The following is a 56,317-nucleotide window of genomic DNA, read 5'->3' on the forward strand; positions in this document are numbered from 1 at the left end:
AAACTTCAAAGAAGCCAATTCATTGGGGATTGTACTATGAGTTTCCTAAAAATTATTTTGCCCAACACCTATACGCCTTTTACAGATGGACTTTTCAAGCCAAAGAAAAAATAAAAAATGATGACTAAAGCTTGGGTATTTCTATATGCTGCGGCAATCTTTGAAACAGGCTGGACATACGCCTTAAAATTTTTAAGTTTTTCAGACTTGAAAACCGCGTGGAGTTTGCAAGAAAATTTAGGCAAAGCCAGCCTTCCATTTATAGCCTATGTATTATTCGGAGGGGCCAATATTTATTGCCTATCTGAAGCGCTAAAGGAAATTCCCACGGCAACGGCCATCGCAATTTGGACAGCGGTTTCTTTAGTATTAATAAAAATTTGTGATGTGTACTATTTCAAAATACCTACTAGCTACCCAGAGTTAGTTTTCATGGCACTGATTGTCATCGGTATTATTGGCATGAAGCAATATTCCGCTAGTTAATCCCTTTCGCTTCTAAAATCATTTCCGCCATTTCGCGAAAACAGCCCGCACCACCAGGTAAAGACAAGACCACATCGGCTTGTTTTTTCACTTGGGCTAACGCGTCAGATGGGCAAAAAAATACGCCCACAAACGGACGAACAACTAGGTCATTCACATCATCTCCGATATAAGCAATTTCATTTGGCTTTATTTGTAAGCGTTCAATAATTTCCGCCAAAACACGTTCTTTATCCTTAATGCCTAAATGCAATTCCGTGATCGCCAATTTCGAGGCACGCTGTTTCACAGATGGAGACATTTCCCCTGTTATTATACCAGTTGGAACTTGAGCAAACTTTCGCAAACGCTCCACACCCATTCCATCCCGAATATTGAATTTTTTTAAAACCTCCCCTGTTTCTCCGTAGTAAACACCCCCATCAGTCAAAACCCCATCGCAATCGGTCAATACCAATTTAATCGCAGCTAATCGCTCTTGCATATTCATCAGTTATATACTTGTAAATCCTCCATCCACAACCAAATTCGCTCCCGTCATATAAGCGGAAGCATCACTCGCCAAAAACACCAAAGCACCCGCATAATCCGTTATTTTCGCCATCCTCCCCAAAGGCGTTTTTTTCGCATATTGTTGTTGGAAAAAATCCGCCTGCCCATTCTCCACGCCACCCGGCGAAAGCGTATTTACGCGAATTCCTTTATCTCCCCAATACGCAGCCAAATAGCGTGTAAAATTAATCACCGCCCCTTTTGTCGTTGGATATGCAGGGGTCTTAAAAAACAATTGCTCCCCAGCTTCATTCCGATATAGCTGCTGATCCGGACCTACCATCCCGTACGTCGACGCAATATTAATGATGCTGCCTCCAGAAGCAAGCATCAATTTGCCGAATTTTTGGGATACCAAAAATAACCCCATCACATTCACCTCCCAAGATTTTTGAAATAATTCAACCGGGTAATTTTCAAAAGATGACATGGCTAGTACATCTGCCGACTCCTGGAAATGGTCATTGATCGCAGCATTATTTACTAAAATATCGATGCGACCCAAGCTACTTTGGATTTTAGCGGCGGCAGATTCTACGGATGGTTCACTGCGGATATCCATCGCCAAAGCGATTGCATCATGGCTAAGAAAAGCCGCATATTCAGCACAAGCTTGGGCGTTCAAATCCGCAACAATGACGCGTGCTCCCGCATCACGAAGCGCCACACAATGTGCCTTTCCAATGAGGCCTAATGCGCCAGTTACCAAAGCAATCTTACCCGTTAAATCAAAAAGCTCCATTAGATTCTTGGCTTAATATTATGATCCGTTACTTTACGAAATACTGCTTCCAATACCTCCCCTTTCAACAAAATCTGAACATTGTCCGCTTCGATTGCCTCTTTCAACCGCGGTAAAATTTCAGCATATGCGCTCAACGTATATTCCATGTCCTCCTGCGTATGACTGTAACACATGTTGTGAAAACCGCCCCACAAAATTCCTTTTTGCAAAAGCTCCTGTTGCATAAATGTTTTCAATATCAAAGCATCTTGACCAGGTGCTTGATAGGTGAGCATGCTCCGACAAGGATAACCAACACAAGACGTGATGTGATGCATTCCTAAATCTTTGGCTAACTGGTTATAAGAATCTTGCATAAAAGCACCTTTGATCGCCAAGACTTCTGGAACTTGATGTGTTTCCATAAATTCAATCGTTGCCATGGAAGCGGCTAACGAAAGTGCTTCACCACCAAAAGTCGTAAAAGAGAAAACTTCGTTGTCAAATAAAGACATAACATCCGTTCGCCCTGTCAAAATCGCTAATGGCATTCCATTCGCACACGCTTTCGAATACGTTGCCAAATCTGGCTTTACACCAAAATATTCTTGAGCTCCACCCATAGCAATTCGAAACCCCGACCACATCTCATCGAAGATTAATAAAGTCCCGTTCGCTTGACAAATTTCAGCCAATTCTTGCAAGAATCCTTCTTGTGGTTTTTCAAAAATAAATGGCTCCAAAATGACGCAAGCAACCGTTTCGTCAAGCGCATTTTTGATTGATTCGATGTCATTAAATGCAAACGTAAAGCTCAAGTTTTTCAATGCTTCTGGGATCCCTTTACCTCTTGATGTGATACCGATGTACCAATCATGCCACCCGTGATATCCGCAGCAAAATACTTTATCTCGGCCTGTAAATGCGCGCGCGACACGAACTGCCGCAGAGGTGACATCTGCTCCCGTTTTGCTGAATTTCACAGCCTCCGCATTAGGAATTATTTGTTTGATTTTCTCGGCTAGTTCTACTTCCAATGGATGCATTAATGAAAACGTAATGCCATCTTTTAATTGCTCTTGAATTGCGTTGTCAATTTCTGGGATACAATAACCCAAAGACAAGGGTCCAATGCCCATGTTAAAATCGATGTACTCATTTCCATCCACATCCCAAACACGTGCACCTTTCCCTTTTTTCAGGTAGACGGGCGCTACTCCTTTTGAGAATTGGCCAGGGCCTTTCGCCAACGTTTGCGTGATCGGGTGCTGTACCTGCAAACCTCGTTGGTACAAAGCCTGGGACTTTTCAATCTGAGGTAATTGGGCATTAAATTCAACATGATTTGCCATGGATTCTCTAGTTTAATTTCAAGGTTTTTATTTGTTCTACTAATCCTGCCGGATCTAATTTTTCATACGCTAATACTTCGTTGAGTCTACCTGGCTTAAACCATTTAGCGTCAAAGCCAATCGGTGAAACAGGAATTTGTAAGCCTGCCCGCACTAAAAATTCAGCTACAATACTGAATAAACCACCTGTAATAAAGTGATCTTCAATCGTGATTAACTGATTCGTATTTCCAATCAAGTCGCGTATCGCCTGCTCATCCAAAGGCTTAAGGCTTCGCATATTAATCAAGCCTACTTCCAATCCTTCCGCTTCCAATAGTGCTTTGGCATGAAAGCATTGTTCAAACATAAACCCATACGTTAAGATGGTTAAATCTTTTCCCTTTGAAATAACTTCGGCTTTACCCGCTTCGTAAGGTGCGTGTTTGTAAACGGCGGGAAGTGTAGAAATTCGCACATAACTTGGATGAGGGCTTGCCCAAATACTCGGTAACATTTGAACCAAATCTTCCGCATCCGCTGGTGCAAAAACTTCCATACCCGGAATGCCGCGCATGATGGAAACATCCTCGATAGCTTGATGAGTAGGACCGTTACCATCAGACAAAACACCGGGAATGAAACTGCTCATTTTAACAGGCAGATTTGCGATGCCTACGGATGTACGTGTGAATTCAAATGCGCGCATAGTTAAGAATGCCGACAGCGCATGAACGACCGGGATTCTTCCGCGTAATGCCAAACCCGCGGCAGCACCTAACATCGTTTGTTCGGTAATACCAGTATCGATAAAACGATCGCCTAGGGCTTGTGGTAGATTGCGAACCAACGCGCGGTTTTCAGCTGTCATGACGACAAAGCGTTCATCCGCAAGGGCAGTCTCTTTTAATAATTCTTCGTATGTTATCATAACTATTATCTTACTACAAGCGTCTCCGCCGTTAATGTCGCTTGACTAATTTGATGTAATTCATCCATTAATGATTGAATTTCTGCCGATGAGAAATTACAGAACCAGCGATCTGAACGCGCTTCGATAGAAGGTAAACCTTTCCCGCGAACGGTATCGCAAATTATGACATGAGGTCCTGGAACCGTATTTGTCATTTCAAATGCCTGTTCAAGTTGGGTGAAATCATGCCCATTCACCCGCTGCGTTTGCATTCCAAAAGCTTTAAATTTATCAACCAAAGGTTCCAACGGAATTAAATCCTCCGTAGCCATGTTGGCCTGAAATTGATTCCGATCAATCACAAAAATCAAATTAGTTAGCTTATGTGCGTTCGCTACCAAAAAAGCTTCCCAACAAGAACCTTCGTTTAATTCACCATCGCCCATGACGCAAACCACGCGATTAGCGGTCTTGGAAATTTTCATATCCATCGCAACGCCAATGGAAACTGCAGGCAACTGCCCCAAGGACCCTGAATGAAATTCGACACCAGGAATTTGACGGTTCGGATGCCAATAAATATGATCGGTGGTAGATAGATGATTTGCGAGTCTATCAGATTCTATCCAGCCTAACTCAGCAAAAATGCCGTAAAGCGCCGGGACATCATGGCCTTTGGAAAGAAAAAGATAATCCCTTTTCGAATCAGTTAAATTCGATTTATCAATATTTAAAAAAGATGTGTACAAGTAGGTCAACACATCCACTGCTGAAAGTGAAGCACCTAAAAAACATCCTCCCTCCGTAGCCATCGGAATAATGCGTTCACGGACTTTTAAAGCAAATGCTTGTAATTCAGTTTGCGAGTCTTGGTTCATAATACTTGCTTGGTTTGTTCGGGAGTAATTGTTTTCAACTCCGCTAGGTGATTACGATACCAATTTACTCCCGCTAAGGAGCGATTAATTCGTAAAATTGAAGGTTCAAAAGTGAGTAAATCCAATATATCCCGTAAATTAAAATGAGGATTAAGTGGGTATAGTCGGTTGTAAACAGCTTCGATAAATGTTAAATCTTCTGGATAATCTAAGGTAAAGCGATGACTCATTTCGTAGTTTAGCCCCGTTTCCCATAACACATTTCCAATACGAAATTGGTCAAGATTCTCCCAAAAATAGGGGGTTGTATGTTCTCTTTCTAACGGCTTTTTTGCTTCCTTCCAAGCTGTTTCTAAGGCACAGAAAGACATCACTTCTACGTCGTTCCCATCCGGATATGATTGTGGATGCAAATTGCTTACATAATCAAATTGAGCTTGATTTTTGATGTAATATCCGATAACACGGTCAATGACAGCAGGATCAATCAACGGGCAATCTGACGGTATTTTAACAATGTGCTTCGCATTAAAATGTTTGGCGGCCTGATAATGCCTATCTAATAAATCCGTTAGTGAACCGCGAAAAACCGTGTACCCCTCAAGCTCACAAATCTCAGTTAGGACATCATCCTCAGGTTGATCAGATGTAATAACCACCAGATTAAATTGCCATTTGCTTTGCTTGATCCGTTCAAGTTGATGAAAAAGAATGGGCTTATCTTGAACCCATTTCAATACCTTGCCAGGCAGCCGAGTAGAACTCATGCGTGCTTGAACAAATATGGATAAATCAGTTTGCATAATTCGATTCGAAATTGGCATAAAGACTCAACCGATTTATAAACATTTCTTTGGGGCCTGTATGCAACAAATAATCCCGGCAAATGGTCGCAATGTGTTCGGCTGAATTTCCCCCATTTTGAATTGGAAGTAAAGATTTCAACTCCTCTATATCAAAATACGAGTGTACCGGTTTTCCTAATGCAATGCCCGCATAAACCACCGTTGAATACTGTGTAATTAATTCCGAACAGTTGGCAATCATTTCATTAGTTACGCCATCAGAATAAATTAAAGTATCATCCGGACAAACCGATTTGATCTCACGAACGGCACGCGATATTTGTTCATTCGGATGCAACTTGATCAGTAATCGTCTGCCTGCTGCGATGTCAACACACGATTGTAAAAATGCCAAACGATCCTCATTTCGATAGGTTTCGCGCATGTCAGAGGTCGCAACCATCACATAGTCTTGGTATGGGAAATCATTTTGCCGAAATTGCTCTAGATTATCATAATTAGGAATCCCCGTGACGACAACTTTGGAGGCATCCGTACCATGCTGAATAATATAATCTCGATAACCCGTGGAGGCAGCACAATAGATATCACATAAGTTAGAAGTACCATTTAACGAAGTTCCTATACTTAAATACCTAGGTAGCTTTAATCGTTTTATCAACTTACTAATATTCGTAAATGGATCAATCATACCTTCTTGTACCCAAATAGTTTTTATTCCCTTAAACTTGCTAGGGAATAATAAATCTGAGCAAAAAACAATCAAATCATAGGAGTTTTTAAGTGCTTGATAATCCAAACGCATTCCTTTGGATTTCATATACTCCTCTGCTTTATTTCGTAAAGGCAAACCCATCACTGTATTATCTAATATCCCTTTCTTAATTGCATAGGAGATAATTGGATTATCTGAAAAGTACTGGCTAAACAAACAATCAAATTCAGTCAAATGCGAAGCAATTTGCTGCATTTGGGTTGTTTGATTCATAGAACCTGTCAAAAATAAAATACGTTGAGATTTCATGATTCTATTAACAATTAGGTAAAAGTAAGTTAGCCATATCTTAATTTGAAGTCACTTACCAGGATTTAACACTTAGTTAATAAGTAGATAATATTTCAATTACCTAAACCGTCTTAAAAAAAGTGGCGGAACAAAGTCCCGCCACTTATTAAAAACCCTTAATCAACGTTTGAAAAACCTAAACCTTATTTAATCAACCACATTTGGTCGTTAATATCATCTCTGCCACCATATTGACTATCAATGGCTGCTTTGTAATTCGTTGCATTAGCCGTTCTTTCTGTTCCTGGATAAATCCAACGCAAAGCGATGCGATTGGAGTTTCCATTACCCACTCCTGTAGAGAACGCTGGAAATCCTGTTCTTCTCCAGTTAAAGTATGCTTCCATACCTGAGTTCATGAAGAAAGCCGCATATTTTTGAGAAACGATTTTCTCAATAGCTGTAGCCGCATCGTATTTTACTGACGATTGCGCATAGAACGTATTGAAGTTAAAGTTCACCGTATATTTCACTAATTCAGAAGCATCACGTGCACCAGACTTCGAATAAGTCATCGTATTAGAACCTTCCGCGATACCATAAAACGACTGAGAAGCCTTGATCCCTTTAACGTACCAATCTTCCGCAGAACCTGAAGCCCATCCACGTGCATATCCTTCAGCAATGTTGAAACATAATTCAGGATACCCTACGATGAACGTATTTTCACCCGTATAAGTTTGGTAGTAACGCGCACGATTTTGGAATGAGTAGATACCTGGGGCAAATCCTGGACCATTTGACAAACCTGCATTTCTTGCCATGTCATCGATGTTATCACCTGACCCTGCTCCGCGGTAAGCCGTGAAGTCTGATGCTAATTTACCAGCCTTCAAATCAGCACCCGCAGGCTCGCAAGTAGCCATTACGCGTGGGTCTTGTGTTTTAACTAAAAAGCCAACATACGTAGAAGCCATATTTTGACGTGTTGCATCAAAACCAAAGTTGTCTGGATTAGAAGGATACTTATTGAAGTTATTCCAAACAAATTGCAATGACTCTGCATTCGACCCAAACAATGGATATTTCGATGGATTTCCTATCATCTCAGCGAACTTCGTCTTAACGCCTAATTCCGCATCCGTATCTTTCTTTGATAACGTTATCAAAACACGTAAGCGATACGCGTTAACCACTTTTTGCCACTTTTTCAAATCACCATTGAAATAAAAATCACCCGAGATCGTCTCTCCTTTGGCAGCCAAAGCTGTCATATCACTATTCGCATCATCTAACCACTTCAAGATTTGTGTATAGATAACTTTTTGTGAATCGTATTTGGGAGCTGTATTTTCAATTCCTTTTAACGCTTCTGTCATCGGTAAATCTCCTACACGCTTCGACATTTGATCGAAGAAATACGCTCGGAAGAACTTACCTAAAGCCGAGTAGCCATTCACATCGGCTAAACCTAATTTCTTTGCTTCCTGCTCCATTTTAACAACGTTTTTCAAGGTTGTATATTGGTTTGGCATTTGCCCTAAGTTATACTCATTATTTGCATAATAGTTATAATTAGAGCAATAGAACTGATTGTAACGCATATCCCCAGAGAATGGACGACCATTATCGTTCATCACGTTCATTTCAATAGACTGTAAAACTAAAGATGCAGGAACTTGTACCGCACGGTTAGAGTCTTTCTCCAACTGGTCAAAGGTCTTCTCACAACTGCTTAATGCAATTACAGAGAAACTAAATATGCCTAAAATTATATGTTTGATTTTCATTGCTTGAATCATTTATTAAAATGAAGATTATTAGAATACTAAGTTTAAGTTAACACCATAGCTTCTTACCGATGGAGTTTGAGTACCTGTAGCCCCATCCGTCAAGTACTGAGACAAATCAGTATCTTTTGCTTCAGCGAAGTACAATAGGTTACGTCCGACGAAAGAAACGTTCGCGCCAGAAACTGACTTCCCGAACCACGTAGATGGAAGCTTAACACCTACCACAACTTCTTTTAACATTCCGAATGAACGGCTCATTAAGTTTCCTTCGTTCGTATTATAGTAACGACCTACGTAATCTTGTACATACGTCTTGACCGTGTTAGGCGCAAATTGCAATTCAGAGAAGTTCGTCACCTTTCCATTTACATCATATTTGATCGCTACGTTATTCGAAACAACTACACCTTGACCAACAAATGCTTTCACACCTAAAGCGTCTTGTGGACGAGCTTCAGCGAAAATACCTTGTGTGGTTCCGATGTGACGACCACCACGGTACGTTTGTTGTTGCGTATAGTTAATGATTTTACCACCAATACGACCATCAAATAAGAAGCTTAAGCTTACATTCTTGTACGTAAACTTATTATTCAAACCGAAAACAAAATCCGGGTTAGCATTACCAAGATATTGAGATTGCGTTCCCGTTAATCTTTCTGGAATTCCCGCTTTCGTATTAATGATTTCGCCTGCAGGTGTACGAACAAAAGCTGAACCATAAATTTTATCTGTACGATCCCCTACTTTTAAGAAGGTATTTAAGTTCGTGATACCTGGATAAATTTCCGTTAACGTCTGCTGAAAAGTAGAGTAGTTCGCTAATACATCCCAGCTAAAGTCGGCCGTTTGAACTGGTGTCCCTGTTACTGAAATCTCATATCCTTTCTTCTGCGTCTTGATACCATTCACTAAAGCTGACGTATAGCCTGAAGTAGATGAGATTGGCAATGAGAAGATCGAAGGACCATCATTCGAGATAAAATAAGCAACATCGATTCCGATGCGGTTTTTCATTAAACGTAAGTCCATACCAAATTCCGTCTGAGAAGTCTCTGAAGGATTCAAGTTTGGATTGCTCAATTCGTTACCGAACGTTGCACCTGTTTGGTTATTGTAAAAGAAACCTGTCGAGTATACCGTGTTGTTTTGGTAAGATGGACCATCGTAAGGAGAGTTATAGTTTTCACCTGAATACGTTCCTACGCGGTTATCAATCGTAGATGATGTCAAACCATCCTTCACGTTTGCAAATGAACCACGGAATTTCAAGAAAGAAACTACCTCCGGTAAATTTACGTAATCAGATAAAACGGTTACCGCTCCAAATGAAGGATAAAAGAACGAGTTCTTTCCTGCCGGTAATGTGGACAATTTATCAACACGTCCTGTAGCAAATACCGTTACGTATTTCTTGTAAGAAAAGTCAGCCGAGTAATAGGCTGAAAGCACATTCATGTCAGACCCGAAATTGCCCACTTGAACAGGCAACGCTGAATTTGAGAAGTTGTATAAACCTGGAACGTTCAAATAGTTCGTTGACGCGAATATCGACTTATATTGAAAAACACGTTGAGATGCCCCCGCATTAATCTTGGTATTAAAGCCAGGTAAGATATCCTTATCAAACGTCAATAATAATTCCGTATTGTTTTCAAATAAATTACGACGATCCTCGCGGTAATCACCACGACGCTCATCGCGACCATAGGTACCTGCCGAATAAGGGAATTTCTCGGTACGTACCATATCCCAAGTTGTTACTTGCGTACGTGCTAACAAGTTCAAGTTTTCATTAAACGTATACCGTAATGAAGCTTGACCTACAATATCTGTCTTGTAATGCGAACGCAACCACTCGTAAGACATAAAATACGGATTATTGTATCGTTGGTACTCCGCATAGATTTGCTGAACACCTTCTTTACCTTTTTGCCAGTAATTACGCATGTCATCCATGTTCCAGTCAGCACCTGCCCAATAAACGATATTATAAATAATCGAGTTAGGACCGTAATTTACGTCTGGAATGTTTGGTGTGTATTGACGGTTATACTGTAAGTTCGACTCAAATTTCAATTTGTTAGAGAATTTGTAATCAGCTGTTACGTTAAAGTTCGTCATGTTCAATTGGGTATTAGGAACAATACCTTTTTGATAAATATGAGACGTAGAAAAACGCAAGTTGTATTTATCACCAGTCGCTGCTACTGAAATATTATTTGTAGAAAGAAGTCCTGGCTCTAAGAAACGCTTTAAGTTATCCTTACCACGAGCAACCCATGGAGTACCTGAACGTTTGCCTGTGATTGGGTCAACTGGAGAATCGTATTGTGGTATTAATTGGCCATTAAAACGTGGACCCCAACCACCATCGTAGTCACCATCATTTAATCCGCCACCTTTACCATCACCGAAAGCATAGTTACCGTGATCACCAGGGCCGTACTCATCTTGTACTTTAGGAATCGCGTAGAATCCACCTTGAACTTGAGTAGATGAATTAACCTCTACGGAGAATCCACGCTTGTCAGCAGAACCACGTTTCGTTGTGATTAAGATCGCTCCGTTCTTTCCACGGAAACCGTAAAGTGCAGATGCCGAAGCTCCTTTTAATACGGAATACGTTTCGACATCATCTGGAGAAATATTCCATGTATCTGAGTTGATCGGCACACCATCTACTACGTATAAAACTGTGGAGCTACCACGCAAAGAAATATTGGGTTTGCGTAATAATTCTGGCTGAGATCCAATTGTCAAACCCGCTACGCGACCTGATAATGCATTGATTGCATTGGGCTCACGCGCTTTGATCGTTGAAGCTCCGTCGACCGACTGAATCGCCACACCAATTTTACGTACATCTTTCTTGATACCCAAGGCAGTAACAACTACTTCTTGAAGTTGCTTTGCATCAGTTGCTAGAACAATTGTCAATTCTGATTGACTACCTACATTGACCTCCTTCGTTGCAAACCCAATCATGGAAATTTGCAATATTCCGTTCGCAGGAACATTGACACTAAAATTACCATCCGCATTGGAATTTGTACCTACTTTAGTGCCTTTAACTAAAATGGATGCACCTGGAATTGCCGACTGGTCATCTTGTGCGATCACGCGGCCTTTCACTGACCGCGACTGTCCTTGAGCAATCGAAGTCGTTAGTTGTAAAAAAAGCAAAACAAGCCATGCCGACTTGAAGAAGCTATTTTTTACACATTTTTTTAATAGAAGTGTGTTCATAAAATTGTTTGATTTTAAATTTGATGTAAAACTACGTGTACCAAATGAGGCAGGAATAAGAAGATAAATATGAAATTGTAAAAAAAAACCACGCTAGATTACCAAAACATTACGTTTTCCATTAATTCATTTTTGGGCATTATAAAATCTTTGAATTGTTCAAATAAAAATGATTTATGATTTGTTTATACGCCCATAATATGTCTTTAACATTAGCTTTAGAACTTAGCACAAATCTTACTAGATATGAATCCCATAAAATTGGTTATTCTCGACATGGCTGGAACGACAGTACTTGACAATCATGAGGTCGAGCATTGCTTTAAATTAGCCGCTCAGAAAAATGGTTTGCTGGCGAGTGATGAACGTATTTTGGCCCTTCAAGGCTATGCCAAATTAATGGTATTTCGCATGCTTTGGGAAGAGCAATTGGGTCCAGCAGATTCGAGCGTCGAGTCACGTGCCCAACAATCCTATCAAGATTTTACATTGATTTTAGAAAATCACTACAGAACAAATCCAATTTCCCCAACGGAGGGCTGTTTGGAATTATTTGATTATTTGCATCAAGAAGGAATTACCATTGCATTAACCACCGGATTCTATCGTAAAGTGGCCGACATTATCCTAGCTAAATTAGGTTGGGGGCAAACATTGAATGGCAATTTTATGAACCTCCAAAATAAATCAGGTATTCATATTTCAATCACACCTGATGAAGTTGGCGGTGAAGGAAGACCTTCCCCCAAGATGATTGAATACGCCATGAAACAAGCGGGGGTATTGGACAGATCCCAAGTGATAAATGTGGGTGATACCCCCGTGGATTTACTATTTGGAAAAAATGCAAACGTACGTCTAGCCTTGGGCGTTTGTAATGGTACGCACACCCGAGAGCAATTGAGCGCATATCCCAATGATGGACTGCTAGACTCAATCGTTGATTTAATTGATATAATCGAACATGCTAAAAAGTAAAAAATACGACCTAATTATTATTGGCGGAGGCGTAATAGGCACGTTTTGTGCGTACCATGCCTTACGCAAAAAAAAATCCGTTTTATTGATTGAAAAAGACGAAATCCCTTTCGAGGCGAGCTTTCGAAATTTTGGCCAAGCCGTCCCTTCAGGACAATCGCTAATTAAATGGTTTGACTATGGCCGAAAATCCTTACAAATTTACAAGGATCTTCAAGACCTAACTGACATTTCTCTAGTGAAAAACGGATCTTGGTACCTCGCTTCAGATGACCAAGAAATGGGGCTGATAGAAGAATTAGGCCAATTATTCAAAGAGCGGGACTACACAAATCGCATATACACATCCGCAGATTGCCTCAAAATAAACCCACATATTAATTCAGATTATGTGAAAGGCGGCATGTTTTTACCGGATGAAGCTTCCCTAAATCCACTCGTCATGGTGCATCGCGTTCGCGCATTTTTAATCCATGAAATGGGACTTCATTTTATGCCAAATACAGCCGTTATCGATGTGGAAAAAAAACGTGGAATAGCCAAATTAGTTACATCGAAAAATGAAACGATTTGGTCTGATCACATCATCGTAGCGAATGGCCGAGATACCCAGTTTTTACTGCCCGAACACTATAAAGAAGATGAGCTAAAAATAAGCAAATTGCAAATGATGCGGTTGGCGCCTCAAGCGAAAATACTGAAGTCTAATATACTTACTGGACTTACCATTCGGCGATACGAAAGCTTTCATTCGTGTCCTTCGTATTCAAAAATTACCGCTACTGCGCACCAACAAAAACTTCAGGCAGCCGGCATTCATATCCTGTTCAAACAAGCAGATGACGGATCCATCATATTAGGTGATTCGCATGAATATGCCCCGGCACACAAACAATCCCAATTTGGATTTGAAATCTCAACGGAAATCAATGAGCTCATGTTGGCCGAGGCGAAAAAAATTCTCAAACTAGAAAATTGGACGGTTGATTCTTCGTGGGCAGGCTATTACTTACAAAGTACCACAGGGGATGTCTTTACCAAAACGGTAGACGATGTCATTCACATCATCAACGGAATCGGAGGAAAAGGGATGACGACCAGCCCTGGATTTACGGCTGAATATATTCAAAATTTATACGCATGAAAAAATTAATTCTATTAATGCTAAGCTTTTCTAGCGCGGCATTTGCTCAAAATAAGCCTAAAAACATCATTTTTATGGTGGGCGATGGCATGGGTGTAAGTCAAATTTATGCTGGCTTAACGGCAAATAAGGGGCATTTAAACCTGGAGCAAGTGAAGGTAATCGGCTTTCATCGAAACCAAGCATCTGACAATTATGTAACGGATTCTGCCGCAGGAGCCACGGCTTTTGCAACTGGAAAGCAAACCTATAATGGAGCGATTGGTTTAGATTCCTTGAAGCAACCGAGCGTGACATTATTGGAATTAGCCGAACAAAAAGGATTATCCACCGGTCTTGTTACTACCTGCGACATAACTGATGCAACGCCCTCATCATTCATTGCACACCAATTGAAACGTTCCATGCATGAAGAAATCGCAGCCGATTTTTTGAAAACTGATGTAGATGTAGTTATTGGCGGGGGGCGTAAATTCTTTGAAAAGCGTGTAGACAAACGAAACTTATTAGACAGTTTACGTAAAAAAAATTATCAGGTTCTCGGTGACATCCAATCGATGGCTTCTGTTCATCAGGGAAAATTGGTCAACCTATACGCGGATGAAAACCCCGTCAAAATGTCGGAAGGCCGTGGCGATGCTTTATTAAAGTCAACACAAAAAGCGATTGAACTAGTTAGTACAAATAAAAAAGGATTTTTTGTATTGATCGAAGGGTCTCAAATTGATTGGGGTGGACATGCAAACGACGCACCATATGCAATCGCAGAAATGATTGATTTTGACTCATCGATCGGTTGGGTCCTCGACTTTGCGCGCAAAAACAAGGAAACACTCGTTGTCATTACGGCCGACCATGAAACAGGTGGAATGGCGCTGATGGGCGGAAATATGAAAACGGGCGAGGTAAATGCGGCTTTTACAACCAAAGGCCATACAGGTCAAATGATTCCTGTGTTTGCTTTCGGTCCTGGAGCGGATGACTTTTCCGGAATTTATCATAATTATGACTTATTTACGAAAATGCGTTTGGCCCTCCGATTAGGTCAAAAATAGATTGTAAATTTTTCATGTGAATTTCGAAAGCCCACGGATTGATAAAATGCATGGGCTTCTTTTCGTCGTTTATTGGAGGTCACCTCCAAGGACTTCGCTCCTCTTCGATGAACTTCTTCCCGTACTTGATTAATGAGCGCTCGCCCGATTCCTTTCCCTTGCTCGGCCATAGTGACAATCAATTCCTGAATTTCAAATACCATTCCTTGATGGTGTAGAAGTCGGTGCCCCCGACAAGAAATAAATGCCAACAGATGACCAGCATTATTTTCGGCAACATACATCAAGGAATTTGGATCAAGTAGATAGTCATGGAAAATAGACGCAAAAATAGCGGCATCAGAATTGGTATTTTCAAGCTCGTCAACAAGTAGTTTAATCCCCTGAATATCCGTTATTTCTACTAAGCGTATTTGTATGTCGTTTGGCATATTAAGGAATTATTATGGACGGGTAAACATGTCTTTAAATAAGTCTAGAATCATTTACATGCCCCTATTATCTAGCTAATTTACATTAAATCAAGAGCAAATTCCATGTCAATTCAAGTAGTAACAAAAATAATTTCTTTATTCGAAAGTAATGGAGATTCCGCGTACGGTGGCGAAGCCGTCACACAAGGCGAGCACGCGCTTCAGGCTGCCCATTTAGCCTTGGAGGATGGGTGTCAGTCCAACGTCATTGTAGCAAGTCTATTACATGACATCGGACACATGTTACATGCCTTACCAGATGATGCTCCGGAACAAGGGATTGATGATTTTCACGAAGAATTGGGATATCGATTTGTCGACAAATATTTTAAGCAATCCGTTGCTGAACCTGTACGCCTTCACGTAGCAGCTAAACGTTATTTGTGCACCCAAGATCCTCAATACCTGTCAAAATTAAGTAAACCCTCCCTTTTGAGTTTACAGCTTCAAGGCGGACCTATGACCCAAGAAGAGTGCAGATTATTCGAACAAAATCCCTATTACCTAGATGCCATACAGCTTAGACGCTACGATGATTTGGCTAAAATACCCGATTTAGACGTTCGCGTACTGTCCCATTACCGGCCATTCATGGAGGAGCTTTTAAAATGATCATTAGCTCAGCTGGCCAACTGAATCATCCGAAAAAAACTTGGACGCATCACCCGATTTGGTCGATGATGGCCGCATTTGGGTGTTACTTTTGCGTCTATGGATTTCGAAAGCCATTCACGGCCGGACAATACATCGATCAATATTGGTTGGGCATTCACTGGAAGTCCATTTTAATTTCGTCCCAAATCGCGGGATATATGTTGTCAAAATGGTGTGGTATCTTTTTTGTTTCCTCCATCACATGGGAAAAAAGAGCTCGGGCTATCATCATTAGTATCGTCATTGCAGAAATTGCTTTACTTGGATTCGGCTTAATTTCTCGCCCTTGGAATTTGTTATTTTTAGTCCTAAATGGGTTACCCTTAGGGATGATATTCGGATATATTCAAGGCTATTTGGAGGGTAAAAAGAACACGGAATTATATATAGCCGCTCTAGGTTCTAGTTTTATTCTAGCGGATGGTGTTTCCAAATCCGTTGGGATAAATGTGTTGAATTGGGGGATAGCTGAAAATTGGATGCCATTCGTATCCGGATTAATTTATGTGCTACCTCTATTATTCTTTGTATGGATGTTGACCTGCATTCCTCGACCATCTGAACAGGAAGTGGCCGACAGATCCGCTCGACCGCCCATGAATCAGCAAGACCGCTTGAAGCTTGTGAAAGAGTTGTGGCCAGGTATCGTGGCAATTAGTTTGTTATATTTATGTGCTTCGTTATTGCGTGGAATCCGTTCTGATTTTGCCCCCGAAATTTGGAAATACTTAGGATTTATTAGCCTTCCACAAACCTATTCCCAAACAGAAATGTGGGTAACATTAGGCATACTTGGAATAAATGGGAGTTTGGTCTTATTAAAGAATAATTTCAACGCATTCTTTACAAGCATATTTGCTATCTCATGCGGATTTGGCTTATTGGTCTTTGCTGGGATGTATGGATTTAATCACATGAATCCATTTTGGTTAATCGTCCTGACTGGTTTCGGAATTTACCTACCTTATTTAACCATTACTACGTCGGTATTTGAGCGAATGATTGCGATAACGAGGCACAAGGCAAACATTGGGTTTTTGATGTATATCGTTGATTCGATTGGCTATTTGGGATATAATGTGTTATTACTTTCAATCGGGTTTATATTCCCAGATTTAAACATCCCTGAATTATTTTTTGTGTGGATTAAGTTGATGGGTGTAACGGGACTGGCTCTTTGTGTGTTATCGAGTATCTACTTTATGAAAAAATTGAAACACGGAGCAAGGGTCTGAAACAAGAAATGCCGGCAGGAAACCTACCGACATTTTCTCTATTACACCAATATAAAATCGTATTATTGACCTATTGTAGACACTCAAGATTTTTTTTTCTTATCGTAGATAAGTGTCGAATCTGAATGTGCCGATTACCTTTATGGCATTATTTGCAGATTTATCACCAATAAGTACTACTCTAACCACATTGGTTAGAGCAAACGTTTTTAAAGCATATACGAATACTTGCACTTCGTACACATACCACCCTTACAAAATGATTGGTCAAGTTAAAGCTTATAACTAAATCCTACTGAAAAACTTCTTTTAGGACTTAATGTACTAAAGACTTGATCTTTAGAATTATAAGCTCTAAATACAATATCAATATTATCGTTAAGAAGATTATCAGCTCTAAAATTGAAATTGAATTTATCGTCTTTACCAAATGTCTTATTAAACGAGAAATTTAAATTATTGTAAGGTAACGCGTAGACATCAGGGAATAAGCCTGAACCTACAATTGTTAAGGTTGCTCCTTTAACGTTATAAAAAAGTCCAGAGCTAATGCCTTTGTCTGAATCGGCATATGTAAAACCTGCATTCACGATATAAGGTGATTGCCCAGCCATCTGTCGATTAGATTTCAAATTCTCTCCTGGCTTCTCATAAGCCTTTCGCGCATTAAACTCTAAATCAGTCATAGTCACAGAAGATTGTACAACAGTAACATTTGCATTAAAGCTAAATTTCTCCAAAGCTGAAGACATAAAACTTAATGACTTATTGATTTCAACTTCTGCGCCAAACAAATTTGCACTTCCTACGTTTCTCGGCTGATACTCTGTCGATGTTTGCTGTTGAGGAATTCTAACCAATTCGATAGGGTCTGCAAAGTGCTTGTAAAATAAGGAGAATGAGAGTACTTCTGATCCATTATAAAACTTCTCCCAGCGCATATCCAAATTGTCAATCATGGTAGGAACTAATTTTCCTGCCCAATCATCATAAGGGAATAAACTACCATTAAAAATACGATTGGTTAATGGATCTAAGATTTGAGCAAAAGACAGTTCTTTGAATGAAGGTCTAGCAGTCGTGCGCGTATAAGATCCTCGCAAGTTTGTTTTTTGACCAAACTTTTGAATCAAATTAACACTTGGAAAAAGATTCATATTGTCTAGCACTTTAGCATTGTCAAGATTTCTACCCCCCGTAATATCACCTGATGCAAAACGCTGATCTCGACCGGTATGAAATTGTTGGTAGTGTTCGAACCTTACACCAACTATCGCTTTTAATGAAGACGTTAAATCTACCTCATCCAATAAATAACCAGCTAAATTATTTACTGTAGAATTATAAGCGTTTGAATTGATTTTATTGTTTCCCGATACATAATAAATATTATTAATTGTAGAAGGATAAATATTTTTATCAATCAAAACCTGAGATGGGTCATTTGCCCAAACTGGTTGTTGAGCTCCATAAAATTGAATATTAAATTGTCTAATTTCATAATTTCTTTCTTTCATCAAGTATAAACCTCCAAAACGAATAGTGTTTTTTGCACTAAATTTTTTTTCAAGATCTACTTTAAATGAAGTATTGATTTCGTCCAGATAACGCCAGATTCTAGATGGATTCCCACCTGCGCCAGCATTAAAATAAGTTCTTCCTGGATCAATCGTAAATGCTGTCTTGCGAATATCAGGATCTGTAGACTTGGAAAGCGTTGTACCTGCAGCCCAATCAATTTTCCAACCACTTTCACCTAATACATGTGATCCAGATAGTTGAAAATTAGTTACACTCCGCTCCCCATATTCAATATTATCGGAAGTTGCTATATAACCAGATTGACCAACTCCGTCAGAATTATTAAATACATCGAATTTACCCGCCCGGTGCTCACCACTTTGTAATCTCAGGACATTAAACTTAATTTTTGAAAAATCAGTTTTGTAAGCCAGTCCCGCCAATGCGCCAATTAACACATTTTCTTCTCCTAATGTTCCGGAAAGGTTATTCGCAACTACCATTTCAGAAGCATTTTGGGTAATATTTTTTTGTGATTCCCCATATTGAACATTCTCAAACAAGCGTCTTTCAGATCTGTAGGACAATGCAGCAACATAGCCTAATTTTTTAGAACCGCCACTGCCGTTTTCGTTCAAATTAATTTGATCCCCCACCGAAAATCCAAAATTAAAATCAGAAAAACTATTCATTGTTTTGGCCCCTAAATCAGGAGAAAAAGATTTAACAAAACTATTTACCGCACTCGGAGAAGCACCAGAAACTGGAGTTGGAATAGGATTGCTCCCACTAGCTAATGAAGGTAATGCTCTAGTTCCATCGTCCATTCCCAACCAATCCTTTCCTCCCTTATTACCTGTCAAAAAATTACTTTTGAAATGCATGTCAGGGTTATAACTCATAGATGCAGAAACATTAAATATTTTCCTGGTAGGAAAATCATTAGTTTCTATATTTAACAATCCACCTGTAAAATCAGCAGGCATATTGGGTAAGAAATTTTTAGCAACCGTAATATTGTCAATTAAAGCTGTTGGAAAAATATCCATTTGTAATGCGTTCCTATCAGGATCTAATCCTGGAATATCTAAACCATTAAGTGTTGATTTTGAATAACGATCACCTAAACCCCTCACATAAACATATCTTCCGCCTTCGATTGAGACACCTGTCACTCGCTTTGCTGCTTCAACTGCCGTTCCATCCCCAATTAATTTCATTTTTGCTGATGAAATTCCATCGAACATAGCCACAGATTTCCTTTTTAAGATTGTTAGGGATTCTTCTGAATTTCTAAGCCTTTGAAATGTAACTACTACTTCTTGCAATTGAGTACTTGATGTACTTAAGGAAATATCTGGAACAACCGTCACTTCATTATTCTTTACAGAGATCTCTGTAATCTTTGCGTTATCAAATCCAATTGAACTAACAATTAAATCATAACTACCTGCAGGCACGTTAAAGGTAAATGCGCCATCTATATCACTTAATACAGCTTTATTGACAGTTGAATTATTTACTCTTACTGTAGCGGCAATTTCAGGCTTACCTGTTGACCCATCTAAAATTTTTCCTCTAATAACCCCATTTTGGGCTTTAATCGAAAAGGAAAACAACAAAATAAAAGAGCAAATAAAGTATAAATTTTTCATGGTGTAAAAATAAACTAACGGTTGAGGGATTACCTCAACCGTTAGAGTTAGTCAAATATTTTTATAAAATTATTTTAACTTATTGGCAATTGCAGTCCAGGACCAACCTGCAAACTGAGTTAAATCAGCACCGCCCGTAATAGTAGTACCAGCTGTGATTGCGCTTGGAATAGTTTTACCAGCAGATTTGTCGATGTATTTAGCTAAATCAGCTGAAGGAACATTTAAAACTATATTTTCAAACTTTACTCCATAAGTAGTGGTGTAAGGAGTTGTAAATACTTCAGTAATATTTTGTGTAAATACAGTCGTTGAAAATCCAGTTGCATATATGTTAGAAAGTTTAACTTGCGTATTCGCATCATTATCGATGAAATGACCAGCAGAACCGCTCACATTTACAAAACCTTTGTCAAAAGTATGACCTACATTCAAGTCTACTCCAAATGTTCCTTCTGGACCATCTAGTTCAAATGAGCTACCGCCTGCAGAAATAATTGCAAAGTTAGTAATAGTTCCTCTGAATGCTTGATCGGTATCTAAACCATCATCACCAGCACCCCATACAACAATGTTTTTACCATTCACTGTACCACCGAACCACTCGATACCATCGTCTTGATTACCCACTACTTCAATGTTTTCAAAAACGGTACCAGAACCTACCCCACCTAAAGTAATACCATTGATTTCGTTACCAGAACCAATTTCAGTACCACCATGACGAACAGAGATATACTTGAATACACCAGAATTATCTGCATCATCAGAACCTCCATATAAACCATTAGGATCTGAAGTAGGAATACCTTCGATTTGAACTTCCGTTTTCTGTGCACCACTCGAAGAAGCCGAAATTTTGGCTTTACCTAAAATAAGTAAACCACCCCACAAACCATTCACGGTAGGTTCTAGATTTGGAGATGCAAACTTACCAGCAGCAACATCAGCAATAGAAAGCTTGTCAGCTACGGATGTGAAGATAATTGGTTTTGTCGCTGTACCAGCAGCGTTTAATTTACCTCCTCTAGCAACAATTAGAGCCGTAGCACTTGCACCAGCACCAGCTTGACCCTTGATAATTGTACCCGGCTCAATAGTTAGCGTAGCACCACTTGTTACTGCGATACGACCTCCTAATATCCATACTTTCTTAGCATCCCACGTTGTATTAGTCGTGATATTTGAAGTTACAATAACTTCTGTGATTTCCTTGGCAACGCCAATAACCGCAGTAGCTTCTGCAGTCTTACCTTGCGAATCAGTTATAACTAATTTAATAGCACCAGCGCCATCATTTTTAGTTGAGAAATTTACTTCTACGGTAGATCCAGAAATTGAACCCTGACCGTTAGTAACAGTTACATTTGTACCTGTTGCCGTGTAAGTTGCTGTTAACTTAGAATCGAAAGAAACAGTGAAAGCTACTTTACTAGATTGACCAGCAGTAACCGATGTGATGGCAGCTGGAGCAGAAGCAGAAGGAGCTGCATATTCTACCACTGGTTCCTCTTCTTTACAAGCGCCTAGAAAGAAAACGGCACCCATAAGCATTGACAAAATTAATTTTTTCATGATGTTGTTAATAATAGTTTTTGATTATGGCTCAAATATCACAACCCCATATTAACAAATTGTTAACTCAGCAAAAACTTACTATTAATAATGCCATTTTGAGCAGATTGATTGAATTCGTAATGGCTAATAAAGGTGGCAAATGAGGCCATCTTCAAGAGCTATTTTTGGCAAATTATTAGCGCCATTCATTACCATTAAATAATTGATTAAGGCTGACAAAATCATAACAGTAAAGGTATTGTTTGACGTAATTTACATGCATTCCCCCCCTAAAAACTAACACTTGAATGTTTTTTAGAATGGGCTTAGACTTACGAATTTTCCAATAAAATTTGATTAATTCGATATACTTTATGGTACAATTTCAAGAATTATAATTTTTTATAGAAGAACTTTCTTGAAAAAGTGAAATTTAATGCGGATATAATTTGTGGGTTATTTCAAACGCATACATTTGAATCATCAAACGGAACTAATCCGCCTAAAAAGTACAAAACAAATACGCTTATGAAAAAGTCCATTAAAAACGCTTTGGCTATCGCAATTTTTGCCGCTAGCATGTCCATGACTTCTCACGCACTAGCCATAGAAGTAGGTTTACCCGTAAGCATCAATCAGGTTGGGAAAATGAAATTCCTAGTTAGCACAGAACCTAATTCAAAATTATTTGTGATCATATACGACACGGATGAACAAATCATTCACCAGGAAGCTATTTCAAGTCGCAAACTTTACAATTTTGGAAATTTATTAGATGGGAAATATCGAATGGAAATTAGAAATGCCAACAAGCAAATCATTCAAACCAAAAAATTCAACATTTTAACTGAAACCAAACGCGATTTAATTGCGATACAATAGGTTCATCAACAAGTGAAAGATTAAGGGTAAAAGGGCGCGGAGATTCTGCGCCTTTTTGTATGCCAGATAAAAAAGCCCGATTGATTAAATCGGGCTTTCTATTAGTTCAATAGATCTACAAACTGATCAAACAAATACCGCGAATCATGCGGTCCTGGAGACGCCTCTGGGTGATGTTGGACCGAAAATGCCTTACGGCCTTTTACCCGTAAGCCTTCCACTGTCTGGTCATTTAAATTAATATGTGTCAATTCTGCTTTTTCAGAAGATTTTAAATCATCCATCTTCACGGCAAAACCATGATTTTGTGAGGTAATCTCAGACAAACCAGTAATCAGATTCTTCACTGGATGATTCAATCCACGATGTCCATTATGCATTTTATACGTAGATAACCCACAAACTTGAGCCAAAATCTGATGACCTAAACAAATGCCAAAAACCGGTTTGTCGCTTGCTAAAAACTGTGATACCGTCTCAACGGCATATGGCATCGTAGCCGGATCACCCGGGCCATTCGAAACAAAGTACCCGTCTGGATTCCACGCTGCGATTTCAGCATAGGATGTTTTGGCCGGGAAAACTTGTAAATAACAATCGCGCTCGGCGATGTTAGATAAAATACTTTTTTTCACACCCAGATCCAAGACGGCTACCTTTTTGCTTGCAGAAGGATCACCAACAAAGTAAGCTTCTTTCGTACAAACTTGAGAAGATAATTCTAGTCCTTCCATGGAAGGAATCTTAGCTAACTCAGCCTGTAAGGTGGATAAATCAAAAATCTCGGAAGAAATCAAACAGTTCATCACACCTTGCGTTCGGATATGACGCACAAGTGCACGGGTATCAATCCCTGAAATACCGACTAAATTGGCCTTCGCTAAATAATCCTGCAAAGATCCATCGGCCGTTTCACGTGAATGAATACTGGCAAACTCATTACATACCATACCGGCAATTTGAACTTGACTAGATTCAGCTTCAAGTCCATCGATCACACCGTAATTTCCGATGTGTGCCGTGGTATTAATAATTACTTGGCCACTGTAAGAAGGGTCGGTGTAAATTTCTTGATAACCTGTCATTCCGGTATTGAAGCAAATCTCTCCACCATGGGTCCCAATCTTGCCTAAAGCCTTGCCATGAAACAGAGTTCCATCTTGTAATAACAGTACTGCGGGTGTCGACTCAGTAACTTTCATAAATTTGTGCTAGCTAATTAATTTTCAATCCTAAAAAAAGGGCTTCAACGAATTGTTGAAGCCCTTCCAAAAAATCGGGGAAACGAATTAAGCGTCTTCTCCTTTTTCTTCTGTAGACTCCTCTGTTGCAGGTGCTTCAGGAGCATCTTCAACTACATCAGCAGCTGGAGCTTCTGCTACAACTTCTTCTGCGGCTGGTGCTTCTTCAAGAACTTCTGCAACTGGTGCTTCCGCTACAACTTCTTCTGCTGCTGGGGTTTCTTCAACAACTTCAGCGGCTGGTGCTTCTTCAACAACTTCAGCAGAAGGCACTTCAGCAACTGGTGCTGCAGCTACTGCCTCATCTTTCTTAGCTCCTGCACGACGACTACGACGTGTTTTGCCTGCTTTTTCAGCAGCTGCAGCTAACATAGTTTCGTTGAAGTCAACTAGCTCGATGAAACACATTTCTGCGTTATCACCTAAACGATTGCCTAACTTAATAATACGTGTATAACCACCTGGGCGATTCGCTACTTTCTCAGAAACGATGCTGAACAATTCTTTAATAGCATCCTTACTTTGTAAATAAGAGAAAACCACACGACGATTGTTTGTGCTGTCAGTTTTTGATTTCGTGATCATTGGCTCAATGTACTTACGCAACTCCTTTGCCTTCGCAACTGTTGTTTCGATACGTTTGTGCAAGATTAACGAAGTGGCCATATTAGATAATAAGGCTGCTCTGTGGGAAGCTGTTCTTCCTAAGTGATTAAATTTTTTACCGTGTCTCATTGTTGTAATTCGTAAGTTAAAAGCTCTTTCGAGCTGCGGTTAGTATGCGACTTGCATACCACCTATTACTTTTAGTTTAAGTATTAATCTTCGTCTAAACGATATTTAGATACATCCATTCCGAACGTTAGACCTTTTTCTTCGATCAATTGCTCTAACTCAGTTAAGGATTTCTTGCCAAAGTTGCGGAACTTCATCATATCTGAAATTTCTAATTTCGCTAATTCTCCAAGTGTACGAACGTCTGCAGATTTCAAGCAGTTATACGCACGAACAGAAAGATCTAAATCAGCTAATGAAGTCTTCAATAGCTTGCGCATGTGAAGCATTTCCTCATCTACGACATTATCTTCTTCTGCTTTCGGAGTTTCAAACGTCATTGTTTGATCAGAGAACAACATAAAGTGTTGGATCAAGATATACGCAGCACCTTTCAATGCATCTTCCGGGTGAATAGAACCATCCGTTTCGATATCAAGAACTAATTTCTCGTAATCTGTTTTTTGCTCTACACGTGTATTTTCGATGCTGAACTTAACGTTCTTAATCGGGGTGTAGATTGAGTCGATTGCGATGTGACCAAAAGCAAGTTCGTTTGCACGAGGCTCATCAGCTGGCACGTAACCGCGACCTTTTTCAATGATTAATTCAATTTCCACTTCTTTCGAAGCATCTAAATGACAGATAACTAAATCTGGATTTAGAATAGTAAAATAAGGCGTGAATTTCGCGATATCACCGGCAGTAATGGCTGTTTGGCCTTTTACTCGCAATGTCACTTTATTCTCTAAAATCTCTTGCGCTTTCTTGAAGCGAACTTTTTTCAAGTTTAAGATGATTTCGGAAACATCTTCATGTACACCTTCGATGGCAGAAAACTCGTGTAAAACACCTGCGATCTTAACACTTGTGATCGCGTACCCTTCTAATGAAGAAAGTAGGATTCTACGAAGTGCGTTACCAATGGTAACACCGTAACCTTTCTCGAGAGGCTTGAACTCAAACAACCCGTGAAAGTCATCGGCTTTCTCCATCACAACTTTTTCGGGCATTTGGAATGCTAATATTGACATATTTCGTAGCTTAAAATGATACTGAAAAAACGTTTTTGGTACTATTATTTTTATCTAAAAAATCCTACGGATTATTTAGAGTACAACTCGACGATTGCTTGCTCGTTGAAGTTTTCTGTGATTTGATCTCTCTCTGGATAAGCCAAAAATTTGCCAACCATATCACTTTCAGACCACTCTAACCAGTTGTAACGTTTTGGAGAACGACCAGCTAATGAGATTGTCACAACTTCTAACGACTTCGATTTTTCACGAACTCCGATCAATTGACCTGCACGTAAAGAGTAAGATGGCACATTTACTACTTCACCGTCGACAATAATGTGTTTGTGAATAACTAATTGACGAGCCGCACGACGTGTAGGTGCAATACCCAAACGATAAACCGTGTTATCTAAACGTGCTTCACACAATTTCAAAAGGTTCTCACCTGTGATGCCCTCTTTAACAGCGGCTTTGTGGAATAGGTTTTCGAACTGACGCTCTAAAATACCATACGTGTATTTTACCTTTTGCTTTTCCTTCAATTGGATGGCATATTCAGAAACTTTTGAACGTTTCCCTTTACCATGCATTCCTGGAGCATAATTTTTACGAGCTAATGCTTTGCTCGGACCTAAAATTGGTTCGCCGAAACGACGCGCAATCTTGGATTTTGGACCTGTGTATCTAGCCATTTTGTTTTAAAAGTCATTGCACCTCTTATGTGCAGTGAAGTAATTAAATTGTGAATAAAAGCGGGGGAAAATAATTACTAATTACCCCTGCATAAAAAATATTAAACGCGACGACGTTTTGGAGGACGACATCCATTGTGAGGCATTGGCGTAATATCACGGATAAGTGATACTTCGATGCCCGAGTTTTGGATAGTACGGATAGCAGACTCACGTCCAGCACCCGGCCCTTTTACAAAAACTTCTGCTTTCTTCATTCCTGCTTCAACAGCTACCGCTGCGCAGTTAGATGCTGCCATCTGTGCTGCATAGGGCGTGTTTTTCTTAGACCCACGGAAACCCATCTTTCCTGCTGATGCCCAAGAGATCACCTGACCTGCTGAGTTTGTAATGGAGATAATGATGTTGTTAAAGGAAGCTTTGATGTGTACTTGACCAACTTGCTCAACTACAACAACCCGTTTCTTCGCTTTATCTTTTCTTTTTGCTTGTGCCATACTATTTGATAAATAAAATTGGGTATGAGGAATTTCCTCTACTTATTACTTAGTTACTTTTTTCTTATTAGCAACTGTTTTACGACGACCCTTACGAGTACGTGAGTTGTTTTTGGTGCGCTGGCCACGTACTGGAAGACCCTTACGGTGACGCAATCCACGGTAACAACCGATGTCCATCAAACGCTTGATGTTCAACTGAACTTCAGACTTAAGCTGACCTTCTGTTTTGAATTCAGCCGCGATGATCGCACGGATCGCATTCGCTTCCGTATCGTTCCACTCACCAGCTTTCTTGTCAACGGAAACCGCTGCCTTCGCTAAAATTTTCTGAGCAGTACTGCGACCTATACCAAAAATATAAGTCAATGCAATCTCTCCTCTTTTTTTGTCGGGAATATCAACCCCTGCAATACGAGCCATATAGGTAATTAATTGTTGTGATTAATCAATTTAGTTTGAATTATCCTTGTCTTTGTTTGAACTTAGGATTCTTCTTGTTAATAACGTAAAGCTTACCGTGACGACGAATCACCTTGCAGTCCGCACTACGCTTTTTAATAGATGCTTTAACTTTCATTTTATTTACATTTATGGGTTAAACCCTCTTTTTACTTATAACGATAAACAATTCTAGCTTTACTTAAATCATAGGGTGACATTTCCAACTTCACTTTATCTCCTGGCAGAATCTTAATGTAGTTCATCCGCATCTTGCCTGAAATGTGGGCAATCACTTGATGCGTATTCTCTAATTCTACCCGAAACATAGCGTTCGAAAGAGCTTCCAAAATAATTCCGTCTACTTCTATCGAAGATTGTTTGGCCATAATCCTTTATTTAAATGTTCAACAATACAGTTGATGTTTTTAATACTTCTTCAATGTAAGCAAACGTTGTTAGCACTTTCGGACCTTCCTTTGTCACGCCTACCGTATGCTCAAAATGGGCACTCGCTTTGCGATCAATTGTTCGAATCGTCCAGCCATCCGTATCCACTGAAATCTGCCGTTTCCCCAAATTGATCATCGGCTCGATCGCAATAACCATGCCTTCCTTCAATTTAGCTCCATCACCGCGGCGTCCATAATTAGGAACTTCGGGACTCTCATGTAGGCTTTTACCTACACCATGACCTACTAATTCCCGAACAACCCCGTAGCCTAATGCTTCCGTATATGACTGCACCGCACTTCCCACATCACCGGTTCGCTTACCCACATGGGCTTGATTCAAACCCTTGTACAAGGACTCTTTTGTCGCTTGCATTAATTTTTGTACCTCAGCAGCCACATTACCTATTCCATAGGTATAAGCGCTATCGGCATGAAATTTATCTTTGTACACGCCTGCATCTATGGAAATAATATCTCCTTCTTGCAAAGTCAAATTCCCTGGTAATCCGTGAACCACTACGTCATTCACAGAGATGCACAAGGAATATGCGTACTTTTTATCTCCTACTTGGTAATTTAAAAAGGAAGGATGTGCTCCGTTATCCTTAATAAATTGGTAAGCAATCTGGTCTAATTCGAGCGTTGTAACTCCCGGCTTTATGGCTTTCGCTACTTCGGCATGACACTTTCCAAGAATTTCCCCATTCGCTTGAATGATGGCCATCTCTTCTGGCGTCTTTAAGTAAATCATCCTAACGAGTGATCACTTCAGAACGACCTTTTACACGTCCCGACTGCATTAAACCTTCATACTTACGCATCAACAAATAACTTTCTATTTGTTGCAATGTATCCAATACTACGCCCACTAGGATTAACAAAGATGTTCCTCCAAAGAACGAAGCAAATCCACGCGTCACACCAAACAAGTTGGCAACCGCCGGAAGAATCGCAATAATCGATAACATAACAGCACCTGGCAACGTAATGCGATCCAAGATACTTGCGATGAAACCCGAAGTTTCCTCACCAGGCTTAACGCCAGGCACGAAACCGCCACCACGTTTCATGTCATCCGAAATTTGTGTTGGGTTAATCGAGATCGCTGTATAGAAAAATGTAAATACAATAATCAAGAAAGCGAACAACACATTATACTGCCACGTAGTAAAGTCGCCAAACGACTGCGCTACAGAGGAAGCAAATTCAGATTTATCAGCAAAAGATTGAGCTACTAAACCTGGGATAAACATTAATGCTTGAGCAAAGATGATTGGCATAACGCCTGAAGCGTTTAACTTCAAAGGAATGTATTGGCGCTCTCCACCTACGGCCATTTTACTGCCAACTACCTGCTTTGCGTATTGAACTGGAATGCGTCGAACAGCTTGTGTCACCATGATAGCACCCATTACAATAAAGAATAGGGCAATTATTTCAATAATAAACAATAAGGCTCCAGACATACCACGAGATCCCGCTTCTTGTAAAATAGATGCTGGAAACCGCGAAACGATACCGATCATAATCAACATGGAAATACCGTTACCGATACCCTTGTCGGTGATTTTCTCACCCAACCACATACAAAACATCGTACCCCCTACTAAAATCGCAACTCCGTAAAGACGGAAGAACCAAGGATCTACCAAGATAGCCTCAGCAGGAATAGTTACTTGCAGGTAGGTAAAACCTTGTGCTGCAGTGACGAAAATGGTTAGAATACGAGTGATTTGGTTTAATTTCTTACGACCAGACTCACCGTCTTTTTGCATTTTTTGGAAATACGGAAGGGCAATCGTCAATAACTGAATCGCAATGGAAGCTGAGATGTACGGCATGATACCTAAAGCGAATACAGATGCATTGCTTAAGGCTCCACCGGAGAACATGTTCAACAAGCCAAATAGACCGCCGTCACCTGGTTGCGAAAGCTTTGTTGCGTCTACACCAGGTAGAACGATATAAGAACCTAAACGAAAGAAGGCGATAAAAAGTAACGTATTTAAAATACGGCCTCTTAATTCCTCAATCGAGAAGATATGCTTGAAAGTTGTTATTAACTTGTTCATTCGATTAGAATAGAGGATTAACCAACAATTGCTTTACCGCCAGCAGCTTCAATAGCAGCTTTAGCGGCACCCGAGAAACCTTTTACTGTAACCTCTAATGCAGAAGTAACAGCTCCACGACTAAGGATTTTCACTAAGTCAGACTTAGATACTAAACCGTTGCTGTAAAGTGTTTCAAATGTGATTACGTTCGAACCAATTGCATCAGCTAATATTTGTAACGTATCTAAGTTGATTGCTTTGTATTCTACACGATTGATATTCTTGAAACCGAACTTAGGAACACGACGCTGGATAGGCATTTGACCTCCTTCAAAACCACGCTTGCGTGAATAACCTGAACGAGACTGAGCTCCTTTGTGTCCACGAGCAGAAGTTCCACCTAAACCGGAACCTTGACCACGACCTACTCTTTTTCTTACTTTAACTGAGCCTTCAGCGGGCTTTAATGACGATAATTTCATTGTAATTGGGGCTTAACGCTGCCATTTCTGGCAACTCGCGTGTTAATTAAATATTTTCTACTACGATTAGGTGACCTACCGCACGAATCATTCCGGCAATAGCTGGATTTAATTCATGTTCTACGGACTGACGTATTTTACCTAATCCCAACGCTTGAATCGTACGTTTCTGTACTTCTGGGCGCTTTATAGCACTTTTTACTTGAGTAATTTTAACTTTAGACATCGGTTGTTCTATTAGTGAGGCACAAGGCGCTCTGATTATCCATTAAATACTTTTGCTAACGAAATGCCTCGTTGGAACGCTACCGTATGTGGCGCACGCATTTTCACTAACGCATCGATTGTTGCCTTTACCACGTTGTGGGGATTTGATGAGCCTTTAGATTTTGCAAGGACATCATGGATGCCAGCAGATTCTAACACGGCACGCATCGCACCACCGGCAATCAATCCTGTACCCGGAGCAGCTGGCTTGATCAGAACGAAACCACCTGAAAATTTACCTAGTTGCTCATGAGGAACTGTTTTTTTCAATAAAGGAATTTGGAACAAATTCTTCTTCGCATCTTCGATCCCTTTTGTGATCGCATCAGTAACTTCATTTGCTTTTCCTAAACCGTATCCAACGACGCCATTTCCATCTCCTACTACCACGATGGCAGAGAAACTAAAACGACGACCACCTTTTACTACTTTAGCAACACGGTTGATGGCTACTACCTTCTCCTTCAACTCACCTTCGTTAACCTTTACAGGTTTTGCTTGTAATTGCGACATATCTTATTAAAATTGTAAGCCACCCTCGCGAGCGCCTTCAGCTAATGATTTAATTCTTCCGTGATATAAATAACCGTTACGATCGAAAACTACTTTCGTAACACCAGCAGCTGAAGCCGCTTTTGCGATTGCTAAACCTACTGTTTTAGCAGCTTCGATGTTATTGTTTACTTTGTCCTTCTTGTACGAAGTTGCTGAAAACAATGTTTTTCCAGCTAAATCGTCCACTAATTGTGCATAAACTGCCGTATTGGAACGATATACTGTCAAGCGCGGACGCTCGGCTGAACCAGCTATTTTAGCACGTATCGCACGTTTGATGCGGGTTCTACGTAAATTTTTTGTTGTTGCCATTGTTGTTAACTTGTTTGTGTGGATTTCCGGCCCACGCTTACTATTTATTTCTTACCGCCTGCTTTACCAGCTTTACGACGAACTTGCTCTCCTAAGAAACGAACACCCTTACCTTTGTAAGGCTCGACAGGGCGAAGTGACTTAATTTTGGCAGCTACCTGCCCGATCAATTGCTTGTCGATACCTTCTAATGAAACCATTGGGCTTTTACCTTTTTCCATCGCAGTAACAACCTTGATTTCAGAAGGAATAGCCATAAAAATAGCGTGAGAATATCCCAAGCTTAATTCCAAAATATTTCCTTGATTAGCGGCTTTGTAACCAACACCGATAATCTCTAAATCTTTCTTGTAGCCTTCACTAACACCTACAACCATGTTGTTGATCAATGAACGGTATAAACCATGCAGCGCTTTGTGACGCTTTTGCTCAGTTGGACGAGCTACAGTCAACACACCATCCTCAATGTTAACGATGATATCCTGATCAATTTGCTGCGACAAAGTCCCCTTTGGGCCTTTCACAGTCACTAAATTACCCGCGCTAATATCTACAGTAACTCCTGCAGGTAACGGGATAATCTTTTTTCCAATTCTAGACATAAAAATATGATTTGCTTAAATTACGAGTTGCCCCCTTTCAGCGTGAAACAATTAATATACGTAACAAAGTACCTCTCCACCTACGTGAAGTGTACGAGCCTCCTTATCTGTAATTACTCCTTTTGAAGTAGATAAGATGGCGATACCAAGACCATTCAATACACGTGGCAACTCCTCAGCGCCATTGTACTTACGAAGACCTGGTTTAGAAATACGTGTCAAATTAACGATAGCAGGTTGCTTCGTTACTGAGTTGTACTTTAAAGCTATCTTGATTGTTCCTTGAACGGAAGAATCATCGAACTTATAGTTTGAAATGTATCCCTTATCAAAAAGCACCTTCGTGATTTCCTTTTTAATATTGGAAGCAGGAATTTCAACTACCCTATGGCGTGCCTTCAAGGCATTTCTCAATCGGGTTAAATAATCTGCTATTGGATCTGTCATTGCTTTTAAATTTGCCGCATGCCGTTAAAATGGCCTGCAAAATTACAAAAATGAATTTAATTAATCAAATTTTAGTTTACCAGCTGGATTTTGTAACCCCTGGAATTAAACCGTTGGACGCCATTTCGCGGAACGTTACCCGGCTAATGCCGAATTTACGCATGTATCCACGAGGACGACCAGTTAATTTGCAACGGTTGTGTAAACGCACTGGAGAAGCATTTTTAGGTAATTTATCTAATCCTACATAATCTCCAGCTGCTTTCAAAGCTGCACGCTTAACTGCATACTTTGCTACAGTTGCTTCGCGTTTTCTTTCTCTTGCTTTTACTGACTCTTTAGCCATTTTGTAAAAATTTTAAAGGTGTTATTAAAGCCTAAAGGCCACTTATTTTTTGATATTTGAAAAAGGCATTCCAATCGCAGCTAATAAAGCATACGCTTCTTCATCCGTAGGAGCAGTCGTCACAAACGTGATGTCCATACCTGAGATTTTAGAAACTTTATCGATTGAAATTTCAGGGAAAATAATTTGTTCCTTCACGCCTAAGGTATAATTACCACGGCCATCGAAACCTTTCTCTGATACTCCTTTGAAATCACGTACACGAGCTAAAGAAACCGTAGTCAAACGATCTAAAAACTCATACATACGATCTCCACGTAACGTTACTTTCACACCAATTGGCATATTCTCACGTAACTTAAAGTTTGAGATCGCTTTCTTAGAAATCGTAGCAACCGCTCTTTGACCAGCAATTTGAGTAATTTCTTCTACTGCTACGTCAACTAATTTTTTGTCGGATACTGCTGCTCCAACACCCTTATTGATTACAATCTTTGTAATCTTAGGTACTTGCATAACTGATTTGTATTCGAACTTAGTTTTTAAGCCTGGTACAACCTCCTTCAGATAACGCTCTTTTAATCTAGGTACTGCCATTTTCTTATATTTTGTGGATTTCCGACCCACGTTTTACATTCAATATTATGCGATAAACTTACCCGTTGCTTTGGAGTAACGTTGTAATTTACCTTTCTCATTCAACTTACGACCCGTGCGAACAGCCTTTCCATTCTCTACAACCATTAGGTTTGAGATGTGAATTGATCCCTCACGCTTTTCGATACCACCTTGTGGATTACTTGCTGAAGGTTTTACGTGTTTCGTTTGAAGGTTAGCACCTTCTACGATAGCACGCGATTTTTCTGTGATTACTTCTTTGATGACGCCAGTTTTACCTTTAGCGTTACCAGCGATAACCATCACAGTATCACCCTTCTTGATGTGCAATTTTGTTTGCTTGATAATTTTCTTTTCCATTGTATGATTCTTTCTATTGGCTGCCCAATATGTCATCTATCTTATAAAACTTCTGGGGCTAGGGAAACAATTTTCATAAATCCTGCTTCACGTAACTCACGCGCAACTGGCCCGAAAATACGCGTTCCTCTTGGCTCATCATTTGCGTTCAATAACACAGCTGCGTTATCTTCGAAACGAATATAAGTACCATCCTTACGACGAATTTCTTTTTTGGTGCGCACTACTACTGCGCGAGAAACCGTACCTTTTTTCATACTAGATGATGAAAGTGCTGATTTAACAGAAACGACAATTTTATCGCCTATCGAAGCATATCTTTTACCGGTACCGCCTAATACGCGAATCACTAAAACTTCTTTTGCTCCAGAATTATCCGCTACACCCAATCTTGATTCCTGCTGTAACATTATCTTTGATCTTTAAAATTAAAATTTGATTAACAAGTAGTCTTATTTCGCTTTTGCGATAATTTCAACTAATCTCCAACGCTTATTTTTAGAAAGAGGACGCGTTTCCATCACTTTCACTGTATCACCAATACCACAATCGTTATTTTCATCATGTGCCATCAATTTTGTAGTCTTCTGTACGAATTTTCCGTACAATGGGTGTTTTACCTTACGGTCAACAGTTAACGTGATTGATTTATCCATCTTGTCACTAACTACTTTCCCAATCCTTACCTTTCTTAGATTTCTCTGTTCCATCGTTGGTTTGTTACTTGTTAAACAATTGACCATGAGCTGTATTTTGACACGGTCTATTAAAAAATTAATTAATCTTAAGCGTTAATTGCTTTCGTTAGAGCAGTCTCTAATTTGGCAATCAATTTCCGGTTTTCACGAATACGCATTGGGTTCTCGATCGGTGAAATAGCGTGAGCTAATTTCAAACGAGTCAAGTTCTCTTGCTCTGCCGTAATGGCTTTTTTTAATTCGTCTACTCCTAATTTGTTTATTTCTGCGTTTTTCATAACAATGCTATTTGGATGTTTAAACCTCCAGGTTTAAAACCTATTCTGAATAATCTCTACGTACAACAAATTTCGTACGCATCGGCAATTTTTGTGCAGCTAAACGTAACGCTTCCTGCGCTAACGCCAACGGTACACCCGCCGATTCAAACAAAATAGTTCCTGGACGAACGTTCGCTACCCAATACTCAGGAGCTCCCTTTCCTTTACCCATACGAACCTCTGCAGGTTTTTTTGTAATCACTTTATCTGGGAAAATTCGAATCCAAACCTGGCCCTCACGCTTCATAGCACGAGTCACCGAAATACGAGCCGCTTCGATTTGACGTGCAGTAATACGTCCCGGCTCTAATGATTTAATAGCGAATGATCCAAAATCAATTTCGTGACCACGGGTAGCAACACCTCTTACACGGCCTTTCTGTGACTTACGAAATTTCGTTCTTTTTGGTTGTAACATCTTCTTAAAAGTCTAATATCTATTTCTAAATTAATTTTAGGCAATTAGCGTTTCCCGCCACGACCACGGTTAGCCGCTCCTGGACCACCTGCTTTGTTACGATCTCCACCTTGATCACCATCTGGACGACGTCCGCGACCACCACGGTCACCTGGACGACCACCACGGTCACCTGGGCGAGAATCTGCTGCCGTAGACTGTAAGCCCATGTTCGCGTTTGGCGACAAATCTGGCTTACCGAAAACCTCACCACGGAAAACCCATACCTTAATACCGATCTTTCCGTAAACAGTTAACGCTTCTGAGATCGCATAGTCAACATCCGCACGAAGCGTATGAAGAGGAATACGTCCCTCCTTATATCCCTCAGAACGTGCCATTTCAGCACCCCCTAAACGACCTGATAATTTCAATTTAATTCCTTGAGCTCCTACACGCATCGCTGATGCGATAGCCTGCTTCATGGCACGACGGAAAGAAATACGAGCTTGTAACTGTTGAGCAATTGCCTCACCGATCAACTTCGCATCGATTTCTGGACGCTTAATCTCAAAGATGTTAATTTGAACATCCTTGCCTGTGATTGCTTTTAACTCCTCCTTTACTTTGTCTACTTCAGCACCTTGCTTACCGATAACCACACCAGCACGAGCTGTGTTGATCGTTAATGTGATCCGCTTTAAAGTGCGCTCAATAATAACTTTTGAGATAGATCCTTTTGGAATACGAGCGGCAACGTACTTTCTGATTTTCTCGTCTTCGACAAGCTTATCAGCGAAAGTCTTTCCTCCGTACCAATTAGAATCCCAACCTCTCACGATACCTAATCTTAATCCAATAGGGTTAATTTTTTGTCCCATTTCTTGTTTTATCTAATAGTCTATTATTCTGCTGTAGTTTCTGCCAAAATAGGTGCTTCCGATGATGCAACTACAATGGTAATGTGATTTGAACGCTTCAAGATGCGGTGACCTCTTCCTTGCGGAGCAGGACGTAAACGCTTGATTGAAGATCCTCCATCAACGAATATCGTTTTGATGAATAAATCTGACTCCTCAATTTTAGCATCCACATGCTTGTTTTGCCAGTTAGAAACGGCTGAGAGCAATAATTTCTCGATAGCCTGCGCACCAACCTTGGGCTCAAATTTTAAGATACCCAACGCTTTGGATACTTTCTGTCCACGAACCATGTCTGCGACAATACGCATCTTTTGAGGCGACGTAGGAACATTTCTTAATTTAGCAATTGCTTCCATTTTCAATATTGATTACAAGACCTGATGGCCTTTTTATTATCTTTTACCTTTGTCTTTTTTCGCAATGTGACCACGGAAATTACGCGTTGGTGAAAACTCACCCAACTTGTGACCAACCATGTTCTCAGTTACATAAACCGGAATAAATTTATTCCCATTGTGAACCGCGAATGTGTGACCAACGAAATCCGGAGAAATCATTGAACGTCTTGACCAAGTTTTGATTACTGACTTCTTGCCAGAATCATTCATAACTTGAACCTTGTTATCAAGGCGGTAATCAATGTAAGGACCTTTTTTTAGTGAACGTGCCATCTACTATTTTTTTCTTCTACTGATGATAAGACGATTAGTGTGTTTTTTTGGATTACGAGTTTTCTTACCCTTAGCCAATAAACCGGTACGAGAACGAGGGTGACCTCCTGATGAACGACCCTCACCACCACCCATCGGGTGATCAACTGGGTTCATTACAACACCACGAACACGTGGACGACGACCTAACCAACGATGACGACCTGCTTTACCTAGGTTAACGTTCATGTGATCCGAGTTAGATACTGTTCCAATTGTCGCAAGACAACGAGCCAACACCATACGCATCTCACCTGAAGGCAACTTCAATGTTGCATATTTTCCATCACGCGCTAACAACTGAGCGTACGTACCAGCCGAACGAACCATTTCAGCTCCTTTACCTGGTTGCAACTCAATCGCATGAACTAATGTACCCAAAGGGATATTTGCCAAAGGCAATGTGTTACCTACTTCCGGAGCCACTGACTCACCCGAGATAACTGTTTGGCCTACTTGAATTCCTGCAGGAGCTAAGATATACGTCTTAACACCATCTGTATATTCGATCAAAGCGATACGTGACGTACGGTTTGGATCATACTCAACTGTCAAAACAGTTGCAGGTACATCAAACTTTTGACGCGCAAAATCAATCACACGGTAACGACGCTTGTGACCACCACCGATATAACGCATCGAGCGACGACCATCTGCATTACGTCCACCGGTACGCTTGATAGGCTCCAAAAGGGGCTTATACGGCTTGTCCGTTGTAATCTCCTCGAACGTCGGCGCAATGCGATGACGCTGTCCTGGAGTAGTTGGTTTAATTTTTTTAATTGCTGCCATTTAATTAGTTCAATTTATCGGGATGAACCCCCTTACTTATTTTTATTAAATTCCTTGGTAGAAGTCAATTACTTCTCCTGCTGCTACTGTAACGATCGCCTTCTTAATAGTAGACGTCCGCCCTGAGGTAACTTTACTACGTGTACTCTTGGATTTAACTTTTCCAATTTGACGCATCGTTTGTACATCTTGTACATCGACACCGTACATTTTCTTAACCTCCTTGGCAATTTCAATCTTGTTCGCAGTCAATTCAACCACAAACACGTATTTGCCTTTCTCTTGCATGGCTTGCGACTTTTCAGTCAAGGCCGGACGTTTAATAATGCCCATTGTTTATTTCGTTTAAACAGAACCGAAGTCCCGCAAATTATTTACTAAATGTTGACTCAATTTTCTGGATCGCATCCACCGTAATTAACAATTTCGATGCGTTAACCAGATCATATGTATTCACATCAGCCGCGTTTGAAACTTTAGCCTTTGGAACATTACGACCAGACAATACTACATTCTTGTCCACGTCATTCATGATCAATAATGATTTTGTATTATCCAAAGAAAGAGCTTTCAACATAGCTAAGTATGCCTTGGTTTTTGGTGCATCAAATGCAATTGTATCCAAAACCGCGATATCACCTGACTGAGCCTTCGCTGCTAACGCAGATTGACGTGCCAATGACTTCACTTTCTTATTCAATTTAAAATGGTAATCACGTGGACGTGGACCGAAGATACGACCACCACCTTTCATCAAAGGAGATTTCATCGAACCCGCACGCGCACCACCCGTACCTTTTTGTTTCTTAATCTTACGCGTCGAACGCGAAACCTCTGCACGCTCCTTAGCTTTGTGAGTTCCTTGACGTTGGTTAGCTAAATACTGCTTCACATCTAAGTAAACCACATGCTCGTTTGGAACAATTCCAAAGACCTCATCAGAAAGGGTTACTTTCTTTCCGGTATCTTTTCCTGCGATGTTATATACTGATAATTCCATACTTCAGAATGTCTATAGGCTATGCCCGAGTTTTAATTTTCAATGATTACGTATGAGTTCTTAGCTCCAGGAACTGACCCAGAAACAACTAATAAGTTCTTATCTGAATACACTTTCAAAACTTGTAAGTTTTGAACCTTTACACGATTACCTCCTGTACGACCCGCCATACGCAAACCTTTGAATACACGAGATGGGAATGAACAAGCTCCAATAGAACCTGGGTGACGACCACGATTATGCTGACCGTGAGTTTGACCACCCACACCGGCAAATCCGTGACGCTTTACAACCCCTTGGAAACCTTTACCCTTTGAAGTACCTACAACGTCTACGTAAGTATCCACTTCTAACATATCAACAGTTAAAACATCCCCTAATGCTAAAGGCTGCTCAAACGTGCGAAATTCAACAAGTTTCTTCTTTGGAGTTGTGTTTGCTTTTTTGAAGTGACCCAACAATGATTTTGTTGTGTGCTTATCCTTCTTCTCACCATAACCGATTTGAACGGCGTTATAGCCTTCTTTCTCAACGGTCTTCACCTGCGTAACCACGCAAGGTCCGGCTTCAATCAGCGTACATGCAACGGATCTACCGTCTTCCATGTATAGGCTGGTCATTCCGATTTTTTTACCAATAATTCCAGACATAGTATTCTTTTATAATTAAAAAATATGCTTACAAGGCTATCTAGGCTTGTTGTAAGACTTTTATTCAAAATCGTTTCGCAACGATCTAAGAATCACATTATATAAAAAGCAGAATTGGTAAAAGGCGACAAGATGACACCACTGTGGATAACAGTGAGAAACACCTTGTGTAGCTTAATATTTAATTCATGGGCTGGGCATTCAGCGTTCATAAATCAATACCAGTTCTAACACAAAAATCGAGCTTATCTCAATTTTAGACCTGTTTCGACACGTATTTCTATGTTTTAAATAAATTCGAGAAGTTCTGCCAACCTCTTTCGGAATTGAAAACTACGTTTGTCGAACGGGAGTGCAAAGGTACAGAAAAATATAACACGTGCAATAGGTTGGGTAAAAAAAATTTAAATGCAGATTAGAGAGAAGAGAGTAAAGAGTAGAGAGTAGAGAGAATTGGATTAATCGTATCGTTATTTAAAGTTGGCCCCAACTTTTGAATCTCTTCTCTTTACTCTCTAATCTCCAATGTTAAAATTGCATTTTTCTCATTTTCATGCCTTAAAATTGAACTTATTTTAGTATTTTTGACCCTTACTTGCTGAAAATCAGGTAGTTTATATTTATTTCCAAAGAAAAAAAATCATTATGTCAAGTTTATCCACTCAAAAAGGAGTATTGCACGGAGATGCGGTGCAGGAATTATTCGAAATCGCAAAAAAGAACCAATTTGCACTTCCAGCTGTAAACGTTACAGGGACAAATACGGTGAATGCCGTTTTAGAAGCTGCTAAAGCTGTCAACTCCCCCGTAATCATTCAATTCTCAAATGGTGGTGGTATTTTCTACGCCGGAAAAACCCTTTCGAATGAAAACCAAGCCGCAGCTATCGCCGGCTCAATCGCAGGTGCATACCACGTTCACCACATGGCCAAAGCCTACGGTGTTCAAGTTGTCCTACACACCGACCACTGCGCAAAGAAACTTTTACCTTGGATAGACGGTCTTTTGGATGCTGGCGAAAAATACTTTGCAGAAACTGGCCAACCGCTATTTTCTTCGCACATGATCGACTTATCAGAAGAGCCTTTGGAAGAAAACTTAGAAATCTGTGCCAAATACTTAGCGCGCATGTCTAAAATGGGCATGACACTCGAAATTGAATTGGGCGTAACAGGTGGCGAAGAAGACGGCGTGGATAACTCGGACGTTGACTCATCTAAATTATATACCCAACCAGAAGAGGTGGCTTATGCATATGAAGTATTATCCAAAATCTCTCCCCGTTTCACCATCGCTGCAGCATTCGGTAACGTACACGGAGTTTATAAGCCAGGTAACGTCAAATTACAACCTGTCATTTTAAAGAACTCGCAAGAATTCATTAAAGAGAAATATAGTTTGGCTGCTGAGAAACCCATCAACTTTGTATTCCACGGTGGTTCGGGTTCTTCTCGCGAAGAAATCCGCGAAGCGCTTTCTTATGGCGCCATCAAAATGAATATCGATACAGACACACAATGGGCTCTTTGGGAAGGTATCCTAAACTTCTACAAAGCAAATGAGGGTTTCTTGCAAGGACAAATCGGTAACCCAACAGGCAGCGACGTGCCAAACAAGAAATACTACGACCCACGTGTGTGGTTACGTAAGGGCGAAGAAACCTTAGTGGCTCGATTAAAGACAGCTTTCGAAGACTTGAACGCCACGAACGCAAATCAATACTTATAATCTTTCGAGATATTTGAATTAATAAGGGGGGGGGCTGCTGCGCAGCCTCCCTTACCTTTGCCAATCCTCCAAGGTTTGGCAAAGGTATAGATTTTAAGATTTTTTCAATCTTCATCCCCAGACAAAAAAGAGCGAATATCAATTTCTTGATTTTCCTTCATATGAAATTGGGTAAACTCACGAAGACTCCCGAACCATTCTAATACAAACTTCCTGTCAACAATAGAATCACTGGGTTTAACAATGTACTTATACGAACTCCATTCCCATGTTCTAAAATCAGTGCATAACTTATTCTTTTCCGGATTCGTATGAATGTAATGAATCAAATAAGTCAAATAATAATTATCGCCAACAAGCACCCGCTTAAATGGCCCTTCAAACAAAGACCCCGTCCGCACATGATTCTTATTAAAAGCTAACGCATATGTTCGAAAAAAAATCTTAAACTGTTCGGCAATCACCTCGTGCTCTGTCCGTCCCATGAGCTGCTCGGGACTAAAATAGCGAACACGAACTAAAAAATGATAATGATTCGCATTGAGGCTATAAGAAACTACATCCAAATACCCATCAAGATATTTTTTCCAAAGCCGCATGAAATAATGATAATTCGAGCGCGACTTAAACATCAACTTGCGATCAATGGCCCGATTATAAATGTGATAAAAATTACCCGATTGAAAACGAGTCAAATAATGAGCTAATTGCGACATAGTGATTAGATTTTTCATTAAATCTAACCACATTTATTAGCCCCTAATAGCCTAAATCCAAAGTTATCAACTTCTTGATATTCTAAGTTCAAACATTGAAAATCACACCTTACCACCCTACCTTTGCCAAACCTTGGAGGATTGGCAAAGGTAAGGAGCTACTTTCTAAATATCACCCCCTTCGTTAGCTCATTCAACACCCGAATCTTCTCCTGAAAATCACCCTTCAACGTCTTCCGAACAGCCTCCATCCCCTCAAGCCCCTCCTGAATCTCCTCCGGAATCACATCCTCCAAAAACGCCCGTATCCGCTTCGCTAAAGTAGGCGACTTGCCATTTGTAGAAATCGCAATCTTCAAATCCCCCTTCTGCACAATCGACCCCAAATAAAAATCACACAAGTCCGGCGTATCCGCAACATTACATAGTAAATGACGCGCAGCACACGTCTCCTTAATCGTCTCATGAAGAGCCCGATCATCCGTGGCACAAATCACCAAATCCCGACCATCCAAATCCGCCATCTCAAACCCACGCTCACACAAAACAACCTGCGAGTAATCCACCAAAAACTCCAGCGTCTCCGCCCGAAACATCGGTGCCACCATCGTCACCCGCGCCGCAGGCGAATTGCGCAATAACGCAGACGCCTTCTCAAGCGCCACATTCCCGCCCCCCACGACCAGCGTGTTCAAACGGTCCAACTTTAAAAATATGGGAAAAAGCTCATTCATGGGCTTATTTTTTACCGGCTAACTGCCCACAAGCAGCATCAATGTCTTTGCCGCGCGATCGGCGGACATTTACAATCATCTTCTTACTCTCCAAAAACGCCGTAAACTTAGCCAACGCATCTGCCTCCGCATTCACAAAATCTGCCTCCTTAATCGGATTGTACTCAATAATATTAATCTTACACGGCAACCGACGCGCAAATTCATACAACTCCCGCGCATCCTCGACCGAATCATTAAACTTATTAAACATGATGTACTCCAACGTAATCTCATTCTCCGTCTTCTCGTAAAAATACCGCAACGCCTCCGCCAAAGCCTCCAAGGTATTCGACTCGTTAATCGGCATAATGCGATTCCGCTTCTCATCATTCGCCGCATGCAACGACAAGGCCAAATTAAACTTCACCTGATCATCGCCCAACTTCTTTATCATCTTCGCAATCCCCGCCGTCGAAACCGTAATCCGACGCGACGCCATACCCAAACCCTCCGGCGACGTAATCATCTCCACCGACTTCAACACATTGGCATAATTCAATAAAGGCTCCCCCATCCCCATATACACAATATTTGTCAAAGGAATTCCATATTTCTCCTGCGCCTGATCCCGAATCAACACCACCTGATCATAAATCTCAAAAGCCTCCAAATTCCGCTTCCGATCCATATACCCCGTCGCACAAAAACTGCACGTCAACGAACAACCCACCTGCGACGAAACACACGCCGTCATCCGCTCCCGCGTCGGAATCAAAACCCCCTCAATTAAATGATCATCAAATAAGGCGAAACTCGACTTAATCGTGCGATCCGTACTCACCTGCATCTCCGCCGTCGTCACACACTGCAAATCAAAATTGGTATCCAACCACTCACGCGTCAACTTTGGAATATTTCCCATCGCATCAAACGAGCGGGCCGACTTCTTCCAAATCCACTCATATACCTGTTTCGCACGAAACGCAGGCTCCCCATGCTGAACCATCTCCTGTTTCAACATCTCCAAACTCAAATTCCGTATCGCCCGCTTCTCTAATACCATCTTATTTTTTCAATAATTCACCCACCATCACCGAAATTGCCTTGCCATCCGCTAAACCAGCCAACTGCTTCGACGCAACACCCATCACCTTACCCATATCCGCCGGACTAGTCGCACCCACAGACGCAATAATCTCCGCAATACGCGTAGTTAATTCCGCATCCGATAATTGCTTTGGCAAAAACTCCTCAATAATCGTCAACTCCACTTGCTCCTTCTCCGCTAAATCAGGACGATTTTGAGCCACATAAACCTCCAACGAATCCTTCCGCTGCTTGGCAGCCTTCATCAAAATCTTCATCTCCGCATCCGCCGAAATACCCCCATCAGAAGACCCTGAAGTTTCCTCCAATAAAATCATCGATTTAATCGCACGTAACGCACGTAAACGATCTGCATCTTTTGCACGCATCGCATCTTTGATGCCCGCCTCAATTGTTTCTTTTAAAGCCATGTTATTGATTAATATGAGCCAAAACTCCGTCTATAAATTCCCGATGATTACTCAAACGAGGTACCTTGTGCTGACCACCCAACTTCCCGCGACTCCGCATCCAGCAATAAAATGTGCCCTGAGGCGCCACCTGAATTAGCGGAGGACCTAAAACCAAATCATACGAACGCTTCGCATCATAATCCGAATTGCTTTCCCGCAAGCTCTGATCCAACACAGCCGCAAAGGTACACAAATCTTTCGGTGCTTTCGAAAATTCAACCACCCATTCATGACTACCACGCTTCCCCCCATCCATATACACCGGCGCCGCCGTGTAATCCTTGATCTCAGCCCCCGTTTCTCGACACGCCATTGCCACCGCCCGCTCCGCATTCTCAATAATCAACTCCTCCCCAAAGGCATTAATAAAATGCTTCGTCCGACCCGAAATCTTCACGCGAAAAGGACTCAAGGACGTAAATCGCACCGTATCCCCAATCTTATACCGCCACAAACCCGAATTCGTCGTAATCACCACCGCATAATTAACCCCCAATTCCACCTGCTCCAACGGAATAATCGAATCCATCTCCTCACCCGTTTCCCCCATCGAAATAAACTCATAAAAAATCCCATAATCCAGCATCAGCAACATCTCATCCGGCTTATTTAAATCATCCTGAATGCCAAAGAACCCCTCCGACGCATTGTAAATCTCCAAAAATCGAACCTCCGACGATGGAAAGATATGCGACTGAAATAAATCACGATACGGACCAAATGCCACCGCACCATGAACCAAAAACTCAAAATTCGGCCAAACTTCCAATATCGACCGCTTCCCCGTAATCTCCAAAATCTTTTCAATCAACACCAATGTCCACGTAGGCACCCCCAAAATACTCGTCACATTCTCTTGAGACGTCTCCAAAGCCATCTTCTCAATTTTCTGATCCCAATCCCCCATCAACGCTACATCCAATGACGGCGTCCGAATCATCTGTGCCCATATCGGCAAATTCTTCATCACCACCGCCGATACATCCCCCATCAACATTTGAGAATTCATCGAGTCCGTGGACAAACTCCCCCCAATCGACAAACCCTTCCCCTCAAAAATCTTCGTATCCGGCTTATTATGAATCAATAGCGAAATCATATCCTTTCCCCCCATCATGTGACACTGCTCAAGCGCCTCCTTTGAAACTGGAATAAACTTACTCCGTGCATTCGTCGTCCCCGACGACTTCGAAAACCAAGAAATCGGCGAATTCCATAAAACCTGCTGCTCTCCCTGCATCATACGCTCAATATATGGCACCATCTCCTCATAAGTGGAAATCGGGACACGCCTCCGAAACGTTTCATAAGACGTAAAATCATCATAACCATACTTCCGACCCCATTCCGTATCTCTTCCAGCCTCAATCAATTGCGTCAATCCATCATACTGCAATTCCAAAGGACGCGTATAAATCTCCTCAATCCGCGGCATGCGCCGCTTCATAAACCACAACAAAGTCTCATTAAACAAGGACATCTATGGAAGTTTTGGCGAACGATTCGGGTAATCAGTAATCAAACCATCCACCCCCAAATCAATCATTTTTTGAATATCCTCCCGCGCATTCACCGTCCACGGAATCACCCGCATATTATTCGCACGACTAAATGCAATCCGCGCTCCATCCAATTGCTTGTAACTCGAACTGTAAATCGCTGGCGTAAAGCCCAATTCCGTCACTACGTATGAAGGAGATTCGTTATCAACTAGGGCAGACAAGCTGACCTTTGGCCAAACCTTATTCCAATACCGAAGTACATCAAAATCAAAACTCTGCAACACCACAAACTTCCAATCCACCGCCGCGGCAATCACGGCATGCACCGACTTCGAAAAATCGGCTACATCCGCAGGCTGCGATTTGCCATATTCAGCCGGATCCGACTTAATCTCAATATTATAGTAAATTGACTTCCCTGTTTTTTGCCGAAACGCCTCACCTAAAGCCAACACATCCCACAATAAAGGCTTAACCGCCGCCACCGCACGCTGTTCGGGAAACAAGCGATTTCCGCGCTTCCCCACATCATACGTTATGATTTCCGCATAAGACATCCGAAACAAATTCAAAGATGCCTCCTCCGACTTCATCACCGGATTCCCCGAAGGATGACTCGCATACAACGAATTCATATACGGCTCATGACTCACCACAACTTGGCCGTCCGCCGAAAGACAAACATCCATCTCAAGTACCTGAACACCCATGTCCAACGCATGAGCAAATGCCGGAATCGAGTTTTCTGGGTACAAACCGCGGCAACCACGATGGCCTTGAAGAAATGGCATTTGGGCCATAATCGAAAAATTTAGGAGCACTAATAAAGCAATTTTCATGATCAACGACGCTGAGACTTTTTGCGCTTCTCCGCCACAACCTGCTTCACTTGGGCATATAATCGAATAAAATCATCAGGCTCCCTCGCATAAGACTCGAAACTTTTCACAAACGCCAAAGAATCCACCCCATGTCGCTTAAATGTCTTCCGCTCCAAAAAATGATACATCACCAAACTCGAATCCATATTCGAAATCGCCATCGACCCAATATTCGCTTCATCCAAATGTATATCTGCCAAAATTTGAGCCATTTTCTTTTCCTCAATGCGCTCGGACTTGCCCAATTCTGAGCACCCAAAAAGCGCCAATAAAACTACCAAATAGCTAAATTTCATCTGTCAAATAAAGGCTTAAATTAGAAAGCTTTTCTCAGATTTCATTCAAATTGCTCAAAAAATAGGTAATTTAGCGCCATTCTAAGCCAAAATACCTGATCTCAGAAATGGATATTCGATCATTTCTTTCCCGGATTGTGCAACTGGAGATTCGCATCAGAAAAGCGATTAACACCCAAATGCACGGCAATTTTTCCTCCGTTTTTAAAGGATCAGGATTGGAGTTTAGTGACCTACGTCAATACCAATACGGAGACGATGTCCGGCACATCGATTGGAACACAACCGCCAAAGGCCACGGTACTTTCGTCAAACTTTTTAAAGAAGAAAAAGAACAAACCGTTTTCTTCCTACTCGACGTAAGCGCCTCGCTTCTCGTAGGCCGCGAATCAAATTCGAAGTTAAGCATCCTCAAAGAAGTCACCGGCGTACTCGCCTTTTCTGCCCTCCAAGAAGCAGGACACATTGGATTTTGCGCATATACCGATAAAATTGAAAAATTTATGGCCCCCAGTTCCGGAAAAAAACATGGATATCGCGTCATTTCAGAACTTTTTAAACTACAACCCGAAAATACAAGCACCGACCTAAAAGCAGGTCTTCGATTTACCCTTCAAACACTAAATCGAAAAAGCCTCGTATTTGTCGTGTCCGACTTTCTTGACGAAGGCTACGAAGATCTTCTTAAAGCCGTCGCAAAAAAACACGACCTTATCGTCATTCAAGTTCACGACCCACTCGAAATCGACATGCCAAATTTAGGCATAATCCCAATATTTGACCCCGAAAGTAGAACCACCACCTACGTTAATACCTCATCCAAATTATTTAAATCCCGATTAAACGAAAATTCCTCCCGCCTACAAGCCCTCAAAAACCTTTGTAAACAATGGCAGGCAGATTATGTACCCATACAAACTGACAAAGACTTTGTCCCCGCCCTCGTTAAACTATTTAGAGTCCGAAAATAATGCAAACACGACCTATTCAGATACAAGGGCAATTTGTTGAGGACTCCGCTAAAATCGGCCAAGACTTCCATTACAGCCTTCGAGTCACCCACCCCAAAGGACAAGAAGTATTCTTTCCAAGTATTAACCAGCGATTTGGTGAATTATACCCCGTCAAAAAAGACTACTTTACAACACGTACCCAAGGGAACTACAGCGTAGACTCCGCCGTGTATACCTTCAAATCATTCGAGATAGACGATTACCAACTACTACAAATTCCTGTTTATACGTGGGTGAATTCGGATTGTACGGTGCTTGCCGACAAGCCCGATACGATATTTTTAAAACGATTAGTACCCAATGCCAAGTCCATCGACATGGATTCACTTTACCAAGCCATTCCGATTCCTCCACTTGAGCCAAAAACAGACCTCAAAAATGTGCTGTGGAACAGCATCAGCCTAATCTTACTGATCGGTCTCGTCTATTGGATTTTTGGCAACCGCATCAAGCGTGGCATGCGAATCTACCTGCTTTGGCGAAAAAACGTTGATTTTAAGCGTGCGTTCCAACGGCTCCAACGAAATATTTCGAACACCAATAAAGGACTTCAGAACCTCGAAAATGCTTTTTCTCTTTGGAAAAACTACCTTGAAAACTTAACTAAACTCCCTTTTTCTACGTTCACGACAACGGAAATGGTTGACAATTTAAAAGACAAACGCCTCGTCAAAGTTCTTAAAGAAGTTGATTCCGCGATTTACGGGGGTAACTTCTCCGAAAAAACAGTAAGCGCAGTTAATTTACTTACCGAAATTGCCCAATCATTATATATAATCGAGCGTGAAAAAATAAGTCTAGAAAAAAAGAACGGATGATACAAACACTAAATTCTTTTTGGAACCAATTAGAATCGATTTTCAACTTTCGATGGGAAAATGAATTGTTCCTATATCTCCTTCCATTGCCGCTTCTACTACTTTTAGTTCGGTACCTATTACGCCGTAAATCAAAATCAAAACTTGCCTTATCTTTCGCAATACCACTCAAGCAAAATAAACTTATACGCCTACTTAGCTTCTTCCCAGATACAATCTTAAGCTTATGTCTGGTTTGCCTAATTCTATCGGCCGCAGATCCATACCAAATTGTTTACCATCAGCGCATCCAACAAGAAGGCGTCGAAATTGTGTTGGCCATCGACTTGTCATCTTCTATGCTTAACAAAGATGTACGACCATCCCGCATTGAAGTAGCCAAAAAAACGGCAAAAAACTTTATAAAAGCACGGAAATACGACAACATCGCCCTAATTGCTTTTGCCGGCGCACCCTATTTAGCAAGCCCATTAACCCAAGATACCACATTCCTACTCCAAAGTATTGACCGCCTACAAAGTGACCTAATTCCTGAAGAAGGAACGGCTCTTGGCGACGCACTCGGTATGAGCATCAACCAAGTCCGTGATGAACCCAACCCGAAAAAAATCAATATTCTGATAAGCGATGGAAATAACACGGCTGGAAATTTAGATCCACTCACCTCAGCAGCATTAGCCAAAACCTTTGGCATAAAAGTGTATACTATTGCCGTAGGTAGTTTAATGCCCTCACTCGATCCTGTTGATGAAACTACGCTCCGACAAATCGCAGCAAAGTCCAATGGACGATTTTACCGTGCGACCGACCAAACAACCCTGCAAGCCATTTTTAAGGAAATAGACACACTGGAAAAATCTAGAAAATTAATCATTCGAGAAGAAGAACACGTGTCATCCGCTTTCGCATTTCTCATGGGAGCCTGCGCCTTATTTTTTATGAACCTCGTACTGAAACTTACCTGGATCGAAAACATGCTAGAAGACTAATATGATCCTATTCCCAAACGCAAAAATTAACCTCGGCCTTTACATTACCAAGAAACGTCCGGACGGATTTCATGATCTAGAAACCTGTTTCATTCACGTTCCCTGGTCCGACGTACTAGAAATCACCGAAAGCGAGCAGTTTGGTTTCACATCAAGCGGATTAAACATCGAGGGCCCAATCGCGAAAAACCTGTGTTTTAGAGCCTATGAAGCACTTAAAGCAGACCACAATTTCCCGCCAGTACACATACACCTGCACAAAGTAATTCCCATGGGAGCCGGACTCGGCGGCGGTTCATCCGACGCCAGCTTTACGCTGAAAGGACTGCGCGATTTATTTAAATTACCGTTAACTAACGACCAATTAATCCCTTACGCAGCAAAAATAGGTAGTGACTGCGCCTTTTTTATAACCGAAAAAGCGCAAATCGGAACAGGAAGAGGCGAAATACTGCAGCCAATAGACCTGAATCTTTCAGGTAAATACCTCGTATTGATTTACCCTAATTTTGGTATATCAACGCAAGAAGCTTTTGCCGGAATTAAACCTAAAAAAGCCCCGATCAAAATCAGTAAGGCCATTACCCAAGCCCCAGAAACATGGAAAGAGACCCTCTCCAATGATTTTGAAGAAAGCCTCTTTCCAAAATATCCACTGCTCGCGCAGATCAAAACTGAATTATACGAACTTGGCGCAATCTATGCCGCCATGAGTGGCTCCGGATCTACACTTTTTGGCCTATTCGACCAAGAAATTGAAATCCCAGCATCCTGGAAATCCTACCCCCACTGGCAAGGATTTATGCCTTAATCTTTGGCAAAAATAGCTTCCAACGCTGATGCGCCTTGTAACACGACCTGGCCAGCTGGCAATGCTTTTTTAGGAATGATGCCCACATACTCCTGCGAGGCACCTCGTATATCCACAGGAATTTGCTTCATCGCCCCATTCGCAAGCTCCACATAAATAAACCCGCCTTTGCCCACACGCGCTAAACCGGCTTGTGGAATTGTCAACATCCGTTGGGTCCCTACCTGTATCTCCGCATTCACAAACTGCCCAATCGTAAAATTCGCCTCCGCAGCCTCCGATACAAAATGACCATGAATGGGTGTCAGCCGTGTCGTCAAATCTACCTGCTTACCTACTAAAAATACCTTGGCCTTCGAAGCCATCCCATTACCACTAAACTCAATCACTTGCCCCAACTTGATTTTCGCTAAATCCCGTTCAAATACCTTTAATTCGATATGTTTATGCGCTACACCCACGATCTTAACCAACACATCCGTAGGAGATACAAACTTGCCTATAGCCAAAAACTGCTCATCGATATACCCAGCTATCGGAGCTCTAACCGCCAACGTCGAATTAATATTTCCTTGCGCTAAAGACTTCATGTCACAACCCAAAATCTCCAATTTTAATGCCAACGACTTAGTCAAGGCCTGCAAATTACCTAGATCAGCCTCCGACTGCTGGAACTTTTTCTTGGATCCAACTTCCTCCGCCTGAAGGACCTGCTGGCGCGAACGCTCGGACACCAACAAGCTCATTTGACTTTGTGCTTGCAAGTACTCTTGCTGCATTTGAATAAAATCTAAACTGGTTAGGGTAGCTAAAATTTGACCCTTCGCTACCTGCTTGCCAGGCAATAATTCAAACGTAGATTTTACATAACCCGAAATAGGGATAGAAACAGATGCTTGAGAGATAGGTGGCACATCCACCAATCCCGTACACGAAATACGTTCCGCGATCTCGCGCTGCTCCAACTGACCTAAAACGATTCCCGCGCGCTGCTTTTGATCCACACTCAACTGGATGACACTAGGGGCTTGCGCCTCCTCAGTCGTTTCTTTCTTACCACAACTTGCGGCAATCACTGCGATTAATAAAATGATGTACTTATTCATTGCCTAAAATAGTTTCGATTTGAATGATAGATTGGTTATACGCCAAAACCTCCTGTAAATATTGTTCCCGAATTTGCCAAGCCTGCTGCGTATTTGCGAGCATCTCCACATATTCAATTTCGCCTTGTTGGTAACTTTTCAAAGCCGTTTTCTCCAGCCAAGCCGCTTGCGCCAAACCTGTGTCTTGGTAATATTGCAAAGACCCTAAGTACTTTTCTAGCTGGGTCAAGTACCCCGAAAGCTCAGCCGTCACTTGTGCAACTCCTTGTTCCTTTTGACTCGCATAAACCTGTTCCTGACTTTTTGCTGCAGCCACCCGTGCCTTTTGGCCCTTCGTAAAAATAGGAATGGATAAACCGGCTTGTACAAAATTTTGTCCCACCTGATTTTCGATACTTTGCGAAACCACCCCCACGCGGATGTCAGGCATTAACTTTTTACGCTCCACCTCCGTCTGCAATTTCCCCTGTTCAATTTGCTCATTTAACATTTGAACATAGGGCGCGGCCGACAAATCTTTCCTGTTTGAAAGTACCAAGGTGATTTTTTCTAGCCCCTGAATTTCAAAAGGTTCGGACCGATTTAGCCAATAGCCCAGCTGCTGATAGGTAGCTTTCATATCTAACAAAAGCGCCTTTTGCTTTTGTTGGAACTCCCGCAAGCGCGCCTCCGCAGCCACTAATTCTAGCTTACCCGTTTCCCCCTCCTTAAACTTAAGGCTAGCCGCGCGCTTCATTTGGACATACATGCTATCTTGTACCTGCAGGTATTCCAACTGCCTTTTCTGCAACAAAATTTGGGAATAAGTCCACTTGACAGACGCCAAAACTAAATTACGCGTCATTTGTAAGCGTTTTTCTGCCAACAGCTTTTGAGCCGTCAGCGCTTTTACCTGTGCCTTTAATAATGAAGGCCAAGGGATACTCTGACTCGCAATCACGGTATAATCTTGACTAAAGTAGGTTTGCGTTTTTCCATACTGAAAATCCAATGTCCCCTTAGGCAATTCGCGGCCCGTGGCAATCAGGTCCTGAGCCGTTTGCACTTCCAAGCCCCCCGTTTTCAATAGTGCATTGTTTTTAGCCGCTAACTCCAAACATTGATCCAAAGATAAACGCGGTGTTTGCGCAGAAATACCAAAACCAAATAACAAGATTAAAAGGGTTAATGCAGAGGTATTCGCCTTCAATTTCCGCTCCCGAAGTGTCATCAAAATCGAATACACAACCGGAATTACGACCAGCGTCAAGAAAGTTGCCGTAATCAAACCGCCAATCACCACTGTAGCTAAAGGACGCTGCACCTCCGCTCCCGGGGAAGTACTCAAGGCCATCGGTAAAAATCCCAAAGAAGCCACCGAGGCTGTCATGATTACCGGTCGGAACCGCAATTCTAAGCCTTTATGCAAGCGTTCCGCCACGGAGAGTCCTTCGGAGGCCAATTGCTTAAAATAAGACAGCAAGACAATTCCGTTTAACACGGCCACACCGAACAACGCAATAAATCCAATCCCAGCAGAAACAGAAAATGGCATCCCGCGAATCCACAAGGCAAATATTCCACCAATCGCCGATAGGGGAATAGCCAAATAAATAATCGATGCCTCCAGAAAGGATTGAAACGTAAAGAAAAGCAAGACAAAAATAAGTACCAGCGCAATTGGAACAACTAATCCCAAACGCGATTTCGCTGCCTGTAAGTTCTCAAAAGTTCCCCCATACGTCACATAATATCCAGCTGGCAAGACAACTTTATCTTTCATGATCTTTTGAATATCCGCCACGACACTTTCCACATCCCGATTACGCACATTAATTCCGATGGTAATCCGGCGATGCGTATTATCGCGCGCAATCTCAACCGGTGCATTTTCAAAATCAACCTGCGCAATTTCCTGCAACGGGATCGGTGCCCCTTCAGGACGCTCCACATACAATTCCCGTAAATTCTGGATATCCGTCCGATACGCACTATCCATTCGAACTACTAAATCAAACCGCTTTTCGCCTTCCATCACAATCCCGGCTGTTTCCCCCGCAAAAGTCGTTTTAATAAGTTGGTTTACCGTTTCCACTTCAATCCCATATTGGGCCATTTTAGTCCGATCATATTTCACCACAAGCTGAGGAATACCATCGATTTGCTGCACTTTAATGTCACCCACCCCATCCACTTTACGTATGTAACGCGCCGCCTCCGTCGCATGGGAAAATAATTCCTCTAAATCCTCACCAAAAATTTTAATGGCAATATCTGATTTCACTCCAGCGATTAACTCATTAAAGCGCATTTGGATAGGCTGGGTAAATTCGAAATTAACTTCTGGAAATACTTTCAATGAATTATCCATTTGCTCTTCCAGCTCCTCCATCGTCTCCGCCTTGGTCCATTCGTTCGGATCCTTTAAGATAATTAGTAAATCACAGGCATTAATTCCCATGGGATCCGTTGGGATTTCAGACGCACCAATGCGCGATACAACCTGCTTAATCTCATTTGGATATTCCTTCATTAATAATTTTTGCGCCTCCGTATTAACATGAATGCTTTGACTTAAGGAAGCATTTGTGGGCAATATCACCTCGACCGCAAAATCTCCTTCATTCAACTCAGGGATAAATTCGCCCCCTAAGGTAGAAAAGACATAAAAACTGCCGCCAAACAATAGCACAGAAGCGATAACCACTTGCTTGCGTCGTTTCAACGCCCAATCTACAATGGGCTTATAACCGCGGTATAAGAAGTTCATGATGCGATCTGCAATTGTAATCTCATGACTAATTTTCTTATTGAGACATAAAGCCGCCATCATCGGAACATAGGTCAAGGACAAGATTAAGGCACCAATAATGGCAAAACTTACTGTTTGGGCCATCGGGCGGAACATTTTTCCCTCGATTCCTCCCAAAGCCATGATGGGGAAATAGACAATTAAAATGATGATTACTCCGAATGCGGCCGACTGGAATATCGCTTGCGCCGAGATATTTACTTCCTCGTCCATGGCATCTTGGCTCAGCATTTCTCCCTTTCGATGCAAGTGCAGTCGGTGAATAATTGATTCCACAATAATCACCGCACCATCCACAATCAAACCAAAATCAATAGCACCCAAACTCATGAGGTTAGCCGAAACGCCAAAAATATGCATCATTACAAACGCAAATAACAAACTCAACGGAATGACTGACGCTACAATTAATCCCGCACGCCAGTTACCGAGCAATAATACTAATATAAATACGACGATCAACCCCCCCTCAATCAAGTTCTTCTCCACGGTTGAAATAGACTTCCCAATCAACTCACTGCGATCCAAAAAGGGCACAATTTTAATCCCTTGGGGCATCGTTTTTTGAATCTCGTCCATGCGGAGCTTTACATCCTTAACGACATTATTCGCACTTGCTCCTTTTAGCAGCAACATCACAGCACCCACGACCTCTCCTTTCCCATTTCGGGTCATCGCTCCATAGCGCATGGCTTTCCCAAATTGCACGGTCGCCACATCACGCACGAGCACCGGCATACCACCGGGACCACGTTGGGCAACGACAACTTGCTCGATATCGGCTAGCGTGGTCAGCATTCCTTCCGAGCGGATAAAATAAACATCCGTACCTTTTTCTATATAACTGCCTCCCGAATTGGAATTACTATTTTGCAACGCTGTAAATACTTGATTTACCTGAATTCCCAGTGCGCGAAGGCGCTCCGGATTAACCGCTACCTCATATTGCTTCAAGTGCCCTCCGAAAGAACTAACTTCCACCACGCCTGGAATACCCAATAATTGACGTTTCACAATCCAATCTTGATAGGTGCGCAAATCAGCTAATGAATATTGATCTTCAAACGCGGGGTCAACCTCCAACGTATATTGGTAAAACTCCCCCAAACCAGTCGTGATAGGCGCCATTTCTGGAATACCCGCACCTTTTAAGAGGTAGGGCTCTGCGCCTTTCAACTTCTCAGAGACTTGTTGGCGCGCCACCTCCATCGCCACAACATCATCAAAAACTACCGTAATAATGGATAGTCCCATGCGGGAAATGGACCGAATGTCTTTGACATTGGGGATCGTTCGCAAGGAAATTTCCAACGGATATGTGACAAATTTCTCCACTTCGGAGGCAGCCAGTGCGGGAGATTGTGTAATCACTTGAACCTGATTAGACGTAATGTCAGGCAGGGCATCGATGGGCAGCTTGCTTAAAGAAAAGCCTCCCCACGCGATTAAACCGATGACAAACAGGGATACCACCAGTTTGTTTCGAATACTAAATGAAATAATGGAATTTATCATATTGCTCGTTTAAGTAACCTAAAAAATCGAATTGATTTTAGGCCCTGGGCGGCGCGATAACTACGCGTACATACGAGAATTGGTATTGGTTTTCCCACCTAGAAAGTAAACGAACAACGCACGCAAGTAAGGTAGGAATAAGGAGCATCAATGAAAAAGTAGGTAAAACATAGCCAAAAGCGCCACTCATATCAAATGCAGGAAGGGTGGGATGTTGGCTTGTTTTTGTATGATTTGAGTCAGCTGAGTAATGCAACCAAAGGAAGTCGGCAAAACTAATCCCCTCGGGACTCATTTTTTGGTGATCTTGAAAATGCTTCAGCAATTCATTC

Annotated in this window: 64 protein-coding genes (1 of these 64 cut by a window edge); 12 read left to right on the plus strand and 52 right to left on the minus strand. The window is 41.4% G+C overall.

All coding sequences use genetic code 11. The annotated features are described in order from the left end of the window. Positions 1-117 precede the first annotated feature (117 nt). Positions 118-486: a DMT family transporter gene (locus AC1W6K_RS00005; RefSeq protein WP_481945970.1), complete on the plus strand. Its 369-nt coding sequence runs from the start codon at positions 118-120 to the stop codon at positions 484-486. Here the strand turns inward: AC1W6K_RS00005 and AC1W6K_RS00010 are convergent. The 9 genes from AC1W6K_RS00010 to AC1W6K_RS00050 form a co-directional block, all read right to left on the minus strand. Then, entirely contained in the window at positions 479-970 is a 492-nt protein-coding gene (locus AC1W6K_RS00010; RefSeq protein WP_481720617.1) for a KdsC family phosphatase, read from the minus strand. The two genes, AC1W6K_RS00005 and AC1W6K_RS00010, sit on opposite strands and share 8 nt — an antisense overlap. A 9-nt stretch (positions 971-979) precedes the next feature. Further along, positions 980-1,780 carry an SDR family oxidoreductase gene (locus tag AC1W6K_RS00015; protein ID WP_481720619.1) on the minus strand — a complete coding sequence of 267 codons (801 nt, stop codon included), beginning with the start codon at positions 1,778-1,780 and terminating at the stop codon, positions 980-982. Next, positions 1,780-3,114 carry an aspartate aminotransferase family protein gene (locus AC1W6K_RS00020; protein ID WP_481720621.1) on the minus strand — a complete coding sequence of 445 codons (1,335 nt, stop codon included), beginning with the start codon at positions 3,112-3,114 and terminating at the stop codon, positions 1,780-1,782. The genes AC1W6K_RS00015 and AC1W6K_RS00020 overlap by 1 nt, the downstream gene beginning before the upstream one ends. A 7-nt stretch (positions 3,115-3,121) precedes the next feature. Further along, positions 3,122-4,024 carry a transketolase family protein gene (locus tag AC1W6K_RS00025; RefSeq protein WP_481720623.1) on the minus strand — a complete coding sequence of 301 codons (903 nt, stop codon included), beginning with the start codon at positions 4,022-4,024 and terminating at the stop codon, positions 3,122-3,124. A 5-nt stretch (positions 4,025-4,029) separates the two neighbouring features. Next, positions 4,030-4,884, minus strand: a complete 855-nt coding sequence (locus AC1W6K_RS00030; RefSeq protein WP_481945971.1) for a transketolase — start codon at positions 4,882-4,884, stop codon at positions 4,030-4,032. Then, positions 4,881-5,687: a cytidylyltransferase domain-containing protein gene (locus AC1W6K_RS00035; RefSeq protein WP_481720627.1), complete on the minus strand. Its 807-nt coding sequence runs from the start codon at positions 5,685-5,687 to the stop codon at positions 4,881-4,883. Before AC1W6K_RS00035 ends, AC1W6K_RS00030 begins: the two co-directional genes overlap by 4 nt. Beyond that, positions 5,677-6,714: a hypothetical protein gene (locus AC1W6K_RS00040; protein WP_481945972.1), complete on the minus strand. Its 1,038-nt coding sequence runs from the start codon at positions 6,712-6,714 to the stop codon at positions 5,677-5,679. The genes AC1W6K_RS00035 and AC1W6K_RS00040 overlap by 11 nt, the downstream gene beginning before the upstream one ends. A gap of 185 nt (positions 6,715-6,899) precedes the next feature. Then, positions 6,900-8,486, minus strand: coding sequence for a SusD/RagB family nutrient-binding outer membrane lipoprotein (locus tag AC1W6K_RS00045; RefSeq protein ID WP_481945973.1), 1,587 nt, complete (start codon positions 8,484-8,486; stop codon positions 6,900-6,902). A gap of 30 nt (positions 8,487-8,516) precedes the next feature. Continuing rightward, entirely contained in the window at positions 8,517-11,738 is a 3,222-nt protein-coding gene (locus AC1W6K_RS00050; protein WP_481945974.1) for a SusC/RagA family TonB-linked outer membrane protein, read from the minus strand. Positions 11,739-11,984: 246 nt separating this feature from the next. Here AC1W6K_RS00050 and AC1W6K_RS00055 point away from each other — a divergent pair, with 246 nt between their 5' ends. From AC1W6K_RS00055 to AC1W6K_RS00065, 3 genes are read left to right on the plus strand one after another with little or no spacing between them, the layout of a single operon-like run. After that, positions 11,985-12,716: an HAD family hydrolase gene (locus tag AC1W6K_RS00055; protein WP_481945975.1), complete on the plus strand. Its 732-nt coding sequence runs from the start codon at positions 11,985-11,987 to the stop codon at positions 12,714-12,716. After that, entirely contained in the window at positions 12,703-13,860 is a 1,158-nt protein-coding gene (locus AC1W6K_RS00060) for a TIGR03364 family FAD-dependent oxidoreductase (protein ID WP_481945976.1), read from the plus strand. The genes AC1W6K_RS00055 and AC1W6K_RS00060 overlap by 14 nt, the downstream gene beginning before the upstream one ends. Continuing rightward, positions 13,857-14,915: an alkaline phosphatase gene (locus tag AC1W6K_RS00065; protein WP_481945977.1), complete on the plus strand. Its 1,059-nt coding sequence runs from the start codon at positions 13,857-13,859 to the stop codon at positions 14,913-14,915. Before AC1W6K_RS00060 ends, AC1W6K_RS00065 begins: the two co-directional genes overlap by 4 nt. Here AC1W6K_RS00065 and AC1W6K_RS00070 read toward each other — a convergent pair. Then, positions 14,906-15,346, minus strand: a complete 441-nt coding sequence (locus AC1W6K_RS00070) for a GNAT family N-acetyltransferase (protein ID WP_481720641.1) — start codon at positions 15,344-15,346, stop codon at positions 14,906-14,908. The two genes, AC1W6K_RS00065 and AC1W6K_RS00070, sit on opposite strands and share 10 nt — an antisense overlap. Before the next feature lie 105 nt (positions 15,347-15,451). Here AC1W6K_RS00070 and AC1W6K_RS00075 point away from each other — a divergent pair, with 105 nt between their 5' ends. Then, positions 15,452-16,000, plus strand: coding sequence for a phosphonate degradation HD-domain oxygenase (locus tag AC1W6K_RS00075; RefSeq protein ID WP_481945978.1), 549 nt, complete (start codon positions 15,452-15,454; stop codon positions 15,998-16,000). Further along, a complete protein-coding gene (locus tag AC1W6K_RS00080) occupies positions 15,997-17,277 on the plus strand; it encodes a DUF5690 family protein (RefSeq protein ID WP_481945979.1) in 1,281 nt (426 codons plus the stop codon). Before AC1W6K_RS00075 ends, AC1W6K_RS00080 begins: the two co-directional genes overlap by 4 nt. Positions 17,278-17,549: 272 nt before the next feature. Here AC1W6K_RS00080 and AC1W6K_RS00085 read toward each other — a convergent pair whose 3' ends face one another. Both AC1W6K_RS00085 and AC1W6K_RS00090 read right to left on the minus strand, forming a co-directional pair. Continuing rightward, entirely contained in the window at positions 17,550-20,453 is a 2,904-nt protein-coding gene (locus AC1W6K_RS00085; RefSeq protein ID WP_481945980.1) for a TonB-dependent receptor, read from the minus strand. Positions 20,454-20,522: 69 nt separating this feature from the next. Next, positions 20,523-22,028, minus strand: coding sequence for a hypothetical protein (locus AC1W6K_RS00090; RefSeq protein WP_481945981.1), 1,506 nt, complete (start codon positions 22,026-22,028; stop codon positions 20,523-20,525). A gap of 510 nt (positions 22,029-22,538) precedes the next feature. Between AC1W6K_RS00090 and AC1W6K_RS00095 the strand changes: the two genes are divergently transcribed. Next, the gene (locus AC1W6K_RS00095; RefSeq protein WP_481945982.1) at positions 22,539-22,892 is read left to right on the plus strand and encodes a hypothetical protein; all 354 of its coding nucleotides are present in this window, start codon (positions 22,539-22,541) and stop codon (positions 22,890-22,892) included. A gap of 101 nt (positions 22,893-22,993) precedes the next feature. Here the strand turns inward: AC1W6K_RS00095 and carA are convergent, their stop codons facing one another. The 30 genes from carA to rplC all read right to left on the minus strand — a co-directional run bounded on the left by carA (position 22,994) and on the right by rplC (position 39,544). Further along, entirely contained in the window at positions 22,994-24,094 is a 1,101-nt protein-coding gene (gene carA, locus AC1W6K_RS00100; protein ID WP_481720653.1) for a glutamine-hydrolyzing carbamoyl-phosphate synthase small subunit, read from the minus strand. 87 nt (positions 24,095-24,181) lie between these two features. Next, positions 24,182-24,868 carry a 50S ribosomal protein L17 gene (rplQ, locus tag AC1W6K_RS00105; RefSeq protein ID WP_481945983.1) on the minus strand — a complete coding sequence of 229 codons (687 nt, stop codon included), beginning with the start codon at positions 24,866-24,868 and terminating at the stop codon, positions 24,182-24,184. Between the two features lie 83 nt (positions 24,869-24,951). Then, the gene (locus tag AC1W6K_RS00110; RefSeq protein ID WP_481945984.1) at positions 24,952-25,941 is read right to left on the minus strand and encodes a DNA-directed RNA polymerase subunit alpha; all 990 of its coding nucleotides are present in this window, start codon (positions 25,939-25,941) and stop codon (positions 24,952-24,954) included. A gap of 71 nt (positions 25,942-26,012) precedes the next feature. Continuing rightward, positions 26,013-26,618 (minus strand): 30S ribosomal protein S4, encoded by a 606-nt coding sequence (rpsD, locus tag AC1W6K_RS00115; RefSeq protein ID WP_395785838.1) that lies wholly within the window; start codon positions 26,616-26,618, stop codon positions 26,013-26,015. Between the two features lie 101 nt (positions 26,619-26,719). Beyond that, positions 26,720-27,115, minus strand: a complete 396-nt coding sequence (gene rpsK / locus AC1W6K_RS00120) for a 30S ribosomal protein S11 (protein WP_315574872.1) — start codon at positions 27,113-27,115, stop codon at positions 26,720-26,722. 45 nt (positions 27,116-27,160) lie between these two features. Beyond that, a complete protein-coding gene (rpsM, locus tag AC1W6K_RS00125) occupies positions 27,161-27,538 on the minus strand; it encodes a 30S ribosomal protein S13 (protein WP_377983496.1) in 378 nt (125 codons plus the stop codon). Between the two features lie 40 nt (positions 27,539-27,578). After that, positions 27,579-27,695, minus strand: coding sequence for a type B 50S ribosomal protein L36 (gene ykgO, locus AC1W6K_RS00130; protein ID WP_130895424.1), 117 nt, complete (start codon positions 27,693-27,695; stop codon positions 27,579-27,581). A 31-nt stretch (positions 27,696-27,726) separates the two neighbouring features. Next, positions 27,727-27,945: a translation initiation factor IF-1 gene (infA, locus tag AC1W6K_RS00135; protein WP_092013982.1), complete on the minus strand. Its 219-nt coding sequence runs from the start codon at positions 27,943-27,945 to the stop codon at positions 27,727-27,729. A 10-nt stretch (positions 27,946-27,955) separates the two neighbouring features. After that, a complete protein-coding gene (map, locus tag AC1W6K_RS00140; protein ID WP_481945985.1) occupies positions 27,956-28,762 on the minus strand; it encodes a type I methionyl aminopeptidase in 807 nt (268 codons plus the stop codon). A 1-nt stretch (position 28,763) separates the two neighbouring features. Next, entirely contained in the window at positions 28,764-30,083 is a 1,320-nt protein-coding gene (gene secY / locus AC1W6K_RS00145; RefSeq protein WP_481719102.1) for a preprotein translocase subunit SecY, read from the minus strand. Positions 30,084-30,100: 17 nt separating this feature from the next. Then, positions 30,101-30,547, minus strand: coding sequence for a 50S ribosomal protein L15 (gene rplO, locus AC1W6K_RS00150; protein ID WP_395785846.1), 447 nt, complete (start codon positions 30,545-30,547; stop codon positions 30,101-30,103). Between the two features lie 46 nt (positions 30,548-30,593). After that, positions 30,594-30,773 carry a 50S ribosomal protein L30 gene (gene rpmD, locus AC1W6K_RS00155; RefSeq protein ID WP_377983492.1) on the minus strand — a complete coding sequence of 60 codons (180 nt, stop codon included), beginning with the start codon at positions 30,771-30,773 and terminating at the stop codon, positions 30,594-30,596. 35 nt (positions 30,774-30,808) lie between these two features. Beyond that, a complete protein-coding gene (rpsE, locus tag AC1W6K_RS00160; RefSeq protein WP_395785849.1) occupies positions 30,809-31,327 on the minus strand; it encodes a 30S ribosomal protein S5 in 519 nt (172 codons plus the stop codon). 6 nt (positions 31,328-31,333) lie between these two features. Beyond that, positions 31,334-31,681: a 50S ribosomal protein L18 gene (gene rplR, locus AC1W6K_RS00165; protein WP_395785851.1), complete on the minus strand. Its 348-nt coding sequence runs from the start codon at positions 31,679-31,681 to the stop codon at positions 31,334-31,336. Positions 31,682-31,725: 44 nt separating this feature from the next. Then, positions 31,726-32,283 carry a 50S ribosomal protein L6 gene (rplF, locus tag AC1W6K_RS00170; protein ID WP_481945986.1) on the minus strand — a complete coding sequence of 186 codons (558 nt, stop codon included), beginning with the start codon at positions 32,281-32,283 and terminating at the stop codon, positions 31,726-31,728. A 51-nt stretch (positions 32,284-32,334) separates the two neighbouring features. Continuing rightward, complete coding sequence (gene rpsH / locus AC1W6K_RS00175) at positions 32,335-32,730, minus strand: 30S ribosomal protein S8 (RefSeq protein WP_130895432.1); 396 nt, start codon at positions 32,728-32,730, stop codon at positions 32,335-32,337. A gap of 76 nt (positions 32,731-32,806) precedes the next feature. After that, entirely contained in the window at positions 32,807-33,076 is a 270-nt protein-coding gene (rpsN, locus tag AC1W6K_RS00180) for a 30S ribosomal protein S14 (RefSeq protein WP_377983488.1), read from the minus strand. 42 nt (positions 33,077-33,118) lie between these two features. Continuing rightward, entirely contained in the window at positions 33,119-33,673 is a 555-nt protein-coding gene (gene rplE, locus AC1W6K_RS00185; RefSeq protein WP_395785855.1) for a 50S ribosomal protein L5, read from the minus strand. Positions 33,674-33,718: 45 nt separating this feature from the next. Next, positions 33,719-34,054: a 50S ribosomal protein L24 gene (rplX, locus tag AC1W6K_RS00190; protein ID WP_377974648.1), complete on the minus strand. Its 336-nt coding sequence runs from the start codon at positions 34,052-34,054 to the stop codon at positions 33,719-33,721. Between the two features lie 41 nt (positions 34,055-34,095). Continuing rightward, entirely contained in the window at positions 34,096-34,464 is a 369-nt protein-coding gene (rplN, locus tag AC1W6K_RS00195; protein WP_377983485.1) for a 50S ribosomal protein L14, read from the minus strand. A gap of 42 nt (positions 34,465-34,506) precedes the next feature. Further along, positions 34,507-34,764: a 30S ribosomal protein S17 gene (gene rpsQ / locus AC1W6K_RS00200; protein WP_315574841.1), complete on the minus strand. Its 258-nt coding sequence runs from the start codon at positions 34,762-34,764 to the stop codon at positions 34,507-34,509. Between the two features lie 74 nt (positions 34,765-34,838). Then, positions 34,839-35,030, minus strand: coding sequence for a 50S ribosomal protein L29 (gene rpmC / locus AC1W6K_RS00205; RefSeq protein WP_395785858.1), 192 nt, complete (start codon positions 35,028-35,030; stop codon positions 34,839-34,841). A gap of 40 nt (positions 35,031-35,070) precedes the next feature. After that, positions 35,071-35,490: a 50S ribosomal protein L16 gene (gene rplP / locus AC1W6K_RS00210; RefSeq protein WP_377983482.1), complete on the minus strand. Its 420-nt coding sequence runs from the start codon at positions 35,488-35,490 to the stop codon at positions 35,071-35,073. Between the two features lie 44 nt (positions 35,491-35,534). Next, a complete protein-coding gene (gene rpsC / locus AC1W6K_RS00215) occupies positions 35,535-36,350 on the minus strand; it encodes a 30S ribosomal protein S3 (protein ID WP_395785860.1) in 816 nt (271 codons plus the stop codon). 23 nt (positions 36,351-36,373) lie between these two features. Continuing rightward, a complete protein-coding gene (gene rplV / locus AC1W6K_RS00220) occupies positions 36,374-36,748 on the minus strand; it encodes a 50S ribosomal protein L22 (RefSeq protein ID WP_395785862.1) in 375 nt (124 codons plus the stop codon). Between the two features lie 36 nt (positions 36,749-36,784). Further along, on the minus strand, positions 36,785-37,063 hold the full coding sequence (rpsS, locus tag AC1W6K_RS00225) for a 30S ribosomal protein S19 (protein ID WP_377983479.1): 279 nt from the start codon (positions 37,061-37,063) through the stop codon (positions 36,785-36,787). A gap of 3 nt (positions 37,064-37,066) precedes the next feature. Then, positions 37,067-37,894 (minus strand): 50S ribosomal protein L2, encoded by an 828-nt coding sequence (gene rplB / locus AC1W6K_RS00230; protein WP_395785865.1) that lies wholly within the window; start codon positions 37,892-37,894, stop codon positions 37,067-37,069. Between the two features lie 45 nt (positions 37,895-37,939). Beyond that, the gene (gene rplW, locus AC1W6K_RS00235) at positions 37,940-38,227 is read right to left on the minus strand and encodes a 50S ribosomal protein L23 (protein WP_395785867.1); all 288 of its coding nucleotides are present in this window, start codon (positions 38,225-38,227) and stop codon (positions 37,940-37,942) included. A gap of 37 nt (positions 38,228-38,264) precedes the next feature. Beyond that, positions 38,265-38,894: a 50S ribosomal protein L4 gene (gene rplD, locus AC1W6K_RS00240; RefSeq protein WP_481945987.1), complete on the minus strand. Its 630-nt coding sequence runs from the start codon at positions 38,892-38,894 to the stop codon at positions 38,265-38,267. A gap of 32 nt (positions 38,895-38,926) precedes the next feature. Continuing rightward, entirely contained in the window at positions 38,927-39,544 is a 618-nt protein-coding gene (gene rplC, locus AC1W6K_RS00245; protein ID WP_395785871.1) for a 50S ribosomal protein L3, read from the minus strand. A gap of 645 nt (positions 39,545-40,189) precedes the next feature. On the opposite strand from rplC, the gene fbaA reads away from it, so the two are divergent. Continuing rightward, on the plus strand, positions 40,190-41,272 hold the full coding sequence (gene fbaA / locus AC1W6K_RS00250; protein ID WP_481719100.1) for a class II fructose-bisphosphate aldolase: 1,083 nt from the start codon (positions 40,190-40,192) through the stop codon (positions 41,270-41,272). A gap of 104 nt (positions 41,273-41,376) precedes the next feature. On the opposite strand, the gene AC1W6K_RS00255 is transcribed toward fbaA, so the two are convergent. From AC1W6K_RS00255 to AC1W6K_RS00285, 7 genes are all read right to left on the minus strand, one after another. Continuing rightward, entirely contained in the window at positions 41,377-42,006 is a 630-nt protein-coding gene (locus AC1W6K_RS00255) for a transposase (protein WP_481945988.1), read from the minus strand. Positions 42,007-42,146: 140 nt separating this feature from the next. Beyond that, complete coding sequence (locus AC1W6K_RS00260) at positions 42,147-42,722, minus strand: precorrin-2 dehydrogenase/sirohydrochlorin ferrochelatase family protein (protein ID WP_481945989.1); 576 nt, start codon at positions 42,720-42,722, stop codon at positions 42,147-42,149. A gap of 4 nt (positions 42,723-42,726) precedes the next feature. Next, a complete protein-coding gene (gene rlmN / locus AC1W6K_RS00265; protein WP_481945990.1) occupies positions 42,727-43,767 on the minus strand; it encodes a dual-specificity RNA methyltransferase RlmN in 1,041 nt (346 codons plus the stop codon). 1 nt (position 43,768) lies between these two features. Further along, positions 43,769-44,221, minus strand: coding sequence for a GatB/YqeY domain-containing protein (locus AC1W6K_RS00270; protein ID WP_481945991.1), 453 nt, complete (start codon positions 44,219-44,221; stop codon positions 43,769-43,771). Between the two features lies 1 nt (position 44,222). After that, positions 44,223-45,743 carry a GH3 auxin-responsive promoter family protein gene (locus AC1W6K_RS00275; protein ID WP_481945992.1) on the minus strand — a complete coding sequence of 507 codons (1,521 nt, stop codon included), beginning with the start codon at positions 45,741-45,743 and terminating at the stop codon, positions 44,223-44,225. Next, a complete protein-coding gene (locus AC1W6K_RS00280; RefSeq protein ID WP_481945993.1) occupies positions 45,744-46,604 on the minus strand; it encodes a glycerophosphodiester phosphodiesterase family protein in 861 nt (286 codons plus the stop codon). It abuts the gene before it with no gap. A gap of 2 nt (positions 46,605-46,606) precedes the next feature. After that, positions 46,607-46,942: a DUF4296 domain-containing protein gene (locus tag AC1W6K_RS00285; RefSeq protein ID WP_481719093.1), complete on the minus strand. Its 336-nt coding sequence runs from the start codon at positions 46,940-46,942 to the stop codon at positions 46,607-46,609. Positions 46,943-47,049: 107 nt separating this feature from the next. Between AC1W6K_RS00285 and AC1W6K_RS00290 the strand changes: the two genes are divergently transcribed. Genes AC1W6K_RS00290 through ispE form a run of 4 tightly spaced genes read left to right on the plus strand, consistent with a single transcriptional unit; the run spans position 47,050 to position 50,573 of the window. After that, entirely contained in the window at positions 47,050-47,913 is an 864-nt protein-coding gene (locus AC1W6K_RS00290; RefSeq protein ID WP_481945994.1) for a DUF58 domain-containing protein, read from the plus strand. Beyond that, a complete protein-coding gene (locus AC1W6K_RS00295; protein WP_481945995.1) occupies positions 47,913-48,773 on the plus strand; it encodes a hypothetical protein in 861 nt (286 codons plus the stop codon). Before AC1W6K_RS00290 ends, AC1W6K_RS00295 begins: the two co-directional genes overlap by 1 nt. Continuing rightward, the gene (locus AC1W6K_RS00300) at positions 48,770-49,762 is read left to right on the plus strand and encodes a VWA domain-containing protein (protein ID WP_481945996.1); all 993 of its coding nucleotides are present in this window, start codon (positions 48,770-48,772) and stop codon (positions 49,760-49,762) included. The genes AC1W6K_RS00295 and AC1W6K_RS00300 overlap by 4 nt, the downstream gene beginning before the upstream one ends. Before the next feature lies 1 nt (position 49,763). Beyond that, entirely contained in the window at positions 49,764-50,573 is an 810-nt protein-coding gene (gene ispE, locus AC1W6K_RS00305) for a 4-(cytidine 5'-diphospho)-2-C-methyl-D-erythritol kinase (RefSeq protein WP_481945997.1), read from the plus strand. Here ispE and AC1W6K_RS00310 read toward each other — a convergent pair. The 3 genes in view from AC1W6K_RS00310 to AC1W6K_RS00320 are tightly spaced (at most 37 nt apart) and all read right to left on the minus strand, a layout consistent with a single transcriptional unit that may run on beyond the window. Then, complete coding sequence (locus AC1W6K_RS00310; protein WP_481945998.1) at positions 50,570-51,679, minus strand: efflux RND transporter periplasmic adaptor subunit; 1,110 nt, start codon at positions 51,677-51,679, stop codon at positions 50,570-50,572. The two genes, ispE and AC1W6K_RS00310, sit on opposite strands and share 4 nt — an antisense overlap. Beyond that, positions 51,672-55,985: a CusA/CzcA family heavy metal efflux RND transporter gene (locus AC1W6K_RS00315; RefSeq protein WP_481945999.1), complete on the minus strand. Its 4,314-nt coding sequence runs from the start codon at positions 55,983-55,985 to the stop codon at positions 51,672-51,674. Before AC1W6K_RS00315 ends, AC1W6K_RS00310 begins: the two co-directional genes overlap by 8 nt. Before the next feature lie 37 nt (positions 55,986-56,022). Beyond that, positions 56,023-56,317, minus strand: partial view of a hypothetical protein gene (locus AC1W6K_RS00320; protein WP_481946000.1) — the 3' portion only. The gene runs 89 nt beyond the window's last position; the window shows 295 of its 384 coding nt (coding positions 90-384); the start codon falls outside the window, past its right edge; its stop codon occupies positions 56,023-56,025.

The sequence above is a fragment of the Aquirufa sp. genome (assembly GCF_964796385.1).

Excerpts from the sequence above, each read along its gene's own strand:
- rplD (WP_481945987.1), bottom strand. The coding sequence starts at position 38,894 with ATGGAATTATCAGTATATAACATCGCAGGAAAAGATACCGGAAAGAAA.
- rplR (WP_395785851.1), bottom strand. The coding sequence starts at position 31,681 with ATGGCAACAACAAAAAATTTACGTAGAACCCGCATCAAACGTGCGATA.
- AC1W6K_RS00030 (WP_481945971.1), bottom strand. The coding sequence starts at position 4,884 with ATGAACCAAGACTCGCAAACTGAATTACAAGCATTTGCTTTAAAAGTC.
- rplP (WP_377983482.1), bottom strand. The coding sequence starts at position 35,490 with ATGTTACAACCAAAAAGAACGAAATTTCGTAAGTCACAGAAAGGCCGT.
- AC1W6K_RS00015 (WP_481720619.1), bottom strand. The coding sequence starts at position 1,780 with ATGGAGCTTTTTGATTTAACGGGTAAGATTGCTTTGGTAACTGGCGCA.
- AC1W6K_RS00260 (WP_481945989.1), bottom strand. The coding sequence starts at position 42,722 with ATGAATGAGCTTTTTCCCATATTTTTAAAGTTGGACCGTTTGAACACG.
- AC1W6K_RS00255 (WP_481945988.1), bottom strand. The coding sequence starts at position 42,006 with ATGAAAAATCTAATCACTATGTCGCAATTAGCTCATTATTTGACTCGT.
- AC1W6K_RS00315 (WP_481945999.1), bottom strand. The coding sequence starts at position 55,985 with ATGATAAATTCCATTATTTCATTTAGTATTCGAAACAAACTGGTGGTA.
- AC1W6K_RS00080 (WP_481945979.1), top strand. The coding sequence starts at position 15,997 with ATGATCATTAGCTCAGCTGGCCAACTGAATCATCCGAAAAAAACTTGG.
- AC1W6K_RS00005 (WP_481945970.1), top strand. The coding sequence starts at position 118 with ATGATGACTAAAGCTTGGGTATTTCTATATGCTGCGGCAATCTTTGAA.
- rpsM (WP_377983496.1), bottom strand. The coding sequence starts at position 27,538 with ATGGCTCGTATTGCAGGGGTTGATATTCCCGACAAAAAAAGAGGAGAG.
- rplQ (WP_481945983.1), bottom strand. The coding sequence starts at position 24,868 with ATGAGACACGGTAAAAAATTTAATCACTTAGGAAGAACAGCTTCCCAC.
- rplV (WP_395785862.1), bottom strand. The coding sequence starts at position 36,748 with ATGGAAGCAATTGCTAAATTAAGAAATGTTCCTACGTCGCCTCAAAAG.
- rplE (WP_395785855.1), bottom strand. The coding sequence starts at position 33,673 with ATGGCAGTACCTAGATTAAAAGAGCGTTATCTGAAGGAGGTTGTACCA.
- rplC (WP_395785871.1), bottom strand. The coding sequence starts at position 39,544 with ATGTCTGGAATTATTGGTAAAAAAATCGGAATGACCAGCCTATACATG.
- AC1W6K_RS00110 (WP_481945984.1), bottom strand. The coding sequence starts at position 25,941 with ATGTCAATATTAGCATTCCAAATGCCCGAAAAAGTTGTGATGGAGAAA.
- rpsQ (WP_315574841.1), bottom strand. The coding sequence starts at position 34,764 with ATGGAACAGAGAAATCTAAGAAAGGTAAGGATTGGGAAAGTAGTTAGT.
- rplX (WP_377974648.1), bottom strand. The coding sequence starts at position 34,054 with ATGGAAAAGAAAATTATCAAGCAAACAAAATTGCACATCAAGAAGGGT.
- rplW (WP_395785867.1), bottom strand. The coding sequence starts at position 38,227 with ATGGGCATTATTAAACGTCCGGCCTTGACTGAAAAGTCGCAAGCCATG.
- map (WP_481945985.1), bottom strand. The coding sequence starts at position 28,762 with ATGATTTACTTAAAGACGCCAGAAGAGATGGCCATCATTCAAGCGAAT.
- AC1W6K_RS00300 (WP_481945996.1), top strand. The coding sequence starts at position 48,770 with ATGATACAAACACTAAATTCTTTTTGGAACCAATTAGAATCGATTTTC.
- AC1W6K_RS00070 (WP_481720641.1), bottom strand. The coding sequence starts at position 15,346 with ATGCCAAACGACATACAAATACGCTTAGTAGAAATAACGGATATTCAG.
- fbaA (WP_481719100.1), top strand. The coding sequence starts at position 40,190 with ATGTCAAGTTTATCCACTCAAAAAGGAGTATTGCACGGAGATGCGGTG.
- AC1W6K_RS00075 (WP_481945978.1), top strand. The coding sequence starts at position 15,452 with ATGTCAATTCAAGTAGTAACAAAAATAATTTCTTTATTCGAAAGTAAT.
- AC1W6K_RS00045 (WP_481945973.1), bottom strand. The coding sequence starts at position 8,486 with ATGAAAATCAAACATATAATTTTAGGCATATTTAGTTTCTCTGTAATT.
- rpmD (WP_377983492.1), bottom strand. The coding sequence starts at position 30,773 with ATGTCTAAAGTTAAAATTACTCAAGTAAAAAGTGCTATAAAGCGCCCA.
- rplN (WP_377983485.1), bottom strand. The coding sequence starts at position 34,464 with ATGTTACAGCAGGAATCAAGATTGGGTGTAGCGGATAATTCTGGAGCA.
- AC1W6K_RS00270 (WP_481945991.1), bottom strand. The coding sequence starts at position 44,221 with ATGGCTTTAAAAGAAACAATTGAGGCGGGCATCAAAGATGCGATGCGT.
- rpmC (WP_395785858.1), bottom strand. The coding sequence starts at position 35,030 with ATGAAAAACGCAGAAATAAACAAATTAGGAGTAGACGAATTAAAAAAA.
- rpsE (WP_395785849.1), bottom strand. The coding sequence starts at position 31,327 with ATGTCGCAATTACAAGCAAAACCTGTAAAGGTTAACGAAGGTGAGTTG.
- infA (WP_092013982.1), bottom strand. The coding sequence starts at position 27,945 with ATGGCCAAACAATCTTCGATAGAAGTAGACGGAATTATTTTGGAAGCT.
- rpsH (WP_130895432.1), bottom strand. The coding sequence starts at position 32,730 with ATGACAGATCCAATAGCAGATTATTTAACCCGATTGAGAAATGCCTTG.
- rpsN (WP_377983488.1), bottom strand. The coding sequence starts at position 33,076 with ATGGCTAAAGAGTCAGTAAAAGCAAGAGAAAGAAAACGCGAAGCAACT.
- AC1W6K_RS00010 (WP_481720617.1), bottom strand. The coding sequence starts at position 970 with ATGCAAGAGCGATTAGCTGCGATTAAATTGGTATTGACCGATTGCGAT.
- rpsK (WP_315574872.1), bottom strand. The coding sequence starts at position 27,115 with ATGGCACAAGCAAAAAGAAAAGATAAAGCGAAGAAACGGGTTGTTGTA.
- AC1W6K_RS00290 (WP_481945994.1), top strand. The coding sequence starts at position 47,050 with ATGGATATTCGATCATTTCTTTCCCGGATTGTGCAACTGGAGATTCGC.
- AC1W6K_RS00275 (WP_481945992.1), bottom strand. The coding sequence starts at position 45,743 with ATGTCCTTGTTTAATGAGACTTTGTTGTGGTTTATGAAGCGGCGCATG.
- AC1W6K_RS00050 (WP_481945974.1), bottom strand. The coding sequence starts at position 11,738 with ATGAACACACTTCTATTAAAAAAATGTGTAAAAAATAGCTTCTTCAAG.
- rpsS (WP_377983479.1), bottom strand. The coding sequence starts at position 37,063 with ATGGCACGTTCACTAAAAAAAGGTCCTTACATTGATTACCGCCTTGAT.
- rpsC (WP_395785860.1), bottom strand. The coding sequence starts at position 36,350 with ATGGGACAAAAAATTAACCCTATTGGATTAAGATTAGGTATCGTGAGA.
- AC1W6K_RS00295 (WP_481945995.1), top strand. The coding sequence starts at position 47,913 with ATGCAAACACGACCTATTCAGATACAAGGGCAATTTGTTGAGGACTCC.
- rplO (WP_395785846.1), bottom strand. The coding sequence starts at position 30,547 with ATGAAATTATCGTCATTAAAGCCCGCTGAAGGCTCAGTTAAAGTAAGA.
- rplB (WP_395785865.1), bottom strand. The coding sequence starts at position 37,894 with ATGGCAGCAATTAAAAAAATTAAACCAACTACTCCAGGACAGCGTCAT.
- AC1W6K_RS00040 (WP_481945972.1), bottom strand. The coding sequence starts at position 6,714 with ATGAAATCTCAACGTATTTTATTTTTGACAGGTTCTATGAATCAAACA.
- AC1W6K_RS00035 (WP_481720627.1), bottom strand. The coding sequence starts at position 5,687 with ATGCAAACTGATTTATCCATATTTGTTCAAGCACGCATGAGTTCTACT.
- AC1W6K_RS00095 (WP_481945982.1), top strand. The coding sequence starts at position 22,539 with ATGAAAAAGTCCATTAAAAACGCTTTGGCTATCGCAATTTTTGCCGCT.
- AC1W6K_RS00310 (WP_481945998.1), bottom strand. The coding sequence starts at position 51,679 with ATGAATAAGTACATCATTTTATTAATCGCAGTGATTGCCGCAAGTTGT.
- AC1W6K_RS00065 (WP_481945977.1), top strand. The coding sequence starts at position 13,857 with ATGAAAAAATTAATTCTATTAATGCTAAGCTTTTCTAGCGCGGCATTT.
- AC1W6K_RS00025 (WP_481720623.1), bottom strand. The coding sequence starts at position 4,024 with ATGATAACATACGAAGAATTATTAAAAGAGACTGCCCTTGCGGATGAA.
- AC1W6K_RS00090 (WP_481945981.1), bottom strand. The coding sequence starts at position 22,028 with ATGAAAAAATTAATTTTGTCAATGCTTATGGGTGCCGTTTTCTTTCTA.
- AC1W6K_RS00020 (WP_481720621.1), bottom strand. The coding sequence starts at position 3,114 with ATGGCAAATCATGTTGAATTTAATGCCCAATTACCTCAGATTGAAAAG.
- AC1W6K_RS00280 (WP_481945993.1), bottom strand. The coding sequence starts at position 46,604 with ATGAAAATTGCTTTATTAGTGCTCCTAAATTTTTCGATTATGGCCCAA.
- AC1W6K_RS00085 (WP_481945980.1), bottom strand. The coding sequence starts at position 20,453 with ATGAAAAATTTATACTTTATTTGCTCTTTTATTTTGTTGTTTTCCTTT.
- secY (WP_481719102.1), bottom strand. The coding sequence starts at position 30,083 with ATGAACAAGTTAATAACAACTTTCAAGCATATCTTCTCGATTGAGGAA.
- rplF (WP_481945986.1), bottom strand. The coding sequence starts at position 32,283 with ATGTCTAGAATTGGAAAAAAGATTATCCCGTTACCTGCAGGAGTTACT.
- rpsD (WP_395785838.1), bottom strand. The coding sequence starts at position 26,618 with ATGGCTAGATACACAGGTCCAAAATCCAAGATTGCGCGTCGTTTCGGC.
- AC1W6K_RS00285 (WP_481719093.1), bottom strand. The coding sequence starts at position 46,942 with ATGAAATTTAGCTATTTGGTAGTTTTATTGGCGCTTTTTGGGTGCTCA.
- ykgO (WP_130895424.1), bottom strand. The coding sequence starts at position 27,695 with ATGAAAGTTAAAGCATCTATTAAAAAGCGTAGTGCGGACTGCAAGGTG.
- AC1W6K_RS00055 (WP_481945975.1), top strand. The coding sequence starts at position 11,985 with ATGAATCCCATAAAATTGGTTATTCTCGACATGGCTGGAACGACAGTA.
- rlmN (WP_481945990.1), bottom strand. The coding sequence starts at position 43,767 with ATGGTATTAGAGAAGCGGGCGATACGGAATTTGAGTTTGGAGATGTTG.
- carA (WP_481720653.1), bottom strand. The coding sequence starts at position 24,094 with ATGAAAGTTACTGAGTCGACACCCGCAGTACTGTTATTACAAGATGGA.
- AC1W6K_RS00060 (WP_481945976.1), top strand. The coding sequence starts at position 12,703 with ATGCTAAAAAGTAAAAAATACGACCTAATTATTATTGGCGGAGGCGTA.
- ispE (WP_481945997.1), top strand. The coding sequence starts at position 49,764 with ATGATCCTATTCCCAAACGCAAAAATTAACCTCGGCCTTTACATTACC.